Source organism: Novosphingobium sp. SG751A, from assembly GCF_013149295.1.
In the GTDB taxonomy this organism is placed as follows: domain Bacteria; phylum Pseudomonadota; class Alphaproteobacteria; order Sphingomonadales; family Sphingomonadaceae; genus Novosphingobium.
In genome coordinates this window covers 1-42,193 of the sequence record NZ_JABGCB010000027.1, presented here as the reverse complement: position 1 = coordinate 42,193, position 42,193 = coordinate 1, and the positions used below count along the sequence as shown (strand labels likewise).

The 42,193-nt window shown below is 63.6% G+C and carries 37 protein-coding genes and 1 pseudogene; 10 read left to right on the top strand and 28 right to left on the bottom strand.

Annotated elements, in window-relative coordinates:
- The 4 genes from FHW96_RS23680 to FHW96_RS23665 all read left to right on the top strand — a co-directional run.
- On the top strand, positions 1-96 hold a 96-nt coding region (locus FHW96_RS23680; protein ID WP_172342360.1), incomplete at its 5' end, for an SDR family oxidoreductase.
- Positions 97-107: 11 nt separating this feature from the next.
- Complete coding sequence (locus tag FHW96_RS23675; RefSeq protein ID WP_172343034.1) at positions 108-1,259, top strand: alpha/beta hydrolase; 1,152 nt, start codon at positions 108-110, stop codon at positions 1,257-1,259.
- Positions 1,256-1,663 carry a VOC family protein gene (locus FHW96_RS23670; RefSeq protein ID WP_253951204.1) on the top strand — a complete coding sequence of 136 codons (408 nt, stop codon included), beginning with the start codon at positions 1,256-1,258 and terminating at the stop codon, positions 1,661-1,663. The genes FHW96_RS23675 and FHW96_RS23670 overlap by 4 nt, the downstream gene beginning before the upstream one ends.
- Positions 1,663-1,971, top strand: coding sequence for a putative quinol monooxygenase (locus tag FHW96_RS23665; protein WP_172343033.1), 309 nt, complete (start codon positions 1,663-1,665; stop codon positions 1,969-1,971). Before FHW96_RS23670 ends, FHW96_RS23665 begins: the two co-directional genes overlap by 1 nt.
- Positions 1,972-2,212: 241 nt before the next feature.
- Here the strand turns inward: FHW96_RS23665 and FHW96_RS23660 are convergent, their stop codons facing one another.
- From FHW96_RS23660 to FHW96_RS23635, 6 genes are all read right to left on the bottom strand, one after another.
- A complete protein-coding gene (locus FHW96_RS23660) occupies positions 2,213-3,283 on the bottom strand; it encodes a VOC family protein (RefSeq protein ID WP_172343032.1) in 1,071 nt (356 codons plus the stop codon).
- 102 nt (positions 3,284-3,385) lie between these two features.
- Positions 3,386-4,504: an FAD-dependent monooxygenase gene (locus FHW96_RS23655; RefSeq protein ID WP_172343031.1), complete on the bottom strand. Its 1,119-nt coding sequence runs from the start codon at positions 4,502-4,504 to the stop codon at positions 3,386-3,388.
- A gap of 12 nt (positions 4,505-4,516) precedes the next feature.
- Positions 4,517-5,542, bottom strand: a complete 1,026-nt coding sequence (locus FHW96_RS23650) for a VOC family protein (RefSeq protein WP_172343030.1) — start codon at positions 5,540-5,542, stop codon at positions 4,517-4,519.
- Positions 5,543-5,673: 131 nt separating this feature from the next.
- Positions 5,674-5,901 carry a hypothetical protein gene (locus FHW96_RS23645; RefSeq protein ID WP_253951203.1) on the bottom strand — a complete coding sequence of 76 codons (228 nt, stop codon included), beginning with the start codon at positions 5,899-5,901 and terminating at the stop codon, positions 5,674-5,676.
- Positions 5,901-7,484: an NAD(P)/FAD-dependent oxidoreductase gene (locus FHW96_RS23640; RefSeq protein WP_172343029.1), complete on the bottom strand. Its 1,584-nt coding sequence runs from the start codon at positions 7,482-7,484 to the stop codon at positions 5,901-5,903. Before FHW96_RS23640 ends, FHW96_RS23645 begins: the two co-directional genes overlap by 1 nt.
- Entirely contained in the window at positions 7,481-8,293 is an 813-nt protein-coding gene (locus FHW96_RS23635) for an SDR family NAD(P)-dependent oxidoreductase (protein WP_172343028.1), read from the bottom strand. The genes FHW96_RS23640 and FHW96_RS23635 overlap by 4 nt, the downstream gene beginning before the upstream one ends.
- Before the next feature lie 103 nt (positions 8,294-8,396).
- Here FHW96_RS23635 and FHW96_RS23630 point away from each other — a divergent pair, with 103 nt between their 5' ends.
- Positions 8,397-8,828, top strand: a complete 432-nt coding sequence (locus tag FHW96_RS23630) for a helix-turn-helix domain-containing protein (RefSeq protein ID WP_253951202.1) — start codon at positions 8,397-8,399, stop codon at positions 8,826-8,828.
- Here FHW96_RS23630 and FHW96_RS23625 read toward each other — a convergent pair.
- The 4 genes from FHW96_RS23625 to FHW96_RS23610 all read right to left on the bottom strand — a co-directional run bounded on the left by FHW96_RS23625 (position 8,825) and on the right by FHW96_RS23610 (position 13,865).
- Complete coding sequence (locus FHW96_RS23625; protein ID WP_172343027.1) at positions 8,825-9,832, bottom strand: LysR family transcriptional regulator; 1,008 nt, start codon at positions 9,830-9,832, stop codon at positions 8,825-8,827. The genes FHW96_RS23630 and FHW96_RS23625 overlap by 4 nt on opposite strands.
- Positions 9,833-9,842: 10 nt before the next feature.
- Positions 9,843-10,763, bottom strand: a complete 921-nt coding sequence (locus FHW96_RS23620) for an NAD-dependent epimerase/dehydratase family protein (RefSeq protein WP_172343026.1) — start codon at positions 10,761-10,763, stop codon at positions 9,843-9,845.
- Positions 10,763-11,395 carry a hypothetical protein gene (locus tag FHW96_RS23615; RefSeq protein ID WP_172343025.1) on the bottom strand — a complete coding sequence of 211 codons (633 nt, stop codon included), beginning with the start codon at positions 11,393-11,395 and terminating at the stop codon, positions 10,763-10,765. The genes FHW96_RS23620 and FHW96_RS23615 overlap by 1 nt, the downstream gene beginning before the upstream one ends.
- A gap of 85 nt (positions 11,396-11,480) precedes the next feature.
- Complete coding sequence (locus FHW96_RS23610) at positions 11,481-13,865, bottom strand: TonB-dependent receptor (RefSeq protein ID WP_172343024.1); 2,385 nt, start codon at positions 13,863-13,865, stop codon at positions 11,481-11,483.
- Between the two features lie 153 nt (positions 13,866-14,018).
- Between FHW96_RS23610 and FHW96_RS23605 the strand changes: the two genes are divergently transcribed.
- On the top strand, positions 14,019-15,158 hold the full coding sequence (locus FHW96_RS23605) for an FAD-dependent monooxygenase (protein WP_172343023.1): 1,140 nt from the start codon (positions 14,019-14,021) through the stop codon (positions 15,156-15,158).
- A gap of 16 nt (positions 15,159-15,174) precedes the next feature.
- On the opposite strand, the gene FHW96_RS23600 is transcribed toward FHW96_RS23605, so the two are convergent.
- From FHW96_RS23600 to FHW96_RS23520, 17 genes are all read right to left on the bottom strand, one after another.
- Positions 15,175-16,860 (bottom strand): GMC oxidoreductase, encoded by a 1,686-nt coding sequence (locus FHW96_RS23600; RefSeq protein WP_172343038.1) that lies wholly within the window; start codon positions 16,858-16,860, stop codon positions 15,175-15,177.
- Positions 16,860-17,423: a gluconate 2-dehydrogenase subunit 3 family protein gene (locus FHW96_RS23595; protein WP_253951201.1), complete on the bottom strand. Its 564-nt coding sequence runs from the start codon at positions 17,421-17,423 to the stop codon at positions 16,860-16,862. Before FHW96_RS23595 ends, FHW96_RS23600 begins: the two co-directional genes overlap by 1 nt.
- A gap of 107 nt (positions 17,424-17,530) precedes the next feature.
- A complete protein-coding gene (locus FHW96_RS23590; protein WP_172343022.1) occupies positions 17,531-18,187 on the bottom strand; it encodes a TetR/AcrR family transcriptional regulator in 657 nt (218 codons plus the stop codon).
- A gap of 171 nt (positions 18,188-18,358) precedes the next feature.
- Positions 18,359-19,669 carry a family 1 glycosylhydrolase gene (locus tag FHW96_RS23585; protein ID WP_172343021.1) on the bottom strand — a complete coding sequence of 437 codons (1,311 nt, stop codon included), beginning with the start codon at positions 19,667-19,669 and terminating at the stop codon, positions 18,359-18,361.
- On the bottom strand, positions 19,666-20,511 hold the full coding sequence (locus FHW96_RS23580; RefSeq protein ID WP_172343020.1) for an alpha/beta hydrolase: 846 nt from the start codon (positions 20,509-20,511) through the stop codon (positions 19,666-19,668). The genes FHW96_RS23585 and FHW96_RS23580 overlap by 4 nt, the downstream gene beginning before the upstream one ends.
- A 61-nt stretch (positions 20,512-20,572) precedes the next feature.
- Entirely contained in the window at positions 20,573-22,879 is a 2,307-nt protein-coding gene (locus FHW96_RS23575) for a TonB-dependent receptor (RefSeq protein ID WP_172343019.1), read from the bottom strand.
- 59 nt (positions 22,880-22,938) lie between these two features.
- A complete protein-coding gene (locus tag FHW96_RS23570; protein WP_172343018.1) occupies positions 22,939-23,766 on the bottom strand; it encodes a fumarylacetoacetate hydrolase family protein in 828 nt (275 codons plus the stop codon).
- Between the two features lie 6 nt (positions 23,767-23,772).
- Positions 23,773-24,693 carry a VOC family protein gene (locus FHW96_RS23565; RefSeq protein WP_172343036.1) on the bottom strand — a complete coding sequence of 307 codons (921 nt, stop codon included), beginning with the start codon at positions 24,691-24,693 and terminating at the stop codon, positions 23,773-23,775.
- Between the two features lie 17 nt (positions 24,694-24,710).
- The gene (locus tag FHW96_RS23560) at positions 24,711-25,118 is read right to left on the bottom strand and encodes a heme-binding protein (RefSeq protein ID WP_172343017.1); all 408 of its coding nucleotides are present in this window, start codon (positions 25,116-25,118) and stop codon (positions 24,711-24,713) included.
- Positions 25,115-26,596: a bifunctional 3-(3-hydroxy-phenyl)propionate/3-hydroxycinnamic acid hydroxylase gene (locus FHW96_RS23555; RefSeq protein ID WP_172343016.1), complete on the bottom strand. Its 1,482-nt coding sequence runs from the start codon at positions 26,594-26,596 to the stop codon at positions 25,115-25,117. Before FHW96_RS23555 ends, FHW96_RS23560 begins: the two co-directional genes overlap by 4 nt.
- Positions 26,597-26,602: 6 nt before the next feature.
- Positions 26,603-27,832, bottom strand: coding sequence for an amidohydrolase family protein (locus tag FHW96_RS23550; protein ID WP_172343015.1), 1,230 nt, complete (start codon positions 27,830-27,832; stop codon positions 26,603-26,605).
- 95 nt (positions 27,833-27,927) lie between these two features.
- Positions 27,928-28,824 carry a LysR family transcriptional regulator gene (locus FHW96_RS23545; protein ID WP_172343014.1) on the bottom strand — a complete coding sequence of 299 codons (897 nt, stop codon included), beginning with the start codon at positions 28,822-28,824 and terminating at the stop codon, positions 27,928-27,930.
- Between the two features lie 21 nt (positions 28,825-28,845).
- Positions 28,846-29,307, bottom strand: a complete 462-nt coding sequence (locus FHW96_RS23540) for a hypothetical protein (protein WP_172343013.1) — start codon at positions 29,305-29,307, stop codon at positions 28,846-28,848.
- Positions 29,304-32,699, bottom strand: a complete 3,396-nt coding sequence (locus tag FHW96_RS23535; RefSeq protein WP_172343012.1) for a glycosyl hydrolase — start codon at positions 32,697-32,699, stop codon at positions 29,304-29,306. Before FHW96_RS23535 ends, FHW96_RS23540 begins: the two co-directional genes overlap by 4 nt.
- 135 nt (positions 32,700-32,834) lie before the next feature.
- Positions 32,835-34,124 (bottom strand): L-rhamnose catabolism isomerase, encoded by a 1,290-nt coding sequence (rhaI, locus tag FHW96_RS23530; protein ID WP_172343011.1) that lies wholly within the window; start codon positions 34,122-34,124, stop codon positions 32,835-32,837.
- Entirely contained in the window at positions 34,121-35,017 is an 897-nt protein-coding gene (locus FHW96_RS23525) for an alpha/beta hydrolase (protein WP_253951200.1), read from the bottom strand. Before FHW96_RS23525 ends, rhaI begins: the two co-directional genes overlap by 4 nt.
- A gap of 101 nt (positions 35,018-35,118) precedes the next feature.
- Positions 35,119-37,212, bottom strand: a complete 2,094-nt coding sequence (locus FHW96_RS23520; RefSeq protein ID WP_371815796.1) for a bifunctional rhamnulose-1-phosphate aldolase/short-chain dehydrogenase — start codon at positions 37,210-37,212, stop codon at positions 35,119-35,121.
- Between the two features lie 247 nt (positions 37,213-37,459).
- Between FHW96_RS23520 and FHW96_RS23515 the strand changes: the two genes are divergently transcribed.
- From FHW96_RS23515 to FHW96_RS23500, 4 genes are all read left to right on the top strand, one after another.
- A complete protein-coding gene (locus FHW96_RS23515; protein ID WP_172343009.1) occupies positions 37,460-38,863 on the top strand; it encodes an FGGY-family carbohydrate kinase in 1,404 nt (467 codons plus the stop codon).
- Positions 38,860-39,999 (top strand): FMN-dependent L-lactate dehydrogenase LldD, encoded by a 1,140-nt coding sequence (gene lldD / locus FHW96_RS23510; RefSeq protein ID WP_172343008.1) that lies wholly within the window; start codon positions 38,860-38,862, stop codon positions 39,997-39,999. The genes FHW96_RS23515 and lldD overlap by 4 nt, the downstream gene beginning before the upstream one ends.
- A gap of 21 nt (positions 40,000-40,020) precedes the next feature.
- Positions 40,021-41,079, top strand: coding sequence for an L-rhamnose/proton symporter RhaT (gene rhaT / locus FHW96_RS23505; protein ID WP_172343007.1), 1,059 nt, complete (start codon positions 40,021-40,023; stop codon positions 41,077-41,079).
- 98 nt (positions 41,080-41,177) lie between these two features.
- The gene (locus FHW96_RS23500) at positions 41,178-41,957 is read left to right on the top strand and encodes a DeoR/GlpR family DNA-binding transcription regulator (protein ID WP_172343006.1); all 780 of its coding nucleotides are present in this window, start codon (positions 41,178-41,180) and stop codon (positions 41,955-41,957) included.
- On the opposite strand, the pseudogene FHW96_RS23495 reads toward FHW96_RS23500, so the two are convergent.
- Positions 41,954-42,193 (bottom strand): annotated as a pseudogene (locus FHW96_RS23495) (fumarylacetoacetate hydrolase family protein); the annotation flags it as partial. The gene FHW96_RS23500 and the pseudogene FHW96_RS23495 overlap by 4 nt on opposite strands.

The window sequence follows — 42,193 nt, the reverse complement described above, 5'->3', positions numbered from 1 at the left end:
GATATCATGGGACCCGTCCTCTTCCTCGCCAGCGATGCCTCCGCCCTCATCACAGGAACCTCCCTCATCGTCGATGGCGGCTGGACTGCGGATTAAAGGATAAGCCAATGTTTGAACCCTTTCCCGGAAATTACGTGTGGAATCTGGCCACCAATCTGGCGCTGGTCTGCGGCGGCAATCATGGCGAGATCGACGAAGCCTGCCGCCCGGTGCGCGAGGCCGCCAAGGCCGGGGCCGATGCCGGTTCGGCGCTCTTGTTCGACAGCTGGATCGCGGTGGCCGATCAGGTGGCGAAGAATGCCGATGATGATCTGGCCAATGGCTATGCGCTCTCGGCGGGCACCAAATATCTGCGTGCCTCGGGCTATTATCTGGCGGCCGAGCGTATGCAGGCGCGCGATTACGCGCCGCGCTGGGCGGCCTATGATCGCGGGCTCGAACTGTACCACAAGGGTTCGCAATTGCGCGGGCTGCATGTGGACAAGGTCGAGATCCCCTATGAGGGTTCGGCCTATACCGCGATCTTCGTCCATGACGGATCGGGCACGCCGCGCCCCACGCTGGTTTCGGTCAACGGCCTCGATTCCATGAAGGAACAGGTCAATATGGCGGGCCATGGGCTGTCCAACCTCGAGCGCGGCATGAACACGCTGTTCCTCGACCAGCCCGGGACCGGCGAGGCGATCCGCAAGCGCAATCTGCCCGCCGTCTATGATGCCGAGCGTTGGGGGTCGCCTGCTTTCGATTATCTGCTGACGCGCAGCGATGTGATCCACGACAAGATCGGCATCTTCGGCCTGTCCTTCGGCGGCTATCACGCGCCGCGCATCGCCGCCAACGATCCGCGCTATGCCCTGTGCGCGGTGATGGGCGCCAACCATGTCTGGGGCGAGCGCCAGCGCCAGCGCGTGGCCAACGAGGGCGAAAACCCCGTGCCGCATTACTGGGACCATGTGCTGTGGGTGTTTGGCATGGAGGACCGCGACGCCTTCCTCGATTATGCCGATCAGATCACGCTCAACGGTCAGGTGGAAAAGATCACGGTGCCTTTCCTGATCACCCATGGCGAGAATGATCGCCAGATCCCGGCCTTCAACGCCCATCTGTCCTACGATCAGGCGGTCAACAGTTCCAAGCGGACCTTGCGCATGTTCACCAAGGAGGATTTCGAGGTCGAGCATTGCGGCGCCGACAATGGCACCGGGATGCGCGATTATATCGCCGACTGGTGCGCGGCCACCTTTGCGGAGATGGGATGATGGCGCAATTCTCCTTCCACCACGCGGGCGTTTCGGTGCCCTCGTTGCAGGAGGCGATTGACTGGTACGGTCGCGCGCTGGGCTTTGAAGTGGAAAAGCGGTTTTATATCGAGGCCGCCAAAAGCCGCACTGCCATGCTCTGCAAAGGCCCGCTGCGTTTCGAGATTTTCGAGGTGGAGGGCGCTGCCGCTCTGCCCGAGGATCGCCGTCATCCGCCCGCCGACTTGCGCACCCATGGCAACAAACATGTGGCCTTTCGCGTGGCCGATCTGGAAGAGTTCCTGAACGAAATGGAGGAAAAGCAGGTCGATATTGCCTTTGTCGTGCGTGAAGCCTTTGGTAAAGGCTGTTTCATCCGCGACTGTGCGGGCAACCTGATCGAATTTGTCGAGGAGCCGAACTGATGGTCTTTGAAATCGCCCGCATCACCATCGATCCGGCCCGCGCCGAGGATTTCGAAGCCGCCGTGGCCCAGGCCGAACCGCATTTCCGCGCCGATCCGGGTTGCACCGGCTTTGCCCTGCAACGCGTGGTCGAGGAACCGGGTGTCTATCATCTGCTCGTCGGCTGGACATCGGTTGAGGCGCATAATGTCGATTTCCGCAGCACCGACAATTTTGCCAAGTGGCGCGCGCTGGCCGGGCCGTTTTTCGTTGAGCCGCCCAAGGTGGTGCATGTGGAGACGGTGATCGGGGAGGCGGGGGTTAAGTAAGGTTTGCCTCCGGCGGGCAAAGGGCGGGGGCCCTTTGCAATCCCGTTAATGAAAGCGTCTCGTTGAAAGCGGGGCGCTTTTTTCGTTTGGGAAAGCCTGCGGCGCGCTGAGGTCATCTCGTTGGCGCCACAGGCTTTGCAAATTCTAACGTCGCGTTCGACACAAAACGCCGAACCCTATGCGCGACAAAGACAGTAACGGGAGCGCGAGGGACGAGTCCCTCGCATCAACCCTTCACTTCTTAAATCGCATGCTCGTCATCTTCGGTGATTTCGGCCAAAGCTCCTTCCACCGCCTGCTTGCCGGGTTTAACCTTGCGATAGGGTTCAAAGCTCTTCCGATCCGCGTCGAACTGCATGTCCCAGGGAATGTCGGGCCCGCGGAAAATCGGCGGCGCATTGTTGGCCCAGAGCAGCGAGCCGAAGCGGAAATCCCACGCGCGCGGCACCCAATTGTCGTCCAGATAGTCGGTGTCGGCGTGATATTCGGCCTCGCCGCCCTTGCCGGGAATGTCGCAGTAATAATAGATGGCCGACGAGATGCGATGGCGCGAGATACCGCCCGAGGAATTCATGCTCTCGTTCTTCCAGCCCTTTTCGACCATCAGGTTCGCGCCCAGCATGACTTCGTCAATATCGTCCATGCCAAAGGCGATATGCATGAATTTGAAATTGTCCGGCGCAAAGGGCAGGTCGCAGTTCACCCAGAAGATCGAGTGATGCTCGAACGTGCCGCCCGCGCGCGAAAAGATGCCAACGCCGCGTGAATGGTCGATATAGCGAAAGCCCAGATGGCGCTCGTAGAATTCAAACGAGCCGACATAATCGGGCGAAAAGAACACTACATGGTTGATCGTCTTGGGGATCGCCTTGTGGCGCCAGATTCGGTGCTGGTTGAAACGCGGATAGGAGGCAGGCGTGTTGACCGGGCTGGCTTCGGATTTGAACGCCCGCTTGGCCCAGACGCGGATGGCGATGGGCTGGCCATCGGGGCAGACGCAATGAACGGTGCCGTCCGCGTCGCGTGTTATCGCCACTTCGCCGGCCAGACTGGCGGCGATCTTTTCAAGGTTTTCCGCCGTATCCACGCCCCAGACCGTTTCCTTGACCCCATTGCCGGGGAAGGTATCGGGGCTGGGCAGGCGCGCATCGCCATGGGGCAACAGGATCACCCGGCTGCCCGAGGCAAGGCGGAACACGGCCTCGTTTTCGGTGATGCTCTCCACCGGCAGGCCGAAATCGGTCCAGAACCTGGCGTTCTGCGCCAGATCATCGACGCCGAACAGGACGGATTCAACGCCCAAGATGCTCATACAAATCTCCCCAAAGTTTGCGCCCTTATGATGGGGCGTAACCTTGGGGAGAAACGCATTGCATCGGATCGGTGCTATCGGTTTCGTTAAACCGGCCTTCGATCAGACAGGCTCGGCCAGCTTCTTGCGGATACGGTCGGTCACCTCCACCGGATCGCCCGCGCTTTCGGGGTGCATTTCCCATTCGCCCAACTGGATCGAGAAAGTGCCCACCAGCTTGGCCCGTTCAAACCGCCGCTCCATAAAGGCGCGCAGGGCCGCCGGAATATCGCCGCGCCCAAGTTCCTGCGCCAGCACCACCGCGTCTTCGACCGCCATGGCCGCGCCTTGCCCCAGATGGGGCGTGGCCGAATGGGCCGCGTCCCCAATCAGTACCACGCGGCCCTTATGCCACGGATCGGGCATGATGCAGGCCTCCAGCGGGCGATAGACCACCAGCGCCGGATCAGTGATCGCCTTGGCTGCCTCGCCCAGAATACCGCCGTAACCGGCAAGGCGTGCGCGCATTTCATCGGCCAAAGTTTCGGGGGCAAAGCGCGGGTTGCCCTTTTCCTCGACCACGGCAAAGATGTACATCTCATCGGGCGTCAGCGGGCAATAGCCGGCCTTGCCGTTAAAGCCATTGTGGCCGTTCCCGATGTAAATGTCGCTCCATTCGAGGCCCTCGGGGCGGGGCACATTATAGCGCCACACGCCTTGGCCGGTGAATTTCGGGGCGGCATCGGGAAAGATCGCCTTGCGCACCGCCGAATAATTGCCATCCGCGCCCACCACCAGATCATACGAACCGGAGGTGCCATCGGAAAAGCCCAGCTCCACATGGTCGCCATAATCCTCCATCGTGGTGAAGGTGACGCCAAGGCGCACCGGAATACCCAGTTCCTTCACCTTGTCGGTCAAGACCTTGTGCAGCGCGGGCCGCGTCAGGCCAAGGTCGGAGGGCAGGCCGTCAACCGCCGTATCGCCGGGCAATTCGGCAATCGTGTTGCCATTCACATCCACGAACCGCGCCCCGCGATAGGCATAGCCCGCCGCCACCGCCGCATCGCCCACGCCCAGCGCGTTCAAGGCGCGCACGAAATTGGCCTGCACGATGATGCCGACGTGATAGACTTTCCAGTCCTTGTCGCGCTCCACGACCTCGCATGCGATGCCGCGCTGATGCAGGCCGATGGCCAGAGCCAATCCGGCAACCCCGCCGCCGATGATGCAAATCGTCATGTTCTCTCTCCCTTATTCAGCCGCTTCGGCAAGGACGGGTTTCGGATCGGCGGGCAGATAGCGAAGCTGGTCATCGCGCGCATAGGCCACGTCCCAGACCGGCTCTTCCTGCAACCAATGGGGCAGGTCGTGCATATAGATCAGCGTGCCAAAGGCGCCGTCCCACACGCGCACCTTCCAGCTGTCGTCCACGCAATCGCAATCGGCGCCATATTCCATGTCGCCGCCCAGTTCGGGCACGGCGAGGTAAAGAAACGCCGCGCTGGTCAGCCGGTGGCGGCCAAGGCCCCACCCGCCCTCAAAGCTGTAGCCCAGACGGTCGAGGTGGTTCTTGCCCACCATGATCTCGTCAATGTCCTCGCATTCGAAATTGGCGTGGTGGAATTTGAGCGTGCCGTCGAAACCGGGCATGGGCGCATGGGCATTGGCCAGAAAGATGTTGTGATGCTCATAGGCCCCGTCGGCGCGCATATAGACGCCAAAGCCCTTCTGCACATCGGTCAGGCGAAAGCCCAGACGGTCGCGGTAATAGTCCAGCGCCTCCTGCACATCGGGAAAGGTCCAGACGGTGTGGTGAATGCGCTTTGGCACCGCGCGGGCCAGCCATTTGCGCGGTTGATTGAGGCGGCCGACATGGCCGGGCGTGTTGCTGGGGCTGGGGGCGCCATGGACGGCGCGGGGCTGCCAGACCTGAAGGCCGATGGCCTGGCCAAAGGGGGTGATGAAATGGGTGATGCCCTCGGCATCGACGCTCAGTTCGTGATCGCGCGACAGGTCGGCCGTCAGGCGCGCCATGGCCTCGGCGCTGTCCACGCTCCAGATGCATTCGTGGACGCCGATGCCGGTCTGCGCGCCGCCCTTGGGCAGATCGCCATGGCCGCGCAGCAGCAGGCGCACCTGCGCGCCATTCATCGTTTCAAAGCGGGCGCTGGTGGCGTCCGCTTCGATGGGCCGCAGCCCGTAATCGGTGAAGAACCGGCTGGTGGTGGACAGATCCTCCACCAGAAACACCAGCCGCCTTATGCCTGTGATCGCCATCTCGCGCATCTCCCTTTGCGTTGTGAGGGCAAGGATGATGCGCGAGGGGCGTGGGTTTCTTGATCTGGCTCAATCCGGTTTCATGGATTGAATGGGATTGGTCTATTGATGAAATCGAATTGTCTCTGGTTTTACTTGCGGAACAGCAGGGTAATCAGAAACCAGATGGTTTTGGCATCCAGCAGCTTTAAACCCGCGCGCGCCTGCTCCGGCGTCAGTTTGGCCACCATCGGCATCGCGCCAAAGATCTTGCCGCGGATGACCAGATCATTGCCGTCGCGCTCGATCCGGCGCACGGCCATCAGTTCCTTGTTGCTGGCGTCCAAAACCTTCATCGAAGGCGCTTTTTTCTCAGCCATCAGATAGGCCCCCCGCACACCTTGTCATAGTCAATGTCCATGTCGTCCATCATCTGGATCGCCGTGGCGCGCCCGGCGCCGAACACCCCGCCGCCCGGATGCATGAAGGGGCCGACCAGATAGAGGCCATCAATCCCCGGCACGCGGAAGCTGCCCAGATCGGGCGTGGGGCGGTGGGCCACCGATTGATACATGAAGGGCGCACAGCCATGGATGTCGCCCTTGATAAAGCTGGCCGGGCTGTCGCGTTCATGGTCGATGGGCGAGCGGATCAGGCGGCCGGTGATGTTGTCATCACTCAGGTTTGAATAGAACTTGCGATATTGCTCCAGCGCGCGGTCGGCAAATTCCTCCTTGCGCGTGTCCCACGATCCGGGCCCATCGGGGTACAGGTTATAGGGCGCAAAGTTCACCCCATAGAACACGCCCGCGCCCTCCGGCGCACGGCTGGGGTCAAAGATCGTGTTGTCACCGCCCGCGATCAGGCGGTGGCTGACTTCGCCCCGGCGCAGCTTGTCATATTCGAGCAGCATGTCGCGGATGGTGTAGAAATCCATCAGCTCGGTCATCATCGCGTTGGTTTCATTGCCGACCTTGAGCTTCAGCCTCTCCTTCAGCGTCAAGTGCATCAGGTTGATCGAGAAGGTGGACTGCGTGACGCGCTCGGCGCGCTGCAACACGGGCTCTGGCGTTTCGCCCACGAATTTGCGCAACACATGGGGATGGATCGCGCCGATCACGCCATCCTTGGCGCTGAACACCTCGCCCGTGGTCAGTTCAAGCCCGGTGGCCTTGCCGCCGCTGACGATCACGCGCGACACTTCGGCCCCGCAGCGCACCTCGCCGCCGAAATGCTCGATAGCGCGGACCAGCGCCTTGGACAATTGCCCCGAACCGCCCTTGGGCATCGAGCAGCCATAGGTATGGATGATCCCCGGCATCAGGAACGCGCCCATGCCGGTGCCCAGTTCATCGGGCATTTGCAGGTTTTCGGTCACCATGCGCACGATATGCAGCTTCAAGAGATCGCTCTCGAAATATTGCTCGACCACATCCAGCGCGCTGCGGCTCATCACATCGAGCAGGAAGCGGCCCTCGTCGGACTGGTCCATCATTGCCACGAAGGCGCCCATGGGGAAGGGCGGCGCATAAAGCCCGCCCATGAACATCGGCAGCGCCTCCATGCTGGCGCGGGCGAATTTGCGATAGGCCTCGGCATCGCGCGGGCTGAATTGCGCGATTTCCTCGCAGGTGCGGTCCAGATCCTTCCACGACCGCACAATCGTGCCATCTTCCCAGATCGAGGCATGGGGCAGGTCGGGATAGATATATTCCAGCCCGAATTTCGACAGCAGCCCCAGCTCGTCCTCACGCAGCATCGGGTTGCCCTGGATCATGATATGCACGTTGGAATGCTCATCATGCCAGTATCCCGGCTGGATCAGCTCGCGCGTGGAAACGCCGCCACCGAAATGGGGCTTGCGCTCCAACACCAGCACCTTCTTGCCCGCCTTGGCCATATAGGCCGCCGCGGTCAGGCCATTATGGCCGCCGCCCATCACGACGATGTCATATTGGCTCATGATGCGTGTCCTTCAAAAAAGCTGCGAAAGCCGCCAAGGCCGGGGACGTGTGACGTGCCGCCGCCATCGCATTCCACCGTATGCCCGGTGATGTTGCGCGCCGCGTCGCTGGCGAGGAACGCTACCGCCTCGGCAATATCCTGCGGATCGCCCAGTTGGTCGCGCAGGGTTTCATCCTCGACCACCTGACGCAGGGCGGGGGGGAAGGCCTCTTTCAGTGCGGGCGTCATGGTCATGCCCGGCGCCACGGCGTTGCACCGCACACCGGCGCGGCCATGGCTGGCGGCGATGGCGCGGGTCATCTGGATGATCGCGGCCTTGGACGAACTATAGGCCGCCTGAATGATATGGCCTTGCAAGGCCAGAGAACTGACCGTGTTGACGATATTGCCTTTTGTTTCGCGCAGATGCGGCAAAGCGGCGCGGCAGGCGATCATCGTGCCGCGCACATTGACGCGATAGGTCCGATCCCAAAGGGCGGTGGCCATATGTTCGATATCGCCATCCTGTTGCGCAATATCCGGCCCCAGCAGGGCCGCATTGTTGTGCAGAATATCCAGCCGCCCGAAATGCGCGAGCGTCTGGGCCACCATCGCCTCGATGCTGGCCTCATCCTCCAGATCGAGATGGATGGGCAAAGCGTCGGGAATGTCGGCGGCCAGGGCTTGCGCGCGTTCAAAGGCGATGTCGGCAATGGCGACCTTGGCCCCGCGCAGGGTCATCAATTGCGCCGTTGCCGCGCCGATCCCACCCGCGCCGCCGGTGATGATGGCGACCTTGCCGTCCAGCCTGATGGCATCATGGGCCATGGGCTACTTCTCCCTCTTGTTTGTCTTGCTGCAAACTGGTGTTACTCAGCGGGCGACAAAGCGGAAGAAGGCACTTTTTTGTGCCCAGCACAGGGTGGGGATTTTGGCATTACCCGATGATCTGGAACGCGGCATGGCGACATTGGCGGAGGAAATGGCGCGCTATGGCCATGACCGCGAGGCCCCCGTGCGCGAGGTCATGGCGCGGCTTGGGGATCGTTGGTCGATGCTGGTGCTGATCGTGCTGGCGATGGGGGAATGGCGCCATGCCGATTTGAAACGCGCGCTGGTGCGGCTCTCGTCCGAACAGGCGATTTCACAGCGTGTGCTGACGCTCAAACTGCGCAGTCTGGAACGGGACGGCTTTGTGCTGCGCACCGCCACCGATCATGTGCCGCCGCGCGTGTCCTATACGCTGACCCCGCTGGGGCGCGAATTGTCGGTTCAGGCGCGGCATTTGATCGACTGGGTCAATGCCCAGTCCGAAGCGATCCGTATCGCGCGCGCCGGTTTTGACGCGCGCGAAGACTCTTAGCCCTTTTCGCCCCGCATATTGGGGTGGTTATGCTGAAACTGTACGGCGATCTCGTCGCGCTTGGCCTCGGCAATCGGCACGACATTGGTAATGTCGCCCTTGTCCTCCTGCGCCATGGCCGCCAAACGCTCGACCACCCAGCGCAGCGCGCGGTCATTGTTGTTGGTGATATGCCATTGGATCGCCTCGCGGATCGGCGGAATATCAAACGGCACCTCGCGCAGCGTCAGCGGCAGGACCTTGACCATTTGCGAGGCAAGGCGGCGGTGCATCGTGGCGATCCGTTTGGTCCCCACCACCAGCGAGGTTTGCGACAGGAACGTGGGGGCGACCACCTCGATCCGGCGCTGGGTTTTCTGGCGGCGCACGAACCAGTCGTCGAAGGCCGGCGTCCGGCTTTTGCCGAAACGCGCGGTGACATGGCCCAGCGCGAAATATTTCTCGCGCGTCATCTCGCCCTCCATCGCCGGATTGGCGACATCGCCCACCACGACATAATCGTCTTCGAACAACACCTGGCTGGGGTGGTCCGAGCTGATCGCATAGTCGATGGTGAGGAGCAGGTCGATCTGGCCGCGCTCCAGCGTGTCGATCGGGCTGTCGCCCATCGGCTGGATTTCAAAGCGCATATTGGGCGCCTCGGCCTCGATCATCGCCAGCGCTCCCGCCAGCAGCACCTGCGTCGAATAATCCGAGGCCATAAAGCGGATCTGGCGGTCGCAGGTGGCCGGATCGAATTCGGGCGCGATGGCGATGGTGGAGCGGATCTGGTCCAGCACCGCGCGCACCGGCTCGATCAATTCCTCGGCCCGCGCGGTCAGCACCATTGAGCGGCCTTTGACCACCAGCAGTTCGTCGCCGAAATAATCGCGCAGACGGCCCAGCGCCGAAGACGTGGCCGATTGCGACAGGCACAGCCGGTCGGCCGCAAGGCTCACGCTCTTTTCCGCCAGCAGCACGTCCAATGCCACCAGCAGGTTGAGGTCCAGTCGCTGGAACCGCATCTCTCTCTCCTTAATCCAGCGTCTTGAGCGCGCTGGAAACCAGAGTAGCAAGATCGCCGTCATGCGCAAAGCCTGCCTTCTGTGCGGCCGGCGTAGACAAGGGCGGTTGTGCCGCAAAAGCCACTTCGAGCGCCGCATCGGGTTCATAGCGGACCAGATCGGCCGAGACGCCGCATTGAGCCGCGATTTCCCCGGCCAGATCGCCCATCGTGATCCGCTGAGCGGGCAGGGTGACGACATAGGTGGGGGGCAGGAGCGCGGTGTCGAGCAAGAGCGCATGGATGAAATTATCCGCGCAGCGCGCCACCGACTGCGCCCAGATCGTGCCGCCCGCCGAGACGGGGCAGGTAAACTCCTCGCCCGCTTTCAGAGCATGGAACAGGTTCGACATAAAGGCGCTCTTCATGCCGCTCGGCCCCTTGGGCCGCGCCAGAATGCCGGGCAGGCGCACCGTTACGCCCTCGATCATGCCGCGATTGGCGAACATCGCCACGGCATGTTCCATCATCGCCTTATGCGCGCCATAGATCATCTTGGGGCTGAGGGGCGTTGCATCGTCGACAAAAGCGGGCAGCGGATCGCCATAGACCGCAATCGAGCTGGCATAGACGAAGCGGGGTTTGTTGCCCGCCGCGCTGGCCTCCAGCAACAGGTCATACATGGCGTCAATGTTGATCCGGCGCGAGGCGGTCGGATCGGCCTCGGCCGCGCCGCCCGGCACCGTGGCCAGATGGATCACCGAGGAAACCCCGCCCGACAGCGCCTGGGCCCGCACATCCGCATCGCCCAGATCGCCCGCAACGATGCGCGCGCCATCGGGAATCCCCCCCGCGACCGTATCCATGGCCACCACCTCGCGGCCCTGCGCCAACAGGCGCGACACGATCTGGCGGCCGACAAAACCCCCGGCTCCGGTGACGATAACTGGCATCAGACTGGCTCCACGATATGTTGATAGCATGCATCGAGGCCGCGCCCCGTCACGCTAAGGCTGGTAAAGGGATTGCGGCGCGTATCGGTGACGACCTGGTACAGCCGGTAAAGATCGGGCAGGAACACCGCCCAATTGCCGATTTCCGTGGCCGCATGGGCGGCCCAGATGCGTCCGTCGGCATGGGTTTCGGGCTTGCGCAGGCCGATGGCGGTGGATGATCCGATCACTCCGCCCGCGCCGTCATCCTGCCATTGGTGCAACCGATAGCCCAGCACCTGATCGGTGTGGATATCGGCCTCGTCAAAGCCCAGACCGGCCACGATAATGACGTGATCAAGGCGGATGCGTTCACGCAGGGCTTCGGGCACATCCTCGATCCGCTCGAAACGGATGAACAGATTTTGCCGCCGCCCGTCATCCCATGTCTGGGGCGCATTATGCACCGCACCCAAAGGGTTGCCATGGCGCGGGGGAATGGGCCAGCTCAGCGGCTCATGCTGTTCCGGGTGCCACAGGATGAAGCCCTTTTCCATGTTCGACCAGAACCAGTCGATCTGATGCGCGCTGACGCCGGGCAGGGCCCAGTCGATATGCGTGCCCTGATCATCCTGATGCAATGTGTAATCCATCGCCCATTCTCCCAAACGACCGAAACCGCAGCGGCGCCGGTCTGCGCCGCTGCGGCCCGTTCATGCCATCATGCGATCCGGGGGATCAGAAATTGATCCCCACGCGCGCGCCAAAGTAGCGGCTGGAATCACGCGCGGGCTGGCCGATCACGTGGTTGCCGGTGGTGGCCCCGGCAAAGAAGTCCTCGGCATTGGTCAGATAGAACTTGTCGGTCACATTGTTGACGAAGAAGGTCAGCGTGGCCTTCTCGTCCTTGGTCTGGAACCCAAGGCTCAGGTCCATCAGGCCGAAAGCCTTCTGGAAGGTCTGCGGGTTCTGGTTGGCCTGAAGATAGGTGCCCGACCGATAGGACAGGTTGGTGCCCGCGATCAGGTTGAACTTTTCAAACGGGATCGTCTGGGCGATCTGGGCGTTGATTTTCAGTTTGGGGCTGGCGGGCATCGGCTTGCCCGACAGATCCTGCGCGCCGCTGGCATCGCACCCTTGCGCGGTGGTCTGGGTGGGCCAGCAAACCGCGCCCTTGAAATTGGTGAACTTGGCATCGATCAGCGCCGCCGACAGGCTGGCCCGCGTGTTGCCCTTCACATAGTTCAGGTCGGCTTCGATGCCCTGCGTCCGCGCTCCGGCATTGGCCAGGATCAGCACGCCGACCAGCTTCGACGTGTCGAAGATCTGCGCCTGATAGCCGCTGTAATTGGTGTAGAAGGCGGCCAGATTGAAGGTCAGGTGACGGTCGAGCAGCGTCGATTTCAGGCCCACTTCAAAGCTGTCGATATGCTCCTGCGCCACCGCTTTGCCAAAGGTGGCGATTTCGGCAAGGCCGGCCGTGGTGGTGTTGCCCGGCGCGATCGACCAGTCATGGACCGTGTTGAACGCCTTGGGCTTATAGCCGCGCGTATAGGAGGCATAGGTCATGATGTCGCGGGTCGGCTTGAACTGAATCGCCGCATCGCCCACCAGCGCACCCGAGCTGTCCGAGAAGTTCCACGTATAGCCGCCCTGGCCAAAGCCGCCGCTGCCATACTGGCCCGCCGCCGGGTTGAAATATTGCGTGACGTTCCAGCCGATCTTGTCCCAGTTATAGCGCAGGCCGCCCACGAAGGTCAGCTTGTCGTTCACATGGGCGGTGGCGCGGCCATAGATCGAGTAGTTCTTGGTGGTCGAGATATTGGTCTTGGCAATCGGGTTGAGCGACCAGCTGCGCAGACCATACTGGTTGACGGTCATGTCCGAATAGAACAGGCCGACCAGCGCGGACACCGGCTTTTTCGCATCGGTGGCCAGCTTGAACTCCTGCGTGGTCTGGCTGACATAGCCCTGCGCCGACTGAATATTGTTGAAAGGCAGCACCAGCGCCGAGGGCAGCGCGCCGATCCCGTTGAGGAAGGTGGCGAATTTCAGCGCCCAGTCGGGATCATTGCCCAGGAACACGTCCTGCGTCTGATACTGGCCCTCGTGGCTGTAGGCGGTGGTCGAGGTCAGCGTCAGATCGCCAAGGCGCCAGTTGATGACCGCCGAAGTGTCCTTGTCCTCATAGCGCGAGACCATCGTGGTATGGGTGGACAGCTTGGTGTTGCCATAGCCGATCGTATAGCCCGGATACATCGTGGCCGCGTCCAGACCCACCGGCGGGGCAAAGAAGAACGAGCCTGGTGTCCAGTATTGCACAGTGAAATTGGCGCCCTTCGACTTGGACAGCGCATAGTGGCCCATCACCTGCAGGTCGAGATTGTCGCTCAGCTCGAATTTCAGCTTGGCGCGCGTGCCATAGCTTTCCGCGCGGCTTTTCACGCCCGTGGTTACGTTGGTGATCGGATAGGGCGTGCGCTGATAATAGCCGGTCAGGCTATAGCTGACCTTTTCGCTGATCGGGCCAGAAGCGCGCCCGTCAATATGCCATTCGCCATCATTGGTGGTCAGCGCGTTGACCGCATATTGCGGCGTGGTGCTGGGCGCAACGGTCACGAAGTTGATGACACCCGCCGAGGCCGTGCGCCCGCCCAGCGTTGCCTGCGGACCTTTCAGCACTTCAAGCTGCGCCACGTCGGTGATCGTGTTGACGGCAAAGCTGTCGGCGGGAACGGGCACGCCGTCGACCTGGATCGACACGCCCGAGGTCAGGCCGATCGCGCCTTCGTTGGCATTGGTCGAAATGCCGCGAATACCATAGGGAACGCGGCCGTTGAACGTGCCCTTCAATTCCACCGAAGGCACCACGCGGTTGATGTCGGACAGGTCCACCACATGCGCGGCGGCAACCGCGGCCTGCGACAGCACGGCGGCGGCGACAGGGATTTCCTGAAGCTTTTCCGGGCGCTTCTGCGCGGTCACGATGATTTCGGCGGTGTCATTGCCGCCGCTGCGGGCGGGCGCCTGCTGCGCCATTGCCGGCATCGCGGTCGCCATGGCCAGCACCGAAGCCGAAACCGTGGCCGACAGGCACGCGGCATGGTTGACAAAAGTCCTCATAATCCTCCCCTTTATTCTCATCCCTGACGCGCTGCACACGTCTTGCATTCTTGACTAGCGCGTGGGCGCTCCAAGCTCACACCGATTGTATCAATAGGCATCCATCCATGGTTCGAATTTGCCTGTTGGCGCGCGCGCTCTAATTTCAGCACCATGGAACGGGAGAACATCAGCAGCGTCCATGAGGCGCTGATCGTGGGCGGCGGGATTGGCGGCATGGCTGCCGCTATCGCGCTGTCGGAGCGGGGCGTTAAGGTTGATCTGATCGATCTGGACCCGGAATGGCGCGTCTATGGGGCGGGGATCACGATCACCGGGCCAACCTTGCGCGCCTATCGTCGGCTTGGCCTGCTGGAGCAGATCAAAGCCCAGGGGGCCATCACCACAAAAACGCGCCTTTTCAAATATGACGGCACGCATCTGCACGATCTGGAAGAGCCGGTCATCGAGGAAGGCCTGCCCGCCACCGGGGGCATCATGCGCCCGGTGCTGCATCGGATTATGCAGGGGCGGGTGCGCGAGTTGGAGATCCCGGTGCGTCTGGGGCTGACGGTATCCTCGCTGGTCAATGTCGATGGCGGCGTGGATGTGACTTTTTCGGATGGTTCAACCGGCCATTACGATCTGGTCGTGGGGTCGGACAGCGTGTTTTCGGGCGTGCGCGAGCTGTCCTTCCCGCACATGGGCCCGGCGCAGCCCACCGGGCAGGGCTGCTGGCGCATCTCGATCCGCAAGCCGCCCGGCCTTGAATATGGCGAGTTCTACCTTGGCCACGCCAATCCCTGCGGCATCACGGCCTGCGCGCCGGATCAGGTCTATATGTGGATGCTGACCCCTCATGTGGAGCGCGAAAGCTTCATGGATGAGGAGGAACTGTTCAATGAATTGAAGCGCCTGCTGGCAGATTTCGGCGGCAATGCGGGGTGGATCCGCGACAATATGACGCGGTCCGACTGGATCAACTATCGCCCCCTGGCCGCCGTGCTTCAGCCCAAGCCGTGGCACAATGGGCGCATCGTGCTGCTGGGCGATGCTGTCCATGCCACAACGCCCCATCTGGCCTCGGGCGCGGGCATGGCGGTGGAAAGCGGCATCGTGCTGGCCGAGGAACTGGCGCGGGCAGGCAGCGTTGCGGACGGGCTGCTGGCCTATCAGGAACGCCGCTATCCGCGCTGCAAGGACGTGATCGACAGTTCCGTCTCGGTGGGTCGCCTGCAACTGGCGCATGGCGACCCGCGCGAACATGCCAAGATCCTCGAAGGCGCGCTTTCGCGGCTCAACGAACCGTTCTGATGGCGGGGCGGGCGCTTTAAATGGCGCCCGCCTTGATCAGCCCCACCGCATGATCGACCGCCCGCGCGGTCAGCGCCATATAGGTCAGCGAGGGGTTCTGGCAGGCCGATGAGGCCATTTGCGCGCCATCGGTGACAAACAGATTGGCCACATCATGGGCCTGACTCCATTTGTTCAGCACGCTGGTTTTCGGGTCATGGCCCATGCGCGCGCCGCCCATTTCGTGGATCGCCGTGCCGCCGGGACCGGGCCGGTCCATGCCAAACAGCACCTGTCCGCCGGCCGCCGTCAGCATCGCCCCGGCCTCACGCTTGGCATCGGCCAGAGCGGCCAGTTCCCCCGCGCCATGGGCGAAATGGATTTCAAGCTGAGGCACCCCCAGCGGATCGACCTGCTTTGACAGTGTCAGCCGGTTGGATGCGCGCGGCAGGCTCTCGGCAAAGGCGACCAGCACCATCCGCCACGCACCGGGCCCGCGCAGATCGCGTTTGAAATCCGCGCCGATCCCCGCCTGCTTCTTGCCGCGCCCCCAGCCCGATTGCAGCGCGCCGCCCTGAAACGAATAGCCGCGCGTGAAGCCATCGCCATCGGCCTTGTCCAGATTGCGAAAGCGCGGGATGACCACGCCCGTGGGCCGGTTGCCGAAACTGGTGCGCCCCTCAAACCCCGGCATCAGTGCCACGGCCGACAAAGTATTGGCATGATCCATGATATGCGTGCCCAAGACGCCGCTGCTGTTGGCCAGCCCGCCGGGCATTGCCTCATTGGCCGAATTGATCATCAGATGGACCGAATTGAACGCGCCCGCATTGAGGAATACGATCCGCGCGGTGGCGCTCTTGCGCTCGCGCGTCTTGGTGTTGACCCAGCGCACGCCGGTCACGCGCCGCGTTGCCGGATCATAATCCACCTTCTCCACCTGCGCATCGGTGATCACCGTCAACCGCCCCGTCTTGGTTGCGGCGGGCAGGGTGGAGGATTGCGTCGAGAAATAGGCGCCGAACGAACAGCCCCGGTTGCAGATGTCGCGCGATTGGCAAGGCGCGCGGCCTTCCTCCTCCTTGGCTTGCGTCAGATTGGCGGTGCGCCCGATCGTCAGACGGCGGTCGGGCCACTGTGCGGAGACTTTCTCGCGCACTGATTTTTCCACGGCGTTCAGCGCAAAGGGCGGCTGAAACTGGCCATCGGGCAGGGCGGCAAGACCTTCAGCCGCGCCCGAAACCCCGATGAAACGCTCCACCTTGTCATACCACGGCGCGATGTCGGCATAGCGGATAGGCCAGTCCGTCCCCATCCCATCGCGCGCATTGGCCCCGAAATCATAGTCCGACCAGCGATAGCACTGCCGCCCCCAGGTCAGCGATTTGCCGCCAAGCTGATACGAGCGGAACCATGTGAAGGCGCTGTCCGCCCCCAATTCATAAGGGTTTTCGCGGTCATTGACGAAGTGATCCTCAGTCCATTCGGTGAAATGGCGGTTGAGCATCTGGACCGCATGATCGCGCTTATAGCGCTGCGTATCGCCCCGCCCGCGAAAGGGCAGTTCCCACGGGGCCTTCATTTCGCGCGGGTAATCGCCATGGACGATCTCGCGCCCGCGCTCGATCATCAGCACTTTCAAGCCCGCCTCGGTCAATTCCTTGGCCGCCCAGCCGCCGGTGATGCCGGAGCCCACCACGATCGCATCAAATTCGTATTCCATCATCCGAACTCCACCGCCGTCCAATCGCTGGAATAGGCGCGCGCGCCGGGCTTCAGGGGGATGTCGGCATCCCACCGGCCCGGAATAAGGTTATATTGCAATTCCTTCGATGCTCCTGCCTCGCTGGTGTAATAGCCGGTCAGGATCAGCGCCTTGATCGCCACCCATGGGCTGGGCACGGCCGGAGGAGGCCCGGCGGGAAAGGCTTCGGCGTCGAGCTGGCCCAGGATTTTCACCCGCTGCGCCGGGGGCAGGGCGAGGAAATCGCGGCCCGCGCGGCGGTTCAATTCCTGATCCAGCCACAGGTCATAGCCCTGCGCCCCTTCCATCCCATGCGCGAAGGCCAGCGAGAGGAAGGCCCCGACGCCGACATCGCCTGCGCCGGGCGTATCGCTGCGCGGGATCACGATCTGCGCCACGGTTTTGAGCAGGAGTGCGATGCGGGGCGAGGGCGCTGCGGCCATGGCCGGAACCGGCAGGCCGGTGGCCAGTGCAAAGATCGCCGCCCCGGCCAGAAATTCGCGCCGAGTCGCCGTCGGCTGCTTGTGCCGCAATTGTTGCAAGATGCCTCTCCCAGCGGGTCGGGAGGGCGCAAGGGGCCGCCTCCCGATCTAAATCAGAATGATGGTTCTGAAATATCGCCGGATGGGGATGGCTGTCAAGCTGCCCGTCAAAAACCGGGAGGCGTGACCAGAAAGGCCGCGATCATGCGCGACAGGTCCTGCATCAGCACATCCCAATCGCCTTCCCACGCCGCCGTCGTGGCCGAGCCAAAGCCGAGATAGCGGGCAATCGTGGCGTAAAGGATGCGAAAGGCCGAATCGACCGCGCGCAGCGGATCGGGCTGTTTCATCTCCGCCGAATGCAGCAGCAGCGCCCCCTTGACCGCATTGGCCGTGGTAACAAAGGACGCCTTGCCCGTGGCTGCCACCAGCGGATCATTGGTCGCGCGCAGCATCAACGGGCGCATGATATCGGCGTTTTCCTTGAGCGTTTCGCCCACCGCGCGGGTCAGCGCCACCACCAGTTGGTCGAGCGTGCTGGCGCCATTGCGCGCCTCGTCCAGCATCGCGCCCATCTGTTTGTCGACTCGTTCCAGCACGCGCAACTGCACGGCGTGGAGCAGGGCGTCCTTGCTTTCAAATCGATTGTAAATCGACCCAATCGAAACTTTGCCCTTCTTGCTCACCTCCTGCAGGGTAAATTCATCCGAGCCCGCCGCCGCCATCAGCGCCTCGGCTGCGGCCAACATGCGTTCATACGAGGCCTTGGATCGGCCCTGAACGGGCGCGCGCAGGGCGGTGGAGAGGGCAACATCCTTGGTCATGACACGGTTCTTTTCCGGTTTGTGTCACTTTCGTCAACAAAGATCGCTTTAGTAGAATTCTAATTCCAAATAAACCCGTGGGCAATTGATGCAGAAAAGGCGCCTCCCATAAAAAAGACGCGGGGGCCCCCCGACCCCCGCGCCTCCCGTCTGCAACCATCCCCCGATGGGTTACAGCGAGTTTGCCTTTGCAATTGCGCCCAGCACGCCCGCGCTCGGCTTGGCCTTGCGCGCAAAAGTGACGGGATCGACCGAGGCGAGGCCAAAGGCGCCATGGCCAACCCCCGCGCCCCATTCGTAATTGTCCATCAGCGTCCAGTGGATATAGCCCAGGACCGGCACGCCATCGGCCATCACCTGACGCAGCGGCGGCAGGGCCTCCCGGATCAGGCGGGCGCGCAGGGCGTCGTCCTCGGTGCCCACGCCATGTTCGGTGATGATCACCGGCTTGCCGGTCGCCTCATGCGCATAACGCACCGCCCCCGCCAGCGAGGGCGGATAGACCTCCGCGCCCCGGAAATTGCGCAAGGCGCCTTCGGGCGCGGGCAGGCGGCCCTTGGGGCCCCACAGGATGCGTTCGTAATTCTGGATCGCCACGAAATCATCCTCGCGCGCCACTTCCAGCCAGTCGCCGTAGAGCTTCTGGCGCATGGCGTCGCGCATCGAATCCCTGGTCGCGGCCTGATCGTCGGCCATGGCAAAGCTGAAGCCGACCGGCAGATCGGGGCGGATCGCCTTGATCGCGGCGCGGGCCAGACGGTGGCCCCGGATCATCCCGGCGGTGACGGCGGGCACATCCTCGGGCGGGACGGTGTTGGCCACCATGAAGCGCGGGACATTGGCGGCGCGCGCGGCAGCGGCCAGATTGGCCCGCAGCCCGTCAAGGAATTGCGGCGGCATCACCAAAGGCAGCAGGCGGGCCAGATTGGGCTCGTTGAGCGTCAGCGCCACCGCGATCCCGGCGCCCATATGACGCATCGCCCGGTCGCAGAATTTGGCAAAGAGTTCGGGCGCCTGCGCATGAGTCCACCCGCCTTGCGCGGCGAACCAGCGCGGGGTGGTGTAATGGTTGAACGTCACCACCGGAGCCAGACCGCGCGCGCGGCAACCGTCAATGATCGCCTTGTAATGGTTGAGCATCGCCTGCGAGAACATGCCCGGCTCCGGCTCGATCCGCGCCCATTCCAGGCTGAAGCGATAGGCGTTCAGGCCAATGGATTGCGCCAGATCGAGATCCTCGCGCCACATTTCGAAACTGTTGACCGCATCGCCCGAAGGTGCGCCGGTGATCGTGGGCGTGACATTTTCCAGCAACCACTGGTCCGAATTGGTGTTGTTGCCCTCGACCTGATGCCCGGCGGTGGCAGCGCCCCACAGGAAGCCTTTGGGAAAGGCCGGATCAAGCGGCTTGGGCTCGGCGGCAAAGGCCGGGCTGGCGGCCAGAACGGCGGCGCCCGCCAGCAGAGAACGGCGATCAATCACAGAATATCCTCCAGAAATGCAGCGATTTCTTCCTCAAGACGCGTGTCGCTGGTGCCAAGGTGCATCGCCATCGTGTAATGATTGTGGCCCGGCAACAGGACCGCGCGCGGCATCGTGCCATGGCCGGCCAGGCGAGCCTGCATCAGGCCAAGGAATTCGGCCTGAAACCGCGCCGGATCATGCTGGGCGCAGGCCACCAGCAGCGGCAATTGGGTTTCCACCACCGCATCCCACGGCGCCATCGCGGCATAATCGCCCGTGCCGTAATAGCGCGTGTCCTTGGGATCGAGCGGGGTGCAGCCATAGAGGCCCGAAAGCAGCACCGCCCCGCGCACCAGATCGCCATGATCGGGGCGCAGACGCAGAAAGCCGCTGACATGGACCGCGCCCGCCGAGGTGCCCATGACCACGATCCGTTCGGGATCGCCGCCATGTTCGGCCACAGCCCCACGCAGATAATCAACGGCGGCGGCCACATCCTCGCTGCCCGCAGGCCAGAGATGGTCGGGGGCGAGGCGATAGTTCATCACCGCGCCGATCCAGCCGCGCCGCGCCGCCATGCGCCCAACGGCGGCATTGGGCCAACTTGTATCGCCCTTGTCGCCCAGCACGAAGCCGCCGCCATGGACGAACAGCAGAACCGGCTTCAAAACGTCTTCCGCCGCGCCGTAAAGATCCAGCCGGTGCCTTTCATGAGGCCCATAGGCCAGATCGCGCGCGGCCGCCGGCACGGCATCGGCCAGCGCTTGCTGCTCGGCCCCGAACAATTGGCGGCAGGCCTCCAGCACATCGGGGCCCAGGCCCTGACCCATGGCGGCAATGGATTGGCGGATGGTGTTCATGGCAATACCTCATGCAAAATGGGCGGCAAGGCGTGATGCCCCGCCGCCCATGCGCGTTCTATCAGAACTTGGCCGTTGCGCTGACGCCGATGGTGCGGCGTCCTTCGCGGGTCAGCCAGTTCACCTCGCCGCCCGCATCCGCAAAGGGCAGGCCGATGACCGAGGCGTGGAAGCGCTGATCGAGCAGGTTGCGCACGAACAGGCCCACGCGCCATCCGCCATCGGGCGCGCCGATGCCGGTGTTCAGACCGATGGTGTAATAGCCCGGCTGATAGGACAGAGCGTTGCCCACGTCATACTGCACCTTGCTGCGATAATAGACGTTGCTGGACCAGTCGAAGGCCAGACGTTCGTTGATCGGCAGCTTGATGTCCGCGCCAAAGGTGAAGGACACCTTGGGAGCGCCCGAGAGCGGTTCACCGGCGGCCTGCAACAGCGCAGTGCCGTTCTGAGTATAGCAGGTGAGGCCCGCCTTGAGCACAGCAGGGCAGGCGGTGACATAATCGGTGAACTTTGTGTCCGAATAGGTCAGGCCGCCATTCAGGCTGAATTCGGGGCTGACGCGCCAGCGGGCGTCAAACTCGAAACCCTTGGCTTCAAAGCCACCGGCGCTTTCGGTCAGGAATTCCACCCCGTTGAACACGCTGGTCTGCAGGTTGTTGTACTTGTCAAAGAACGCGCTGGCGTTGAAGGTGACGGCGCGGTTGAACAATTGCGATTTGAAACCGATGGTGATGTCGCGCACCGTCTGGGGCTTGACGCTGGAGGCCGTGCCCGACAGGCCCGAGAAGGCCACCGTCGGCCCGAGATAACCACGCGCGATGGTGCCAAAGAACATCAGGTCGCGGTCGACCTTATATTCAGCGCCCGCCTTGCCCGACCAGCCGCCCTTGGCGTTGGCGCCGGTTTTCAGCGCAACCGGGGTATAGGGGGTGACGAATATGCCATTGACAACTGTTCCGGGCGCATAGGCCGGATCGATGATCGATTGGAACGAGGCGTTCACCCAGTCATACTGATAGCGGAAACCGCCCAGCAGCGAGACATGCTCGGTCACATGATACTTGCCGTCGATAAAGGCCGCCAGCGAGTCCGAACGGGTCTGGGTGTTGGCCTGGCCCGCCGAGATGTTGACGATAAACGCGCTGAACGGGTTGGCGGGCAGCAATTGGGCGCGGTTGTAATCGCCCGGATTGCCGGTCTTGCGTCGCGAACCATAGACGCCGGTGGTATATTCCAGCTTGCTGCCCGACGCGCTGGTCAGGCGGATTTCCTGGCTCAGGAACGACTGGTGCTGTGCGGTGGGCTGGGCCTGAAACACGGTGACGCTGGAGCCGTCGATGCCGAATTGCGCGGCGCCCTGAATGAAGCCGCGATAGGCGGTGATCGAAGTCAGGTTCATCGCGCCCAACTTCTTGTTGATCTCGACGCTGGCGCCGTAATTGCGCTCGCTCGTCCAGCCGTCGGTGTTTTCCGCACTTTGCGTGTTGTTGAAGCCCGGCGTGATGCCAAGCGACGTCAGATTGCCGAAGCGGGCCGCCATCAGCGGGTTGGCAAAGCTGGGCAGGGAGCTGATCGTCCAGAGCTGGCCGGGGCTGCGCGTGCTGGTGCGGCTGTAATCGCCGATCACATAGACGCTGAAATCGTCCGAGGGCTGATAGAAGAACTTGGCGCGGCCACCATAGCTGGCTTCATCGCCCCAATACTTTTTCAGCGTGGCGTTATAGAGAAAGCCGTCATTCTTGCGATAGAAGCCGTAGAGGCCCACGGCAGAGTTTTCGCTGGTGGGCAGGTTCAACTGGGCATTGGTGTTGATTTCGTTGAGCGAGCCGTAGGAGGCGAAAACCTTGCCCGAAACGCGGTCGAACTTGGGCTTGGCGGTGGTGATGTTGACCACGCCCGAGGAGGCGTTCTTGCCGAACTGGGTGCCCTGCGGACCCTTCAGCACTTCGACGCGCTCCAGATCGCCCAGGCTGTTGACCGGGTTGCCGAAGGGGATGATGACATTGTCGACCACCGTGCCGACATTCTGTTCCGAGGCCGAGGAGAACCCGCCCGCCGTGCCCACGCCGCGCAGGCGATAGCCGCTGTCGTTGGGCGAGGAGCCGAATTGCAGGCCCGAGACCTGATACTGAAGGTCGGACAGCTTCTGGAAGCCGCCCGAGGTCATCTGCTGGGCGCTGATGGCCGAAACGGCCAGCGGCACGTCCTGAAGGCGTTCGGCGCGGCGCTGGGCTGTCACGACGATTTCGCCGGGGGCGAGAGATTGGGCTGCGGGGGCGGCGGCCTCTTCGGCCATGGCGGGGCTGGCCGCGATCGTGCCGATCAAGGCGGCGCCGGCCAGCAGGTGATGGATCTTGCTCATCATAGTCTCCCTAATGTGGCCCGGCGGGATTCTTGTCCCGCCGGTGCCGGAATGTGTGTGTTTCAGATTTCGTCGATGACCGGGTTGGTCAGCGTGCCGATGACGCCGACCGAGATTTCGACCACATCGCCCGCCTTCATATAGAGCGCGGGCTGGCGCTTATCGCCCACCCCGCCCGGCGTGCCGGTGGCGATGACATCGCCGGGGTTCAGGTCGGTAAAGGTCGAGCAATAGGCGATGATCGTGGGAATATCCCAGATCATGTCGCTGATCGGCTGATCCTGCACCAGTTCACCGTTGAGGCGGGTCTGGACGCGCTGGGCGCCAAGGTCGGTGATCTCGTCCGGCGTGACCATCGCGGGGCCAAAGCCGCCGGTGCCGGGCCAGGTCTTGCCGGGGGTGAACTGGATATTGTGGCGCTGCCAATCGCGGATCGAGCCATCGTTGAAAGGCGCATAGCCCGCGATGTGATCCCATGCGTTTTCGGGCGCGATGCGGCGGCCCTTCTTGCCGATGACGATAGCCAGTTCGCCTTCATAATCGAAACGCACGCTTTCGGGCGGGCGGACCATGGGCTCGCCCTGCGCAATCAGGCTGTCGGCATAGCGAGTGAAGATCGCGGGATGCTCTTTCTGCTCCCGGCCCGTTTCGGCCACATGGCTGGCATAATTCAGGCCAACGCAGAGGATCTTTTCCGGGTCAGGAATGACGGGCAGCAGCTTGACGGCGTCCAGCGCGAAAGCCTCGCCATCGGCAAGCGAGGCGAGGGCGTCGGCGGCAATCGCTGCCTTCAGGCCGGCATAGGTGCCGCCCAGATCGAACACGGTTTCGCCCTCAAGGCGGCCAAAGCTGGCCTTGCCGTCGGGGCGGGTGAAAGACACATAACGCATGGGGGTTTACGCTCCAGTAAGTTCGTTGATGGGGGCAGGCTGCCATTCCCGGCGGAAACGGAACGCTTCCTCGGCCACGCGCAGACCGGCAAAATCCTTGTCCGACACGCCCCACTGGTCGATCCGCTTTTCGGGCCAGGTCCAGTCGTCGGGCTCGCCCGCCTGATAATCCTCGCCCACCTTTTCGACGGCGGTGGAATATTCGATCACCGGGCCAAAGGGCGCGATGTAATAGGCATAGACATTGTCGCCCGGCCCATGACGGCCCGGACCCCATGCCGGGGCAAAGCCATGATCGCGCATGCTGCCGATGCCGCGCATGACGGCATCAAGGTCTTCCATTTCAAACGCCACATGGTTGAGGCTGGAGAACCCAGCGCGGGCAAAGGCGGTCGAATGATGCGCCTCGTTGCAGCGGACAAAGACCATGCCCTTGGTACGGTCGGACACGCGAAAACCGAGGACTTCCTCGACGATATCGCCGCTGGCCTCGGCATCCGCCGCGTTGAACACGACATGGGTGAGCTTGACCGGCATCACGCGGCGGGTGGCCTTCGCGTGCCCTTCGATGGGCGCGACTTCGGCGGCGTCCACCAGAAAGCGCAGCAATTCGCCCTCGGCCAGTTCGACCACGATGCCATGGCCGCCGCCCGGATCGCTCGACACGCAGGGCGCGGCGTTGAGGCCGCGCTTGGTGGCCGCCAAAGCCACCTGCGCCAGACGCTCGGGCGAGCAGACGAAGGTGGTCGAGCGCACGAAATTATCCGCGCTCTCGGCAATCGCCATCAGATAGGGATAGGTGCCCGACCCGCGCAGATAGAACGTATCACCGATACGCCCGCCATCCGCGCAGCCCCAGATGTCGATCATCCAGCTATGCGCGTCCGCCGCCTTGGGCAGGGCCAGTTCGATGCTGCGAAGTTTCATCATCGTCCTTGATCCTTTCAAAAACCGGCGGCCGTGATGCCTGCGCTGGCGCATTCAGCATCCATCTCGCCCGTGTCGCCCGACACGCCCACCGCGCCGACCACTACGCCGTCAACGCGCACCAGCACGCCGCCCGGCGAAAACACCAGATCGCCGCCCACCGTGGTGACGACGCCGCCAAAGAAGGTCGGGTTCCCCTTGGCGCGTTCGGCCAGCACGCTGGTGTCCGCGCCCATGCCCAGCGCGCCATAAGCCTTGGCGCGGGCAATATCGGCGCGGAAAAAGGTGGCCCCATCCTCGCGCGCCATGGCAACCGGGTGGCCGCCCGCGTCCAGCACGACCATCGCCAGAGGCTTGGCCGATTGGGCGCGCGCATGGGCAAACCCGGCGCTGAGGATGGTTTGGGCCTGAGCCAGCGTGATCATGCAGCAGTCTCCAGCGAGAGGCCCATTTGCGCCGCATAGGCTTTGCGCAATTCTTCGGCGCTACCCGTACCAAATACGTAGTGGTCGGGGCGGATCATCACCGCTTCTGCGCCCCGCGCCGCCAGCCATGCCGACACCGCGCCGCCATCGGGCAGAGCCGCCGCATCAGCCAGAGTGAACAGGCGCCAGCCACCGCCAGTCAGATCATCGAGCTTGCGCCCGTCCGTCAGTACCGGCTGGATGAAGCGTTCGCCTGCCCCCGCGCTGCCGCGATGGATGATGCCGGTCGAAATCGCCGGGATCAGGTCATGGGCGGTTTCGCGGCTGCCCTTCTGCGCTTCGGCTCGGGCAATCATTTCGGCATCGCGCGCGGCGGCCTTTACGGGATCAAGTTCGCAGATATAGCGGCCCACATTCACCGCCGCGCCGATCACGCCGCGCACATGGGGATCGCGCTCGGGCTGATAGGTGCAGAGAATTTCGGGCGAGGCGTGATCCTTGATGATCGCCGCCATTTTCCACGCCAGATTGGCCACATCGCGGCAACCATGGCACATGCCCTGACCAAAGAAGGGCGGGGTCTGATGCGCGGCATCACCGGCAAGGAAAACATTCCCTTCCTGCCAGCTTTCCGCGACGAGGCCGTGGAAGCGATAGGTGGCCGAGCGCACGATCTTGTGCGGCACATGGCCGATATAGGGGGCCAGCAGTTCGGCCACCTTTGCGGGCGCCATCATCGCGGCATCGTCTTCATCGGGCAACAGCATCAATTCCCAGCGGCGATGGTTGCCGCGCCCCGGAACGATGGTGGCGGGACGCTTGGGATCGCACATCATCACCGAAAGGCGTTGCAGATCGGCCTGTTCCGGCACGCCCGCAATGTCGGGGAAACGCACAGGACCATCGACTTCGGCATCGACCACCAGCCATGGTTCCTCGAAGTCCAGATCGTCGAGCTTGATGCCCAGCGCTTTGCGCACCGGGCTGCGCGAACCGTCGCAGGCGATCGCCCAGCGGGCGGCAACCTGATGCTCGGCGCCGTCCTGAAGGTAGGTGATGCGCACCGGGCCGTCGGATTGATCGAGCGAGGAGAATTCCGCGCCGATCCGGAAATCCACATTCGCCAATTCGGCAAAACCGGCGCGCAGATGCTCTTCCAGCTCGGGCTGATAGAAGAACCAGTCATTCGACCAGCCGAACGGACGGGCCATGCCCACCGTGCCCATATAACGGATCGCCTGAGCCGAGGCGCCGACATGGAGATGCCCATCGGTATCCACCATATCGGGCAGCACGCGTTCGAGCACGCCCGCCGATTGGAACAGGCGCATCATCTCGTGGTCGAGATGCACCGCGCGCGGCAGGGGATAGTGGGTGAGTTCCTTTTCCAGAACCACCACATTGAGCCCCTCGCGGCCGAGCAGGTTCGCAGCCAGCGCGCCCACAGGGCCGCAGCCAATAATCGCAACATCGAACATGGTTTTTTACGCCGTTACTGTTTCCAGAGGGGCCTTGTGAAAGGCGCCGCCCTTCATGATTGCCTTGAAATTGTCCTTGCCCTGAAGGATCGCGACGTTCTGCGTCGGGTCGCCGTCCACCAGCAGCAGGTCGGCCAGATAGCCTTCCTCGATCCGGCCCACGTCGATCCCCATCAGCTCACCGCCCAGCGAGGTGGCGGCAGCCAGCGCCTCGACCGGCGAATAGCCGAAATAATCGACGAAATGCTGGAGGTCGCGCGCGTTGCGGCCATTGGGGTTGAAGGGGAACCCATAGTCCCCGCCGATCAGCGTGCGCACGCCCATGGCCTTGAGGGCAGGCACCAGCTTGCTTTCCAGCTCCATGCGCTCGGCGGCGCTGTGCTTCATGTGGCTCATGTCGATATGGGGCGGGGGGCTTGCCTCCAGCGCGGCCACCGAGACGCCGCAGCCGGGGCCGTAAAAGACCTCATCCTTATGCGCGGCCAGCTTTTCAGCGGTGCGCTCGCCAATATAGCTGGCGTGATAGATGATCCGGGCGCCCGCGCGCAGGGCCAGATCGACCGCCTCGTCCGTATAGGCATGAGTGGCGATCCAGAGGCCATATTCCTTCGCGGCCTCGCGCGCGGCGTCCATTTCGTCCGTCGTATAGAGCAGGTCGGAATGGCTGCCGGGCTTCAGGGCGTCCTCGCCCGAAATCACCAGCTTGACTGAGCCGATGCCCTGATCGGCGCAATATTTCATGAAGGCGCGCATGGCCTCGGGCCCGCGGCCGTTGAATACGTCGCCCGTATCCACGCCCTCGGCGCCCTCGGGGCTGCGTTCCAGCGTGGAGGGGATCAGGCGGGGGCCGGGCGTCTCACCGGCGTTGATCGCGGCGGCAAGGCGAACCTCGATCCCATCGCCCAGCGCGCCTGCGGAATAGGCGCTGGTAAAGCCATGGTCGAGCAGCACGCGCGCATTGCGCGTGGCGGCCACTTCCAGTTCTTCAGGCGGCAGGATGAAGGCGTGATAGATCTTTTCAACCGAGGAGGCCCAGGTGAGATGCGCGTGGGCCTCGATCATGCCGGGCATCAGCGTGCCGCCATGGCCGTCGATGATCGTGGCCTCGGGCGCGTCAATGGTTTCAGGCGCATAGGCGACCTTGGCGATCCGCTCACCATCGACCAGAACCTGTCCTTCGCGCGATGCGTTGGGGCTGCCGTCGAAAATGCGGATGTTGGTAAAGAGCGTGGTCACGCCCGACTCTCCCTTGCGACTGTTTGGTGCTTGGGGTCTCTTTTGCCAAAGCAGTTACATCAGGTAAAATATGCAATTTTGGCATTGCCATAGTTTCAGGCTATGGTTTCGCCCTCAAGTTCCCGGATCAGCGCGCCCGCCAGAGGCGACATGCCGCGCTGCTTCAACCATCGCACGCCAACGCTGCGTTCAAACGCCGCCTCGGCAATGGGCAAGGCGCGCAGCACGCCCATCGAGAGCTCGCTGGCCGCAACCCGCATCGGCAGGATCGTTACGCGGCGGCAATCGCGCACCAGCGCCTTGGTGGTCAGCAGGGAATCGCAGCGGATCGCATCGCGCGGCACCGGCACCCCGGCGGCGGCAAACAGCGCATCGACCTGCCGCCGGAACGCGCCCTGCGCCTCGGGCAGAACCCAGCGCAGGCGGTCGGCCTGTTTCAGCGAGAAGGGACTGGGCCAATCGCCCGCCTCGGGCCCCACGATCAGCGCAAAGGGATCGCGCGCCAGCGTGCGTTCGGCAATATCCTCGTCCGGCTCCTCCATCGCGGTGGTGACAAAGGCCACCTCGATATCACCCTCGCGCAGCATCGTGGTCAATTCGCGATCGGCGCGCTCCAGCACGCTCAGTGTGATTTGCGAAAGGCTGTCCTCGAAACGCGCCATGGCCAGAGGCAGCAGGCTGACCAAGGCGCCCGGCGTACCGCCGATGCGCAAGGGACCGGACAGGCCTTCGCTGGCAGCTTTCACCTCGGCCTGAGCGTCGCGCAGCAGATGTTCGAGCATTTGCGCGCGCGCCTGCAACGCATGGCCCGCCGCCGTCAGCACGATCCCCGCGCGGGTGCGTTCAAACAGCACCGCGCCAAGCCGCGCTTCGAGCAAGGCAATGGCGCTGGACACCGAGGGTTGGGAAATGTTGAGCGCGCGCGCCGCGCCCGTGATCGAGCCCGCGCGGCATACTTCGTGAAAGGTGCGAAGGGCGCGCGGGTCGATCATAGAGGCAATCCTAGCGCAGGATCAGCCCCGCGCCAATGCCGCGCGCAAACCGGCGGGTGTGACAATGGCGGCAAGGGCGACCGCCCAGACCAGCTTGGCCGCCAGCGCGCCGCCCCAAGGCAATTGTCCCAGCCCCAGCGCAAAGAGCAAGCCGCCCGAGATCGCCACCCCGGCCGCCGCGCCGCACACCGCCATCAGCAGCGAGCGGACCAGCAAGCCCGCAGGCAGAGGCGATGCCGCCGATACCGCCGCCACCCGCCCGCTGCGCAGCGCCTTGCCCGCCAGCGCGCCGGGCACCAGCGAAGCCATCAGCCCGATCATGAAACCCTGCGGCACAAAATCGAACACATAGGCGCCAAGGCCCCAGACCGGCACCGGCGCCCCGCTCCGGCCAAAGGCCACGAGGAAGAAGCCCAGCGTGAGCATGGCGTTGATCGCCACGCTCACGCCGGTTTCACGGCGGATATAGGCCGCTGGGTTCACTTAACCTGACCTTCGATCACCACAGGCCCGATCAGGCCCGAGGCGCGCAGCGGCGCGTCGGCGCGATAGGTCGGCATGGTGGTAAAGGTCACAGGCTTTGCTCCCGGCTGCTTGTCACCGATCAGACGGTTGATCCACAGATTGGCCACGCGGACCTCGATGTGGTTCTTGCCAGCCTTCACCGCGCCCGACAAGTCCACCCGATAGGGCGCATGCCAGACCATGCCCACATCCTTGCCATTGACGCTGACCTGCGCAACTTCACGCAGATCGCCCAGGTTGAGCCAGAGCGGTTGCCCCGGCTTCCACCCCTTGGGCGCGGTGAAATCCTTGGCATAGGTGGCCACGCCCGAGAAATGGGCAATCCCGGCATCGGCGTTTTCATTCAGAGGCTTGAGCGTAGGCAGCATCGCGCCGGCAGGCGCACCGCGACCCGGCTGGAACGCGACATTCCATGCGCCATCCAGCGTGAGCAGCGGTGCAGGCACCAGCTTCTTGATCATCAGACCATCGGCAGGCGCGGGCTTGCGGAACACAACATGCACCGACTCCTCGCCCGCCAGCGACATGGCGATCACCGTCTCGCCATTGACGATGCGATAGCTGACAGGCTCGAAGCTGCCCGTTTCGGCGTGCCACAATTCGGGCGCCTTGCCCGTCACGCGGAAATGGGCCTCGAACGTCTCGGCGCGTTCCTTGCGGTTCACAAGGAAATAGCTGTCGCCACCTTCCCACTTGCGGTGCAGGAAGGGCACCTCGGCATCCGCCGCCCCGCCCGCCATGCGGAAATCGGAGCCCACGCCCGCCTTGGCCAGCGCGGCCTCGACATCGGCCGAGGCAATCACGCGGCCCTTGCCCACTGATGCGCCCACCGTTGCCTCGCCCGATCCGGGCCAGAGCTTCATCACCAGCGCCTTGTAATCGGCGGTATCCTTGTCGCTCAGGCTGGGCGTGCCCTCGGGCGCCAGACCGATGATCGTCGCCCCCCCTTCGGCCAGAGCGGCGATCCGGTGCAGCGCGGCCAGCGTCATACGGCGCGACGATCCGCCAAGATAGAGCGCCCGGTAACGCGCGCCGCCCTTGGAGACGATCTCGCCCCCATCATTGGCCAACGCGCCCACCAGAGCGTCGAAATTGACAAAGTCATAGGCATGGGTGCTGGGCGCATCACCCACACGCTTGTCGCCATACAGGCCCGTCAGCGGCGCTTCCTCGCCATAGAAATAGCCGACATCGGCCACGTTGCGCCCGTTTTGCAGCATCAATGAATTGCGCGACAGATAATCGACCCATGTTTTCGCCAGCGGCGCCCATGCCTCGTGCCGGTTGAAGAACTGGCCAAAGATCATCAGCGAGAGGCCCGGCACCTTGTCATCGACCGGCTGGTGGACGCTGGTGTGGACCACCGGACGGTTGACGCCCGTCACAAATTCGGTGTCGATCACATGCTTCAAGGTGCGTGGGGAATCGGCCCAATAATTGAGCGCCGAGGTCATGCTCTCGGCCGCCACCAGATTTTGGCCATAGATATGCGCGACGCTGGCCGCGCCCTTCATGTCGGCCAGATAGGAGGGGTTCGGCCCATCCTTTTGCGTAAAGGTCCAGAGCGCGGCCATCGGGATATCGGCATGCGTGCGCATCGACATATCATCGCCAAGGCTGGGGCGATGATCCTCCAGCGCTTCGCCGTAAACCTTCAGGCCCGCGCCATGGGCCTTGGCCGCCACGGTGCCGTAATGCTCGGAGGCCATCAGATCGCCCAGCGTGCGCCGCCAGTCATAGAGGAACTTGTCGCTCTCCTCGCGGCTGCCGACCAGGCTGCCTGTCAGCCCAGGCAGCCATGGCGTGGCGTCATAGCCGCGCAAAGCCTTGAACTGGGCCAGCATCTTGGGCGTCCAGTTGGCCGCGCCCACCTCAATGGAATCGGTCAGGATCGCGCGCACGCCATGCGCGCCCATCATGTCGGCCCCGGCGGCATCGCGATACATGCCAAGGTAATGGTCCATATAGCGGCCCACCGCGTCACCATCGAACTTGTCCACCTCAAGGCCCGTGGCCTCGGGCGGGGCGGGGTGGTTGGTAGTGCCCAGCAGGGAGGAGCCGAGGCGGATGATCCGCCATTGCTGACCCTTGGGCAGGGCGGGGGCCTTCCATTCCAGCGAGCCGTCGGCCTGCATCAGGCTGGTCAGATTGACCACCTGCGCCGCCGGAGCGCCGCTTGCGCCATCGGCCGGATTGGTCAGCGCATAATAATCATGCGCCAGCGCAAAGCCCGACTTGGTTTCCGCCAGATTGACCTTGGCCTCGCCCGACAGGCTGAACTGGCCCAGTTCCCACGGCTTGTCCTCGCCGCCCAGCGAGGCAAAGAGGCCGGGGATTTCCACGCCCTCGGCGGGCGCGCCCATATTGGACGAGGAAGAGGTCAGCGGATTGAGCACAAGGCGGAAGAATTTGGCCGTGACGGGGTTAAAGCTGATCGTGGTGGGCACGTCATTGACGGTGAAATGGGTCACCTCGCGCCAGGTCTGGCCATCATCGCTCGCCTCCAGCACGGGGTCGACCGTGGGGCCGCGGAACATGACCTTGGCGCCGGGCACAAAGACCGTGGCGCTGCGCATCGTCTGGGGCGCCTCATAGGCATAGACGACCGAGCCGGGCGCGTCAGCCTTGCCGCGCGGCACGGCAACCCCGGCGTTGGGGTTGCTGTCATAGAGGGCGGCGGCATCGACCGGCTTGCCCTCGACGCTGGCCTTGGGCGCGGGGGCGGCGGCGATGGCCACCGGCATGGCCACCACGGCCACATCGCTGTAATAGGCAGGCGCGGCCTCGGGCTTGTGGCCGCTGGCGATGTCGTCAAAGCCCAGCCCCTTGGCCATGCCCTGATAGGGGCCGGTCACCGAAGGCGGGCTGGCGATCTTGCCCTTGAACAGCTTGCCCGGCGCGGCGGCGGTCTCGCTCCACACCAGCTTCTTCAGCCCATCCTCAGGCTTGACCCAGGGCCCGCCCGTCTCGCTCCAGCCCGGAGATGCGGCGATGGCCAGTTCCAGCCCGTTGCGCTCGGCCTCTTGCGCGGCAAAGCGGAAGGCGTCCTTCCACTCAGGCGTCATATAGACGAGGCGCTTGTCCACCACCTGCGGCGTGTTGAGATTGACGTCGAAATTCTGGAGGCCGCCGATGCCCACCGCCTTCATCCACGCGATGTCCTTGGCGATGCCGTCCTTGGTGATGTTGCCGTTCATCCAGTGCCACCACACGCGCGGGCGCGCTTCGGAGGGCGGATCGCGGAACTGGATTTCAAGGTCGGCGTTTTGCGCATGTGCGGGCAGGGCAATCGGCGCGCAGGCGGCAATCAGCGCCAAGCGCAGTGCGCGGACAGAAGGCTTGGTGGCCATGATTTTACATCTCCCCCGAGGAGTGGTTTGATAATGAGGCAAGGTTTTGGAGTATAAGGCAAAACGCCCGCGGCCATCTCTCTATGGGAGACAGTCCGCGGGCGTTGCCATCAGATTATTGCAGAAAGGTGAGCATCACACGATGCCTGCACCAAGGCCGACGGGTTTGCGCTCCTGCGCCTTGCGTGCGCGGTATCCGCTGGCGCGATAGGCGGCCAGAACGTCAATCGCGCCGCCCGCTTCCACGCGGGCCATGGCCAGGATCGGGGCCACATCGACATTATAGGCGCGGCGCAGGGCCTGAAACGCCATCATCGTGTCATTGGCTTCCTGCGCGCCATGCAGCGCGGCGCGGTCCACCAGCGAAGCCTTGGCAAAGCAGGCGGCAATCGCTTCGGCGGACGAGAGCATGGATTCAATCGGATCGGTCACATTATGCGACTGGTCGATCATATAGGACGGGTTGAAACCATCGCGCGGATTGGCTTCGGCCTCGGCCAGTTCGTTGAAGACGAGGAAAAGCTGGTGCGGGTTGATCGAGCCGCTGTCCAGATCATCGTCGCCATACTTGCTGTCGTTGAAGTGGAAACCGCCCAGCTTGCCAAAGCGGTGGAGGCGGGCGACGATCTGCTCGATGTTGACGTTGGGCGCATGGTGGCCAAGGTCAACGAGGCACTTGCAGCGCTCGCCGATCGTCTGGGCGGCAAGGATCGAGCTGCCCCAGTCCGAAATCACGGTCGAGTAGAAGGCCGGCTCAAACATCTTGTGTTCAAGCAGCATCCGCCAGTCACCAGGCAGGGCTGCATAGATCTGCGATGCGGAATCCAGATAGCGGTCGAGGCTGCGGGCAAAATCCTGTTGGCCCGGAAAGTTGGTGCCGTCGCCGACCCAGACGGTCAGGTCGGTGCTGCCCAACTGCTGACCGATTTCGATGCATTCGATGTTGTGGTCCACCGCCTGCTGGCGCGCGCCTGCATCCTGGGACGAGAGCGAGCCATTGGCATAGGTGTGTGCCTGACCCACCTGATCCTGAAACGTGTTGCTGTTCACCGCGTCCCAGCCAAGACCCAGCTCCGAGGCTTCCTCGCGCAGGGCCTTGAAATCGGAAACCTTGTCCCACGGGAAATGCGGCGACACGCGCGGCGTCACGGTGGAAAGCTGGTTGATGACCGAGCAGTCCTCCAGCTTTTCATGGATGTTGGTGGGCTCGCCCGCAATCGGGAACTTGGCAAAGCGCGTGCCGCCGCGCCCCGCGCCCCACGAAGGAACGGCCACCGAGAAACCGGCAACGCGCTTTTTGATCGCGTCAATGTCGATGCCGGTGCGGGCCAGCTTGCGGCCCAGCGCGTCATAATCCTCGCGCAGGGCCTCAAGCCCCGCGGCATTATGTTCCGCGATCAGATCGGCGGAAATGGGAAGAGTCATTGGCTGTCCTTTCGCGCAAAATGGCTCGGCTTCAAGAAGCCGTTCATATCGAGCCATGCGGTGAATTGATCGAGAACCAGAGTGGTCGTAGTGCCGGGCATGCCAAGGCCAAAGCCGTGATTGCCCTTTTGATAGGCGTGGATTTCAACGGGGCGTTTCGCCGCCATCCATGCGGCGGCGATGGGAAACCCTTTGGAAGGGAACAGCGCATCGTCGAGCGCAATCGCATTGAACATGGGCGGCGCATCGGCGGGCACGGTTTCGGCGTCCTGCGGGCCATAGATATAGCCGAGGAAATCGGGCCGGGCGGCGGCGGGCGCATCAATCGCCACGCGCCGCGCGGTCATCGCCCCTGCGGAAAAGCCGATCATGCCGATGCGCTTGGGATCGACGCCATATTGCGCGGCGTGTTGGCGGACATAGGCAATCGCCGCCGCGCCATCCTTGGGCGCCTCGCTCTTGCCCAGCAATTCGCCGCTCATCGGATGGCCGATTTCCTGGGCCAGTTTTGCGCCCATGAAGGTGGCGGCTTCCTTCTCGTCCTTGGGGGTGGGCGTCAGGCGGTATTTCAGCACAAAGGCGGTGATGCCCTTGGCCGCCAGCGCGCGCGCTACTTTCCACCCTTCATGGTCCATGGCCAGCAGCATGAAGGCCCCGCCCGGCGCCACCACCACCGCCGCGCCATTGCCCTTGCCCTTGGCGGGCAGAACCGGGGTCAACGTGGGGAATGTGACATTGCGGACGGTGTAATCAACGCCGCCCGCCTTGCTCCATATTTCGGAGGACAGCGCGCCGGGATTGTCGCGCCCGTAAAGCGCGATGGCATGGGCATCCACCGGCGCGGGCGCGGGGATCATCGCGGGCATTTGCGCCATGGCGGGCATCGCCGCCATCAGGCCCAGAAACGTCAAAACAGATGCGCACTTTTGTGTCTTTTGCATCTTCTCTCTCCCCCGAAAGGGGGCCGGTTGGCCCGACCCCCATCCATATCGCATCAGCGCGTGAAGGCCTGCACGTTGCCCGCGTCCACGTTGATCATGTTGCCGGTCGACTTTGCCGAGGCTTCGCTCCCAAGGAAATAGGCAGCTTCGGCAATATCTTCGGGCAGCACGTCGCGCTTGAGCATCGAGCGGTTGCGGTAATGCGCTTCCAGTTCCTCGCCCGCGTCGATCTTGTTCGAGGCGGCGCGTTCCTTGCGCCAGTCGCCGTCCCAGATCTTGCTGCCCTTGATGACGGCATCGGGGTTGACGATGTTGACGCGGATGCCATCGGGCGCGCCTTCCAGCGCCAGACAGCGGCCCAGATGGTTGGCCGCAGCCTTGGCCGAGGCATAGGCCGAAGCACCGGCCGCAGCTGCCACGGCATTCTTCGAACCGATGAACACCATCGAGGCGCCGCCCTGATCCTTCATCCGCTTGAGCAGGCCCCAGGCGTGCTTGGCGGTGAGGAAATAGCCCTGCGCCAGCACGTCAAAGTTGCGATCCCACAGTTCCACCGTGGTCTGCTCGATCGGCGCCGAGGAGGCGATGCCCGCATTGGCGACCACCACGTCCAGCCCGCCAAATTCGCGCGCGGCGGTGTCGAAACCGGCCTTGACCTGCGCTTCGTCGGTCACATCGCAGGTGACGGCGCGGACAACGTCCTTGCCATACTGCTTGGCGAAACCGGCGCGGACTTCTTCGACGGCGGCGGCGTCACGGTCGGCCAGCACCACGCAGGCGCCTTCCTTGAGGAAGCGCGCAGCCGTTGCCGCACCGATGCCGCCGGCCCCGCCGGTGACAAAGGCCACGCGGCCCACCTGCGGCTTGGGGGCGGGCATGCGCTGAAGCTTGGCTTCTTCGAGCAGCCAGTATTCGATGTCGAAGGCTTCCTGCTCATCCAGAGCAATATAGTCGCCAATCGCCTCGGCGCCGCGCATCACGTTGATGGCATTGCCGTAGAATTCCCCGGCCAGACGCGCGGTGGTCTTGTCGGTGGCAAAGGTGATGCGGCCAACGCCGGGCACCAGCACCACCACCGGGTTGGGGTCGCGCATGGCGGGGCTGTTGGCGCGCTTGCAGCGCTCGTAATAGGCGGCGTAAAATTCGCGGTAGTCGGCGATCTTTTCGGCCAGATAGGCATCATCCTGCAGGCGGGCGGGATCAAGCGTCAGCGGCGCGATCTTGGTGCGCAGGAAGTGGTCGGGGCAGGAGGTGCCCAGCGCGGCCAGCTCTTCAAACTTGGCCGAACCGACGAATTCGAGCGCTTCAGCATCGTCCGAGTAATGGCCCAGCTTGCGGCGCGCGCCCGTCATAAAGCCGCGCAGGCGGGGCATCAGGTCGGCGGCAATCGCGGCGCGGTCGGGGTTGGGGGCTACCACCTGGCCACCAAAGGCAGGTTTGCCTTCCATCTTGGCGTTCAGATACTTGGCGGCGTCCGCAATCAGGCTGACGGTATGCTCATAGCATTCCTTGGCGCTGTCGGCCCAGCAGATGATGCCGTGGCTGGCCATCATCACGCCCTGCACGCCGGGGTTGGCGCGCTGATAATCGCGCAGCATCGTGCCCAGCGTATAGCCGGGACGCTTCCACGGCAGCCAGCCGATCTTGCCGCCCCAGATTTCCTTGGTTGCTGCTTCACCGCCGCTGCTGGCCGCCAGAGCGATGATCGCGTCGGGGTGAACATGGTCGACATGGGCAAAAGGCAGCAGCGAATGCAGCGGCGTGTCGATGCTGGCCGCGCGCCCGTTCAGGTTGAACGTGCAATGGGGCAGATAACCGACCATCTTGTCGTCATCTTCCGGGCCATTGTAATGCGCTTCCAGACCCAGCAGCTTTTCCTGATAGAGCGTCGAAAAGCCGTCGAGCTTCATCGAGCCGATGTCGCCGCCCGAGCCCTTGACCCACAGCACTTCGACATTTTCACCGGTGAGAGGATCGGTGCCGACCAATTTGGCCGAAGTGTTGCCGCCGCCGAAATTGGTGACGGTCAGATCGCTGCCCAGCAGGTTGGAGCGATAGAGCAGCAGTTCTTCAGGAGAGAGGGTGGCGGCGTGGGCATCGTCCCAGCGGCTGGTGGGGACGGCAAAAGGAATCGCGGAGTTGGTCACGGAAATTTGCTCCCATGGGGTCTGTTTGATCGGCCTCCTAACGAATCTGCTTCCCTTTGGCAATCAGATTCGATATTCAACAATCATAAACGATCAACCAAACGATCAATTTCGCACATGCAGCATGATTTCGCGCTTGCGGCGCGAACCGGAATAAGGCGCTATCGGGCGCGACAGGGAGAGCGTTCTGACACAGGTTTCTGAGCATAAGGGCGGTTGGGCTATCGTGATTGACATCGGCAAGACGATGTCGAAGATCACCCTGTGGTCGCGTGAGGGGCAATTGCTGGACCGGCAGGTGCGCCCCAATGCGAAATGCGAGGAAGGCGGCATTGCGCGGCTGGACGCGCAGGGTATTGCCGATTGGGCCACCGGCGTTCTGACGGGCCACGCGGACAGCGGCGTGGAATATATCGTGCCGGTCGGGCACGGCGCGGGCTTCGCTGCGCTCATCCCCAATGAGGGCGCGGGCTTTGCCGCGATTGTTGATGGCGCGCTGGCCTTTGCCCCCATCGATTACGAAGCCGCGCCGCCGCCCTCCACGATGGACGCCTATCGCGCCGCCCGCTCGCCTTTTGCGCAAACCGGATCGCCCGCCCTGCCGCAGGGGCTGAATTTTGGCGCCCATGTCTGGTGGGCGGACCGGCTTTATCCTGATGCGATGGCGCGCGCCACGCTGGTTCCTTGGGCGCAATATTGGGCATGGTGGCTCTCGGGCGTGGCGACCAGCGAGGTGACATCGCTGGGCTGTCATTCCGACCTGTGGAATCCGGATGCGGGCGACTGGTCCGAACTGGCCAAGGGACAGGGCTGGGACCGGCGTTTCGCCCCGGTGGTCAAGGCAGGTGATGTGCTGGGGCCGATCAGCCCGGCGCTGGCCGCGGCCACAGGGTTGCCGGAAACGGTGCGCATCTTGGCGGGCCTGCATGATTCCAATGCTGCGCTGATGGCGGCGCGTGGTTTCACGGAAATCGCCCGCAATGAGGCCACCGTGCTGTCCACCGGCACATGGTTCATCGCCATGCGCCTGCCCGCCACGCCGATTGCCACCGCCGATCTGCCCGAGGCGCGCGATTGCCTCGTCAATGTCGATGCCTATGGGCGGCCCGTCCCTTCGGCGCGTTTCATGGGCGGGCGTGAGATCGAGGCGCTGATCGAGATCGACACGCGCCGGGTGGACATCAAGCCCGATCAGCCTTTGCTGCTGGCCGCTGTGCCTGCGGTGCTGGCGGCAGGCGCGATGCATATGCCCACGCTGGCCCCCGGTTGCGGGCCTTATCCTGATGCGCATGGCGGCTGGGTCAATCAGCCCGAGGACTGGTACGAACGCCGCGCCGGGGCCTGCCTCTATGCCGCGCTGGTGGCCGATCAGGCGCTCGATCTGATTGGTTCGGACGAACGCCTGCTGGTCGAGGGCCGCTTTGCCGAGGCCGAGGTTTTCGTCCGCGCGCTGGCCGCGCTGCGCCCCAAGACACAGGTTTTTGTTGGCAGCGCGCATAATGATGTCAGTTTCGGCGCGATCCGGCTGATCGATCCCGCGCTGGCGCCTGAGGGCGAATTGCGCAGGATCGAGCCGCTGGACGCCGATCTCGACACCTATCGCAACCGCTGGCTGGCCCGGCTGGAGATGCCCAAGGAAAGCAACGCATGATTATCGCTTCTGTCGCTGATTTCCGCGAAGCCGCCCGCCGCCGCCTGCCGCGCTTCCTGTTCGAATATATGGACGGGGGCAGCTATGGCGAGGTGACGCTGCGCAAGAACGCCGAGGATCTGGCCCATCTGGCGCTGCGCCAGCGGGTTTTGCGCGATGTGTCGAAGATCGACATGTCGACCACGCTGTTCGGGGTGAAGCAGGCTTTGCCGGTGGCGCTGGCGCCGGTGGGCCTTGCGGGCCTGAATGCGCGACGCGGCGAATGTCAGGCTGTGCGCGCCGCCAACAAGGCGGACATTCCCTTCACGCTTTCCACCGTCTCGGCCTGCGCCTTGCCGGAGGTGGCGGCGGCATCGGCAAAACCTTTCTGGTTCCAGCTCTACATGATCCGCGACCGCGCCTTCATGAAAGACCTGCTGGCCCAAGCCGTCGAGGCGCAATGCAGCGCGCTGGTCTTCACCGTGGACATGCCCGTGCCGGGCAGCCGCTACCGCGATTACCACACCGGATTGGCGGGCAGCGGCGGCATGAAGGGCGCGGCATGGCGCGTGGCGCAGGCCATGGTGCGGCCCGAATGGGCGTGGGACGTGGGCGTGATGGGCCGCCCGCATCATCTGGGCAATGTCGCCCCGGTGCTGAAAGGCAACACGGGAATCGAAGATTTCTTTGCCTGGATGCGCAACAATTTCGACCCCGGCATCAACTGGCGCGATCTCGATTTCATCCGCAGCGAGTGGAAAGGGCCCCTGATTATCAAGGGCATCCTTGACCCCGAAGACGCCAAGGAAGCGGCCAAGATGGGCGCCGATGGCATCGTCGTGTCCAACCATGGCGGGCGACAGCTTGACGGCGTGCTGTCCAGCGCCCGCGCCTTGCCGCCGATTGCCGACGCGGTGGGCGATGATCTGACCGTGCTGGCCGATGGCGGGGTGCGTTCGGGGCTGGACGTGGTGCGGATGCTGGCGTTGGGCGCCAAGGGCGTGCTGCTGGGCCGGGCGTGGTCCTATGCGCTGGCGGCAAAGGGCGAGGCGGGCGTGTCGAAAATGCTCGACATCATCACCGCCGAAATGCGCGTCGCCATGGCGCTCACGGGCTGCACCGACATTTCACAAATCAACCGCGACATTCTCGCGTAAACGACAATAGGGGAGAGGCTCATGGTGCCCAATCCGGCGCTGGGCGTGGTGTTTCACTGGATCGGAGGGTTTTCCTCGGCCAGTTTCTATGTGCCCTATCGGCGCATCCGTTCGTGGAACTGGGAAGTGTTCTGGCTGGCGGGCGGGCTGTTCAGCTGGCTGATCGCGCCATGGCTGTTTGCCTCGCTGCGCACTAATGATCTGTTGGGCGTGCTCTCCGCCGCCCCGCGTGAGACGCTGGCCTGGTGCTGGTTCTGGGGCGTGATGTGGGGCTTTGGCGGGCTGACCTTTGGCCTGACCATGCGCTATCTGGGCCTGTCGCTGGGCATGGCGGTGGCGCTGGGGCTGACCACGGTGATCGGCACGCTGGGGCCGCCGATCTTTCACGGCACGTTTGGAGAAATCGCATCCAAGACCAGCGGGCAACTGACCCTGCTGGGCATTGTCATCACGCTGGTGGGCATTGTCGTGGTGGCGCGCGGCGGCGCGGCCAAATCGCGCGAAGTGGCCAGTGGCGAGGCGGTGGCCGAATTCGATCTGAAAAAGGGTCTGGCGATTGCGACCTTCTCGGGCGTGATGTCGGGCTGTTTCGCTTGGGGGCTGGACGCGGGACAGCCGATCCGCGACCTGACGCTGGCGGCGGGGACCGATCCGCTCTCGCAAGGCCTGCCGGTGCTTTGCGTCGTGCTGCTGGGCGGGCTGACCACCAATGCGCTGTGGTGTGCTTATCTGATCGTGAAGAACCGGAGCCTTGGGCAATTCTTCGGCGCGTCCAATGATGTGGCCCAGCCGCGCGCGCCTTTGCTGCGTAACTGGCTGCTGGCCGCGCTGGGCGGCACGTTGTGGTATGGCCAGTTCTTCTTCTACACCATGGGTGAAAGCCAGATGGGCAAATATGGCTTTTCCAGCTGGACACTGCATATGGCCAGCATCATCCTGTTTTCCACGCTCTGGGGCTTTGCGCTCAAGGAATGGCTGGGCACGTCCAAACGCACGCGTTCGCTGGTCTGGGGCGGCATCGGCCTGCTGATCGGGGCGACGGTGGTGATCGGCGGCGGTAATATGTTGGCCGCCGGATGATAGTATGATGGCTTTTGCGCGAATTTGACGGCATAGACTGTTGCTTCGCGCAAAAGCGACGGGCTGAAACCGCGACCGGGGATGGGGCGACACAATTCATGCATGCAACCGAACGCGAAAGGCTGATCCTCGAAGCGCTGGCCCCATCCGGCTTCGTGTCCTATCGCGATCTGGAAAGCCGCCTCGACGCCTCGCCGGCCACGATCCGCCGCGATCTGACGCGGATGGAGGCGGAAGGGTTGTTGCAGCGCGTCCATGGCGGGGCGAAGCTTAGCGAGGCCGAAGAGGGCGAGCCTTCGGGCGCGGCTTTGCTGGGCACGCCCTTTGATCAGTCGATCACGATCAATCTTGCCTCCAAACAGGCGATCGGCAGGGCGGCGGCGGCCCTGTGCGAACCGGGCGAGGGCATCATGATCGACGGTGGCAGCACCACGGTCCAGATGTGCCCGCATCTTGACGGGCTGGACCTTCAGGTGCTTACCAATTCGCTCCATATCGTCAATGGCTTGCTGCCGCAAAAGGGCACGCGCATTCTCGTCCCTTCGGGCAGCGTGTTTCGCGAGCAGAACATCATCCTTGCGCCTGCCGGTGAGGATTCGATGCCGCGCTTCCATGCGCCCAAATTGTTCATGGGGGCCGCCGCCGTAGGCCAGCAGGGTGTGATGCAGCATGACATCATTCTGGTCGCTGCTGAGCGCCGCCTGGTGGATCGGGCCGAACAGGTGATCTTGCTGGTCGATTCCAGCAAGTTTGCCTCATCCTCGGGCGTGATTGTCTGCGGGCTGGATGAGGTGGACGTGCTGATTACCGATGCGGGCATCACCCCCGCGCAGGCCGATATGGTGCGCGGCGCGGGGGTGCGGCTGATTATCGCTTAGGCCGAAATGACCTTCTGATCGATGGCGCCGAAGGGTTTTGCGCCGGTGGTGGTGACGGCCTCCATGCGGATGGTGTCGCCGAAATGCATGAAGCTGGTGGTTGGCTTGCCGTCGGCGATCATTTCGATGGCGCGGCGTTCCGAAATGCAGGCCGAGCCGCGCGTGGCATATTCGGCGTTCGACACCGTGCCCGAACCGATGATCGTGCCCGCTACAAGGTCGCGGCTGCGCGCGGC

Coding starts and splice junctions, on each gene's coding strand:
- FHW96_RS23675 (WP_172343034.1), top strand. CDS start 108: ATGTTTGAACCCTTTCCCGGAAATTACGTGTGGAATCTGGCCACCAAT.
- FHW96_RS23670 (WP_253951204.1), top strand. CDS start 1,256: ATGATGGCGCAATTCTCCTTCCACCACGCGGGCGTTTCGGTGCCCTCG.
- FHW96_RS23665 (WP_172343033.1), top strand. CDS start 1,663: ATGGTCTTTGAAATCGCCCGCATCACCATCGATCCGGCCCGCGCCGAG.
- FHW96_RS23660 (WP_172343032.1), bottom strand. CDS start 3,283: ATGAGCATCTTGGGCGTTGAATCCGTCCTGTTCGGCGTCGATGATCTG.
- FHW96_RS23655 (WP_172343031.1), bottom strand. CDS start 4,504: ATGACGATTTGCATCATCGGCGGCGGGGTTGCCGGATTGGCTCTGGCC.
- FHW96_RS23650 (WP_172343030.1), bottom strand. CDS start 5,542: ATGGCGATCACAGGCATAAGGCGGCTGGTGTTTCTGGTGGAGGATCTG.
- FHW96_RS23645 (WP_253951203.1), bottom strand. CDS start 5,901: ATGGCTGAGAAAAAAGCGCCTTCGATGAAGGTTTTGGACGCCAGCAAC.
- FHW96_RS23640 (WP_172343029.1), bottom strand. CDS start 7,484: ATGAGCCAATATGACATCGTCGTGATGGGCGGCGGCCATAATGGCCTG.
- FHW96_RS23635 (WP_172343028.1), bottom strand. CDS start 8,293: ATGGCCCATGATGCCATCAGGCTGGACGGCAAGGTCGCCATCATCACC.
- FHW96_RS23625 (WP_172343027.1), bottom strand. CDS start 9,832: ATGCGGTTCCAGCGACTGGACCTCAACCTGCTGGTGGCATTGGACGTG.
- FHW96_RS23620 (WP_172343026.1), bottom strand. CDS start 10,763: ATGCCAGTTATCGTCACCGGAGCCGGGGGTTTTGTCGGCCGCCAGATC.
- FHW96_RS23615 (WP_172343025.1), bottom strand. CDS start 11,395: ATGGATTACACATTGCATCAGGATGATCAGGGCACGCATATCGACTGG.
- FHW96_RS23610 (WP_172343024.1), bottom strand. CDS start 13,865: ATGAGGACTTTTGTCAACCATGCCGCGTGCCTGTCGGCCACGGTTTCG.
- FHW96_RS23605 (WP_172343023.1), top strand. CDS start 14,019: ATGGAACGGGAGAACATCAGCAGCGTCCATGAGGCGCTGATCGTGGGC.
- FHW96_RS23600 (WP_172343038.1), bottom strand. CDS start 16,860: ATGGAATACGAATTTGATGCGATCGTGGTGGGCTCCGGCATCACCGGC.
- FHW96_RS23590 (WP_172343022.1), bottom strand. CDS start 18,187: ATGACCAAGGATGTTGCCCTCTCCACCGCCCTGCGCGCGCCCGTTCAG.
- FHW96_RS23580 (WP_172343020.1), bottom strand. CDS start 20,511: ATGAACACCATCCGCCAATCCATTGCCGCCATGGGTCAGGGCCTGGGC.
- FHW96_RS23575 (WP_172343019.1), bottom strand. CDS start 22,879: ATGATGAGCAAGATCCATCACCTGCTGGCCGGCGCCGCCTTGATCGGC.
- FHW96_RS23570 (WP_172343018.1), bottom strand. CDS start 23,766: ATGCGTTATGTGTCTTTCACCCGCCCCGACGGCAAGGCCAGCTTTGGC.
- FHW96_RS23565 (WP_172343036.1), bottom strand. CDS start 24,693: ATGAAACTTCGCAGCATCGAACTGGCCCTGCCCAAGGCGGCGGACGCG.
- FHW96_RS23560 (WP_172343017.1), bottom strand. CDS start 25,118: ATGATCACGCTGGCTCAGGCCCAAACCATCCTCAGCGCCGGGTTTGCC.
- FHW96_RS23555 (WP_172343016.1), bottom strand. CDS start 26,596: ATGTTCGATGTTGCGATTATTGGCTGCGGCCCTGTGGGCGCGCTGGCT.
- FHW96_RS23545 (WP_172343014.1), bottom strand. CDS start 28,824: ATGATCGACCCGCGCGCCCTTCGCACCTTTCACGAAGTATGCCGCGCG.
- FHW96_RS23535 (WP_172343012.1), bottom strand. CDS start 32,699: ATGGCCACCAAGCCTTCTGTCCGCGCACTGCGCTTGGCGCTGATTGCC.
- rhaI (WP_172343011.1), bottom strand. CDS start 34,124: ATGACTCTTCCCATTTCCGCCGATCTGATCGCGGAACATAATGCCGCG.
- FHW96_RS23525 (WP_253951200.1), bottom strand. CDS start 35,017: ATGGCGGCGATGCCCGCCATGGCGCAAATGCCCGCGATGATCCCCGCG.
- FHW96_RS23515 (WP_172343009.1), top strand. CDS start 37,460: ATGTCGAAGATCACCCTGTGGTCGCGTGAGGGGCAATTGCTGGACCGG.
- lldD (WP_172343008.1), top strand. CDS start 38,860: ATGATTATCGCTTCTGTCGCTGATTTCCGCGAAGCCGCCCGCCGCCGC.
- rhaT (WP_172343007.1), top strand. CDS start 40,021: ATGGTGCCCAATCCGGCGCTGGGCGTGGTGTTTCACTGGATCGGAGGG.
- FHW96_RS23500 (WP_172343006.1), top strand. CDS start 41,178: ATGCATGCAACCGAACGCGAAAGGCTGATCCTCGAAGCGCTGGCCCCA.